This is a genomic window from Brenneria izadpanahii (genome assembly GCF_017569925.1).
Lineage (GTDB): Bacteria > Pseudomonadota > Gammaproteobacteria > Enterobacterales > Enterobacteriaceae > Brenneria > Brenneria izadpanahii.
On record NZ_CP050854.1, the window covers coordinates 2,647,456 to 2,705,126 of the forward strand.

49 protein-coding genes, 1 tRNA gene and 4 pseudogenes (1 of these 54 running past the window's edge) are annotated in these 57,671 nt (G+C 53.7%); 27 read left to right on the forward strand and 27 right to left on the reverse strand.

Annotated features, from left to right (window positions below):
• The 6 genes from sapA to fabI form a co-directional block, all read left to right on the forward strand.
• Window positions 1–124 carry the 3' end of an ABC transporter substrate-binding protein SapA gene (sapA, locus tag HC231_RS11910; protein ID WP_208231155.1) on the forward strand. It extends 1,586 nt beyond the left edge of the window, so 124 of the gene's 1,710 nt are visible here — the last part of the coding sequence; its start codon lies beyond the left edge, outside the window; the stop codon is at window positions 122–124.
• Window positions 121–1,086 (forward strand): putrescine export ABC transporter permease SapB, encoded by a 966-nt coding sequence (sapB, locus tag HC231_RS11915; RefSeq protein WP_208231156.1) that lies wholly within the window; start codon window positions 121–123, stop codon window positions 1,084–1,086. Before sapA ends, sapB begins: the two co-directional genes overlap by 4 nt.
• Window positions 1,073–1,963 carry a putrescine export ABC transporter permease SapC gene (gene sapC, locus HC231_RS11920; protein ID WP_208231157.1) on the forward strand — a complete coding sequence of 297 codons (891 nt, stop codon included), beginning with the start codon at window positions 1,073–1,075 and terminating at the stop codon, window positions 1,961–1,963. The genes sapB and sapC overlap by 14 nt, the downstream gene beginning before the upstream one ends.
• 16 nt (window positions 1,964–1,979) lie before the next feature.
• On the forward strand, window positions 1,980–2,972 hold the full coding sequence (sapD, locus tag HC231_RS11925; protein WP_208231158.1) for a putrescine export ABC transporter ATP-binding protein SapD: 993 nt from the start codon (window positions 1,980–1,982) through the stop codon (window positions 2,970–2,972).
• A complete protein-coding gene (gene sapF / locus HC231_RS11930) occupies window positions 2,972–3,787 on the forward strand; it encodes a putrescine export ABC transporter ATP-binding protein SapF (protein ID WP_208231159.1) in 816 nt (271 codons plus the stop codon). The genes sapD and sapF overlap by 1 nt, the downstream gene beginning before the upstream one ends.
• A 196-nt stretch (window positions 3,788–3,983) precedes the next feature.
• Window positions 3,984–4,775, forward strand: a complete 792-nt coding sequence (gene fabI / locus HC231_RS11935) for an enoyl-ACP reductase FabI (protein WP_208231160.1) — start codon at window positions 3,984–3,986, stop codon at window positions 4,773–4,775.
• A 226-nt stretch (window positions 4,776–5,001) separates the two neighbouring features.
• Here fabI and HC231_RS11940 read toward each other — a convergent pair whose 3' ends face one another.
• Window positions 5,002–7,365, reverse strand: a complete 2,364-nt coding sequence (locus tag HC231_RS11940; protein ID WP_208231161.1) for a glycoside hydrolase family 31 protein — start codon at window positions 7,363–7,365, stop codon at window positions 5,002–5,004.
• A gap of 37 nt (window positions 7,366–7,402) precedes the next feature.
• Window positions 7,403–8,710, reverse strand: coding sequence for an MFS transporter (locus HC231_RS11945; protein WP_208231162.1), 1,308 nt, complete (start codon window positions 8,708–8,710; stop codon window positions 7,403–7,405).
• A gap of 320 nt (window positions 8,711–9,030) precedes the next feature.
• On the opposite strand from HC231_RS11945, the gene HC231_RS11950 reads away from it, so the two are divergent.
• Window positions 9,031–10,101: a LacI family DNA-binding transcriptional regulator gene (locus HC231_RS11950; RefSeq protein ID WP_208231163.1), complete on the forward strand. Its 1,071-nt coding sequence runs from the start codon at window positions 9,031–9,033 to the stop codon at window positions 10,099–10,101.
• A gap of 4 nt (window positions 10,102–10,105) precedes the next feature.
• On the opposite strand, the gene HC231_RS11955 is transcribed toward HC231_RS11950, so the two are convergent.
• Window positions 10,106–11,020: a LysR family transcriptional regulator gene (locus HC231_RS11955; protein WP_208231164.1), complete on the reverse strand. Its 915-nt coding sequence runs from the start codon at window positions 11,018–11,020 to the stop codon at window positions 10,106–10,108.
• Between the two features lie 216 nt (window positions 11,021–11,236).
• On the opposite strand from HC231_RS11955, the gene HC231_RS11960 reads away from it, so the two are divergent.
• A complete protein-coding gene (locus HC231_RS11960; protein WP_208231165.1) occupies window positions 11,237–11,986 on the forward strand; it encodes a GntR family transcriptional regulator in 750 nt (249 codons plus the stop codon).
• 24 nt (window positions 11,987–12,010) lie between these two features.
• Here HC231_RS11960 and HC231_RS11965 read toward each other — a convergent pair whose 3' ends face one another.
• Window positions 12,011–13,336: a 6-phospho-alpha-glucosidase gene (locus tag HC231_RS11965; protein ID WP_208231166.1), complete on the reverse strand. Its 1,326-nt coding sequence runs from the start codon at window positions 13,334–13,336 to the stop codon at window positions 12,011–12,013.
• A gap of 33 nt (window positions 13,337–13,369) precedes the next feature.
• Complete coding sequence (locus HC231_RS11970) at window positions 13,370–14,965, reverse strand: PTS transporter subunit EIIC (protein WP_208231167.1); 1,596 nt, start codon at window positions 14,963–14,965, stop codon at window positions 13,370–13,372.
• A gap of 260 nt (window positions 14,966–15,225) precedes the next feature.
• On the opposite strand from HC231_RS11970, the pseudogene HC231_RS11975 reads away from it, so the two are divergent.
• From HC231_RS11975 to HC231_RS11995, 5 genes and pseudogenes are all read left to right on the forward strand, one after another.
• A pseudogene (locus HC231_RS11975) lies at window positions 15,226–17,535 on the forward strand (FdhF/YdeP family oxidoreductase).
• Window positions 17,536–17,641: 106 nt separating this feature from the next.
• Window positions 17,642–18,331 carry a helix-turn-helix transcriptional regulator gene (locus HC231_RS11980; protein ID WP_208231168.1) on the forward strand — a complete coding sequence of 230 codons (690 nt, stop codon included), beginning with the start codon at window positions 17,642–17,644 and terminating at the stop codon, window positions 18,329–18,331.
• 124 nt (window positions 18,332–18,455) lie between these two features.
• On the forward strand, window positions 18,456–18,830 hold the full coding sequence (locus HC231_RS11985; protein WP_208226879.1) for a VOC family protein: 375 nt from the start codon (window positions 18,456–18,458) through the stop codon (window positions 18,828–18,830).
• A gap of 286 nt (window positions 18,831–19,116) precedes the next feature.
• A complete protein-coding gene (locus tag HC231_RS11990; protein ID WP_208226880.1) occupies window positions 19,117–21,051 on the forward strand; it encodes an exoribonuclease II in 1,935 nt (644 codons plus the stop codon).
• A 261-nt stretch (window positions 21,052–21,312) separates the two neighbouring features.
• Window positions 21,313–23,381: pseudogene (locus HC231_RS11995) on the forward strand (carbon starvation CstA family protein).
• Window positions 23,382–23,432: 51 nt separating this feature from the next.
• On the opposite strand, the gene araD reads toward HC231_RS11995, so the two are convergent.
• On the reverse strand, window positions 23,433–24,128 hold the full coding sequence (araD, locus tag HC231_RS12000; RefSeq protein WP_208226881.1) for an L-ribulose-5-phosphate 4-epimerase: 696 nt from the start codon (window positions 24,126–24,128) through the stop codon (window positions 23,433–23,435).
• Between the two features lie 333 nt (window positions 24,129–24,461).
• On the opposite strand from araD, the gene osmB reads away from it, so the two are divergent.
• On the forward strand, window positions 24,462–24,674 hold the full coding sequence (gene osmB, locus HC231_RS12005) for an osmotically-inducible lipoprotein OsmB (protein WP_208226882.1): 213 nt from the start codon (window positions 24,462–24,464) through the stop codon (window positions 24,672–24,674).
• A 187-nt stretch (window positions 24,675–24,861) separates the two neighbouring features.
• On the opposite strand, the gene HC231_RS12010 is transcribed toward osmB, so the two are convergent.
• Window positions 24,862–25,392 (reverse strand): OsmC family protein, encoded by a 531-nt coding sequence (locus HC231_RS12010; protein ID WP_208226883.1) that lies wholly within the window; start codon window positions 25,390–25,392, stop codon window positions 24,862–24,864.
• 60 nt (window positions 25,393–25,452) lie between these two features.
• On the reverse strand, window positions 25,453–26,268 hold the full coding sequence (locus HC231_RS12015; protein WP_208226884.1) for an ABC transporter ATP-binding protein: 816 nt from the start codon (window positions 26,266–26,268) through the stop codon (window positions 25,453–25,455).
• A 366-nt stretch (window positions 26,269–26,634) separates the two neighbouring features.
• Here HC231_RS12015 and HC231_RS12020 point away from each other — a divergent pair, with 366 nt between their 5' ends.
• Window positions 26,635–27,696 carry an ABC transporter substrate-binding protein gene (locus HC231_RS12020; protein WP_208226885.1) on the forward strand — a complete coding sequence of 354 codons (1,062 nt, stop codon included), beginning with the start codon at window positions 26,635–26,637 and terminating at the stop codon, window positions 27,694–27,696.
• A 48-nt stretch (window positions 27,697–27,744) separates the two neighbouring features.
• Window positions 27,745–28,791, forward strand: a complete 1,047-nt coding sequence (locus HC231_RS12025; protein WP_208226886.1) for an ABC transporter permease — start codon at window positions 27,745–27,747, stop codon at window positions 28,789–28,791.
• A gap of 24 nt (window positions 28,792–28,815) precedes the next feature.
• On the opposite strand, the gene yciH is transcribed toward HC231_RS12025, so the two are convergent.
• The 4 genes from yciH to HC231_RS12045 form a co-directional block, all read right to left on the reverse strand.
• Window positions 28,816–29,145: a stress response translation initiation inhibitor YciH gene (yciH, locus tag HC231_RS12030; protein WP_208226887.1), complete on the reverse strand. Its 330-nt coding sequence runs from the start codon at window positions 29,143–29,145 to the stop codon at window positions 28,816–28,818.
• 3 nt (window positions 29,146–29,148) lie between these two features.
• Complete coding sequence (gene pyrF / locus HC231_RS12035) at window positions 29,149–29,856, reverse strand: orotidine-5'-phosphate decarboxylase (protein ID WP_208226888.1); 708 nt, start codon at window positions 29,854–29,856, stop codon at window positions 29,149–29,151.
• 235 nt (window positions 29,857–30,091) lie between these two features.
• On the reverse strand, window positions 30,092–31,261 hold the full coding sequence (gene lapB / locus HC231_RS12040) for a lipopolysaccharide assembly protein LapB (RefSeq protein WP_208226889.1): 1,170 nt from the start codon (window positions 31,259–31,261) through the stop codon (window positions 30,092–30,094).
• Between the two features lie 13 nt (window positions 31,262–31,274).
• Window positions 31,275–31,580 (reverse strand): LapA family protein, encoded by a 306-nt coding sequence (locus HC231_RS12045; protein WP_208226890.1) that lies wholly within the window; start codon window positions 31,578–31,580, stop codon window positions 31,275–31,277.
• 264 nt (window positions 31,581–31,844) lie between these two features.
• On the opposite strand from HC231_RS12045, the pseudogene HC231_RS23975 reads away from it, so the two are divergent.
• A pseudogene (locus HC231_RS23975) lies at window positions 31,845–31,991 on the forward strand (sugar-binding transcriptional regulator); the annotation flags it as partial.
• Between the two features lie 114 nt (window positions 31,992–32,105).
• On the opposite strand, the gene pgpB reads toward HC231_RS23975, so the two are convergent.
• Window positions 32,106–32,873 carry a phosphatidylglycerophosphatase B gene (gene pgpB / locus HC231_RS12050; protein WP_208226891.1) on the reverse strand — a complete coding sequence of 256 codons (768 nt, stop codon included), beginning with the start codon at window positions 32,871–32,873 and terminating at the stop codon, window positions 32,106–32,108.
• A gap of 418 nt (window positions 32,874–33,291) precedes the next feature.
• On the opposite strand from pgpB, the gene ribA reads away from it, so the two are divergent.
• A complete protein-coding gene (gene ribA, locus HC231_RS12055) occupies window positions 33,292–33,885 on the forward strand; it encodes a GTP cyclohydrolase II (protein ID WP_208226892.1) in 594 nt (197 codons plus the stop codon).
• Window positions 33,886–33,930: 45 nt separating this feature from the next.
• Here ribA and HC231_RS12060 read toward each other — a convergent pair whose 3' ends face one another.
• From HC231_RS12060 to acnA, 3 genes are all read right to left on the reverse strand, one after another.
• Window positions 33,931–35,571 (reverse strand): ABC transporter substrate-binding protein, encoded by a 1,641-nt coding sequence (locus HC231_RS12060; RefSeq protein WP_208226893.1) that lies wholly within the window; start codon window positions 35,569–35,571, stop codon window positions 33,931–33,933.
• Window positions 35,572–35,677: 106 nt separating this feature from the next.
• Window positions 35,678–37,201, reverse strand: a complete 1,524-nt coding sequence (locus HC231_RS12065; RefSeq protein WP_208226894.1) for an FAD-dependent oxidoreductase — start codon at window positions 37,199–37,201, stop codon at window positions 35,678–35,680.
• Between the two features lie 355 nt (window positions 37,202–37,556).
• A complete protein-coding gene (gene acnA, locus HC231_RS12070) occupies window positions 37,557–40,232 on the reverse strand; it encodes an aconitate hydratase AcnA (RefSeq protein WP_208226895.1) in 2,676 nt (891 codons plus the stop codon).
• A 392-nt stretch (window positions 40,233–40,624) separates the two neighbouring features.
• On the opposite strand from acnA, the gene gstA reads away from it, so the two are divergent.
• Window positions 40,625–41,233 carry a glutathione transferase GstA gene (gene gstA, locus HC231_RS12075; protein WP_208226896.1) on the forward strand — a complete coding sequence of 203 codons (609 nt, stop codon included), beginning with the start codon at window positions 40,625–40,627 and terminating at the stop codon, window positions 41,231–41,233.
• Window positions 41,234–41,463: 230 nt separating this feature from the next.
• Here the strand turns inward: gstA and pdxY are convergent, their stop codons facing one another.
• From pdxY to anmK, 5 genes are all read right to left on the reverse strand, one after another.
• The gene (gene pdxY, locus HC231_RS12080; RefSeq protein ID WP_208226897.1) at window positions 41,464–42,321 is read right to left on the reverse strand and encodes a pyridoxal kinase PdxY; all 858 of its coding nucleotides are present in this window, start codon (window positions 42,319–42,321) and stop codon (window positions 41,464–41,466) included.
• 117 nt (window positions 42,322–42,438) lie between these two features.
• Entirely contained in the window at window positions 42,439–43,716 is a 1,278-nt protein-coding gene (gene tyrS / locus HC231_RS12085; protein ID WP_208226898.1) for a tyrosine--tRNA ligase, read from the reverse strand.
• A gap of 269 nt (window positions 43,717–43,985) precedes the next feature.
• Complete coding sequence (gene pdxH / locus HC231_RS12090; protein ID WP_246494836.1) at window positions 43,986–44,642, reverse strand: pyridoxamine 5'-phosphate oxidase; 657 nt, start codon at window positions 44,640–44,642, stop codon at window positions 43,986–43,988.
• Window positions 44,643–44,864: 222 nt separating this feature from the next.
• Window positions 44,865–45,176 (reverse strand): MliC family protein, encoded by a 312-nt coding sequence (locus HC231_RS12095; protein ID WP_208226900.1) that lies wholly within the window; start codon window positions 45,174–45,176, stop codon window positions 44,865–44,867.
• A 116-nt stretch (window positions 45,177–45,292) separates the two neighbouring features.
• On the reverse strand, window positions 45,293–46,405 hold the full coding sequence (anmK, locus tag HC231_RS12100; RefSeq protein ID WP_208226901.1) for an anhydro-N-acetylmuramic acid kinase: 1,113 nt from the start codon (window positions 46,403–46,405) through the stop codon (window positions 45,293–45,295).
• 320 nt (window positions 46,406–46,725) lie between these two features.
• On the opposite strand from anmK, the gene HC231_RS12105 reads away from it, so the two are divergent.
• Window positions 46,726–47,193: an outer membrane lipoprotein gene (locus tag HC231_RS12105; protein ID WP_208226902.1), complete on the forward strand. Its 468-nt coding sequence runs from the start codon at window positions 46,726–46,728 to the stop codon at window positions 47,191–47,193.
• 394 nt (window positions 47,194–47,587) lie between these two features.
• Here the strand turns inward: HC231_RS12105 and slyA are convergent, their stop codons facing one another.
• A complete protein-coding gene (gene slyA, locus HC231_RS12110; RefSeq protein WP_208226903.1) occupies window positions 47,588–48,037 on the reverse strand; it encodes a transcriptional regulator SlyA in 450 nt (149 codons plus the stop codon).
• Between the two features lie 169 nt (window positions 48,038–48,206).
• Window positions 48,207–48,446 (reverse strand): DUF1289 domain-containing protein, encoded by a 240-nt coding sequence (locus HC231_RS12115; protein WP_208226904.1) that lies wholly within the window; start codon window positions 48,444–48,446, stop codon window positions 48,207–48,209.
• 343 nt (window positions 48,447–48,789) lie between these two features.
• Between HC231_RS12115 and gloA the strand changes: the two genes are divergently transcribed.
• Window positions 48,790–49,197 (forward strand): lactoylglutathione lyase, encoded by a 408-nt coding sequence (gene gloA, locus HC231_RS12120; RefSeq protein ID WP_208226905.1) that lies wholly within the window; start codon window positions 48,790–48,792, stop codon window positions 49,195–49,197.
• Here the strand turns inward: gloA and HC231_RS12125 are convergent.
• Entirely contained in the window at window positions 49,194–49,346 is a 153-nt protein-coding gene (locus HC231_RS12125) for a hypothetical protein (protein ID WP_208226906.1), read from the reverse strand. The two genes, gloA and HC231_RS12125, sit on opposite strands and share 4 nt — an antisense overlap.
• Before the next feature lie 63 nt (window positions 49,347–49,409).
• On the opposite strand from HC231_RS12125, the gene rnt reads away from it, so the two are divergent.
• A complete protein-coding gene (rnt, locus tag HC231_RS12130; RefSeq protein ID WP_208226907.1) occupies window positions 49,410–50,081 on the forward strand; it encodes a ribonuclease T in 672 nt (223 codons plus the stop codon).
• Between the two features lie 83 nt (window positions 50,082–50,164).
• Here the strand turns inward: rnt and grxD are convergent, their stop codons facing one another.
• On the reverse strand, window positions 50,165–50,515 hold the full coding sequence (grxD, locus tag HC231_RS12135; RefSeq protein ID WP_208226908.1) for a Grx4 family monothiol glutaredoxin: 351 nt from the start codon (window positions 50,513–50,515) through the stop codon (window positions 50,165–50,167).
• Between the two features lie 343 nt (window positions 50,516–50,858).
• On the opposite strand from grxD, the gene HC231_RS12140 reads away from it, so the two are divergent.
• Window positions 50,859–51,698: a C40 family peptidase gene (locus HC231_RS12140; RefSeq protein WP_208226909.1), complete on the forward strand. Its 840-nt coding sequence runs from the start codon at window positions 50,859–50,861 to the stop codon at window positions 51,696–51,698.
• A gap of 78 nt (window positions 51,699–51,776) precedes the next feature.
• Here HC231_RS12140 and cydH read toward each other — a convergent pair whose 3' ends face one another.
• Window positions 51,777–51,866, reverse strand: coding sequence for a cytochrome bd-I oxidase subunit CydH (gene cydH, locus HC231_RS12145; RefSeq protein ID WP_208226910.1), 90 nt, complete (start codon window positions 51,864–51,866; stop codon window positions 51,777–51,779).
• Window positions 51,867–52,241: 375 nt separating this feature from the next.
• On the opposite strand from cydH, the gene purR reads away from it, so the two are divergent.
• Window positions 52,242–53,273 (forward strand): HTH-type transcriptional repressor PurR, encoded by a 1,032-nt coding sequence (gene purR / locus HC231_RS12150; protein WP_208226911.1) that lies wholly within the window; start codon window positions 52,242–52,244, stop codon window positions 53,271–53,273.
• Between the two features lie 346 nt (window positions 53,274–53,619).
• Window positions 53,620–54,779, forward strand: a pseudogene (gene cfa, locus HC231_RS12155) (cyclopropane fatty acyl phospholipid synthase).
• A gap of 55 nt (window positions 54,780–54,834) precedes the next feature.
• Here cfa and HC231_RS12160 read toward each other — a convergent pair.
• Window positions 54,835–55,470 carry a riboflavin synthase subunit alpha gene (locus tag HC231_RS12160; protein ID WP_208226912.1) on the reverse strand — a complete coding sequence of 212 codons (636 nt, stop codon included), beginning with the start codon at window positions 55,468–55,470 and terminating at the stop codon, window positions 54,835–54,837.
• Between the two features lie 413 nt (window positions 55,471–55,883).
• On the opposite strand from HC231_RS12160, the gene HC231_RS12165 reads away from it, so the two are divergent.
• Window positions 55,884–57,257 (forward strand): MATE family efflux transporter, encoded by a 1,374-nt coding sequence (locus HC231_RS12165; protein ID WP_208226913.1) that lies wholly within the window; start codon window positions 55,884–55,886, stop codon window positions 57,255–57,257.
• A gap of 187 nt (window positions 57,258–57,444) precedes the next feature.
• Window positions 57,445–57,521 (forward strand) — tRNA-Val (locus tag HC231_RS12170).
• The last annotated feature ends 150 nt before the right edge of the window (window positions 57,522–57,671 follow it).

Consider the following 57,671-nt stretch of genomic DNA (forward strand, 5'->3'; position numbering starts at 1 on the left):
GCTTAGCCCGTTCGGCAATGCCTCATTTGCCGGCGTTTTTCGGGAAAGTGACGGTGACCGCGCCGAGGGAGCCGCGCCACAAGAACCTTCTTCGCAAAACGCCGCTGAAGGAGAAACACCGTGATTATCTTTACCCTGCGCCGCCTGCTATTGCTGCTGGTTACGCTGTTCCTGCTGACGCTGCTGGGTTTCAGCCTGAGTTATTACACCCCGCATGCGCCGCTCAACGGCGCGGCGCTGTTTGATGCGTACCGTTTTTATCTCACCAGCCTGTTGCAGGGCGATTTCGGCCGCTCCAGCATCAACGGCCAGGCCATTATCGTACAGTTAAAAGAGGTGTTCCCGGCGACCATCGAACTTTGTCTGCTGGCTTTCGCGCTCTCTTTGCTGGTAGGGATCCCGTTGGGCATTACCGCCGGGGTAATGCGAAACAAAGGGCCGGATATCATTATCAGTACGCTGGCGCTGGTCGGTTTTTCCCTGCCGGTATTCTGGCTGGCGCTGCTGCTCACGCTGTTTTTCTCATTGCATCTTGGCTGGCTGCCGGTATCAGGACGTTTCGATCTGCTCTATCAGGTCAAAAGCGTCACCGGCTTCGCGTTGATCGATGCCTGGCTGTCCGACTCTCCGTATCGCAACGAGATGATGATCAGCGCGATTCGGCATATGGTTCTGCCTATTACCGTGCTTGCCGTCGGGCCGACGACGGAGGTTATAAGACTAATGCGCATCAGCACCACCGACGCGATGAGTAAAAACTACATCAAGGCGGCGGCGACACGCGGCTTATCGCTGCTGACCATTATTCGCCGCCATCTCCTGCACAATGCATTGCCGCCGATTATGCCCAAGCTGGGGCTACAGTTTTCGACCATGTTGACGTTGACCATGATTACCGAAGTGGTATTCAACTGGCCGGGGCTGGGTCGCTGGCTGGTCAATGCCATTCGCCAGCAGGATTACGCCGCGATCTCCGCGGGCGTTATCGTCGTCGGCGCGATGGTCATTACGGTCAACGTATTGTCAGATATTGGAGGTGCAATGACTAACCCGCTGAAACATAAGGAGTCGTATGCCCTTCGATAACGTTTACAGCGAAAAACGCGTTCCCAGCCGTCTGGGGGATACCTGGCGGGTATTCCATCAGGATACGCTGGCCATGATCGGTTTTTACGGCTTTCTTATTTTGCTGGGGCTGTGCCTGTTCGGGAAACTGCTGGCTCCCTATGATGTCGGCCAGCAGTTTCTGGGTTATCAGATGCTGCCGCCATCCTGGTCGCACTATGGCGAAGTCTCTTTCTTTCTCGGTACGGACGATCTAGGGCGCGACCTGTTAAGCCGTTTGCTAAGCGGCGCGGCGCCCACCGTCGGCTCGGCATTGATCGTCACGCATGCGGCGGCGCTGTTTGGCGTCATTTTAGGCATTTTGGCCGGCGTAACCCACGGGCTGCGCTCCGCCATGCTCAACCATATTCTCGATACGCTGCTGTCGATTCCGTCGCTGCTGCTGGCCATCGTGGTGATCGCCTTTATTGGTCCCCGGCTGGAGCACGCCATGCTGGCCGTATGGCTGGCGCTGGTTCCCCGCATGGTGCGCACGATATACAGCACCGTTCACGATGAGATGGACAAAGAGTACGTTATCGCCACCCGGCTTGACGGCGCATCGACGTTTTACATTATCTGGCGCGTAGTATTGCCGAATATTGCGGGAGTTTTGGTTTCTGAATTTACTCGCGCCCTATCCATCGCCATTCTGGACATCGCCGCATTGGGATTCCTTGATCTTGGCGCGCAGCTGCCGACCACCGAATGGGGCGCTATGCTGGGCAATTCGTTGGAACTGGTCTATGCCGCCCCGTGGACGGTGATGTTGCCCGGCGCGGCCATCGCCGTCAGCGTGCTGATTGTTAATCTGCTTGGGGACGGCATTCGCCGCGCCCTGGTGGCAGAAACGGAATAATGGCGGAGACGAAATTATGGCATTACTCGATATTCGTAATCTGACCATTGAGTTACTCACCTCGGAGGGCGCGGTAAAAGCCGTCGATCGGGTCAGTATGACGCTCAATGAAGGAGAAATCCGCGGGCTGGTGGGCGAATCCGGTTCCGGCAAAAGTCTGATAGCCAAGGCTATCTGCGGTATCACCAAGGATAACTGGCGGGTTACCGCCGATCGTTTCCGCTTCGATGACATAGATCTGCTGCAGCTGTCGCCGCGTGAACGGCGCAAACTGGTAGGCCACAACGTCTCGATGATTTTTCAGGAGCCGCAGTCCTGTCTGGATCCTTCTGAAAACATTGGACGCCAGCTAATACAGGTCATTCCCGGCTGGACTTATAAAGGCCGTTGGTGGCAGCGGTTCAACTGGCGGAAACGCCGGGCCATCGAGCTGCTGCACCGCGTCGGCATTAAAGATCACAAAAATATCATGGGCAGCTACCCTTATGAGCTTACCGACGGGGAGTGCCAAAAGGTGATGATCGCCATCGCGCTGGCGAATCAGCCGCGCCTGCTGATCGCCGACGAACCGACCAATGCCATGGAATCCACCACGCAGGCGCAGATTTTCCGCCTCCTGTCGCGGCTGAATCAGAACAACAACACCACTATCCTGCTGATTAGCCATGACCTGCAAACCATGAGCAAATGGGCTAACCGGATTAACGTGCTCTATTGCGGCCAAACGGTGGAAAGCGCCACCAGTGAAGATCTGATTAGCGCGCCGCATCATCCTTATACCCAGGCGCTGATTCGGGCGATGCCGGATTTTGGCCGTTCGCTGCCGCATAAAAGCCGCCTGAATACCCTGCCGGGCGCGATCCCCTCGCTGGAGCATTTGCCTGTCGGCTGCCGGTTGGGGCCACGCTGCCCCTACTCGCAGAAAAAATGCATGCAAGCACCCCTGCTGCTGTCGGTCAAGAACCATTGGTACGCCTGCCACTTCCCGCTCAATATGGAGGAATCCTGATGGTTGAAACGTTACTTGAAGCGCGTAACCTGACCAAAACATTCCGCTATCGCACCGGTCTGTTTCGCCGTCAGCACGTTGAGGCGGTGAAGTCCGTCAGTTTTACCTTACGCGAACGTCAGACCTTAGCCATCGTCGGTGAAAATGGCTCCGGAAAATCCACGCTGGCGAAAATGCTGGCGGGCACCATCGCCCCCACCTCCGGCGAGTTGCTGATCGACGATCATCCGCTGCATTACGGCGATTATAACTACCGCAGCCAGCGTATCCGCATGATTTTCCAGGATGCGGGCAATGCGCTGAATCCTCGCCAGCGCATTGGCCAGTTGCTGGATGTAACATTGCGCCTGAATACCGATCTCAGCGCCGAAGCGCGAGAAAAAGCCATCAACCTGACGCTGCAACAGGTCGGGCTACGGCCGGATCATGCCTACTATTATCCCCACGCGCTGGCCCCAGGGCAGAAACAGCGCGTCGGATTGGCGCGCGCGCTGATTCTGCAGCCGAAAGTCATCATCGCGGATGAAGTGTTGGCGTCGCTGGATATGTCTATGCGATCACAGATTATTAATCTGATGCTGGAGCTCCAGGAAAAACATGGCATCTCTTACATTTATGTCACTCAGCATCTGGGCATGATGAAACACGTCAGCGATCAGATTCTGGTTATGCAGGCGGGCGAAGTGGTCGAGCGCGGCAGTACCGCCGACGTGCTGGCCTCCCCGCTGCATGAACTGACCAAGCGGTTGATCGCCAGCCATTTCGGCGAAGCGCTGAGCGCCGATGCCTGGCGGCAGGATGGCGCGCAGTTTTAAACGGAAATGCCGCCGGAGAGTGGCATTGGCGGCTTGAAAAAGGGAAGAAAGGCTAAAAAAGCGGCGATACTGCTTCGGAGTACCCTAATTTGCTCCATACATGGTAGAATCGCCCGGTTTATTCACCTCGGTCATCATTAACTAATTACATTTATTATTGATGACTGCAGCAACAATGTTCACAAGGATTACTGCTATGGGTTTTCTTACCGGTAAGCGCATTCTGGTAACTGGCGTCGCCAGTAACCGCTCCATTGCATTCGGTATCGCGCAGGCAATGCACCGCGAAGGGGCTGAACTGGCGTTCACGTATCAAAATGATAAATTGAAATCTCGCGTTGAAGGCTTTGCCGGCGAACTGGGTTCCAGCATTGTTCTGCCGTGTGATGTCGCTGAAGATGCCAGTATTGAAGCGCTGTTCGCCGAACTGGGCAAAGTCTGGCCGAAATTCGACGGTTTCGTGCACTCCATCGCTTACGCGCCGGGCGATCAGCTTGACGGCGATTATGTTGATGCGGTAACCCGCGAAGGTTTCGGCATCGCTCACGATATCAGTTCTTACAGCTTCGTGGCGATGGCGAAAGCCTGCCGCAACATGCTGAATCCGAATTCCGCGCTGGTTACCTTGTCCTATCTGGGCGCGGAACGCGCCATCCCTAACTACAACGTAATGGGCCTGGCGAAAGCGTCTCTGGAAGCGAACGTGCGTTATATGGCGAACGCCATGGGCGCTCAGGGCGTGCGCGTTAACGCCATCTCCGCGGGTCCGATCCGCACGCTGGCCGCGTCTGGCATCAAAAACTTCAAGAAAATGCTGTCCCACTGCGAAGCGGTTACGCCGATTCGCCGCGTCGTCACCATTGAGGATGTCGGCAACTCGGCGGCGTTTTTGTGTTCCGACCTGGCTGCCGGTATCTCCGGTGAAGTTCTGCACGTCGACGGCGGCTTTAATATCGCCGCGATGAACGAGCTGGAACTGGATAGTTAATCGGCAAAAACGGGTAATGATTAAAAACCGTGTTTAATGGCAAATCCATGGTGATGAGGTCGAGATACCTGGAGCGAGCACGGGGATGAGGCGTCCCGGCGGGAACCTCCCCCCGTGTAACGCCGCTTGCGGCGGCCCAAAGAGCGAGCTACGCTAGCGGGGACGAGTAATAACAGGCTTTGTCAACAGACTGAAACCCCCACGATGCCTCGTGGGGGTTTTTTAATTACAACTCAAAAATGTTGGTGCGCACGTTGTTGATATACAGTTCTCTGCGTTCTCCGGCGGGCAGCCGGACGGCGGCCTGCGACCAGGCCGGCTTGAACTGGCCTTCGCTGGTGAAGGTGATATCAATACGCTGACTATCGCTGACGATTTTCCAGCGCAGCCACAGCCCCTGCCCTTGCCGCCACGCCCAGGTTTCGCCATCATCCTCAAACAGCAGCCCGCTGTCTTCCCCGCGGCCTATCGGCGGGAACAGCAGAAACTCGCGCTGATTATCCTCTTCATGGCGGACAAACGCCGTGCGCGCGGAAAGCGGAAGCATTGCGCCGGCGCGGATTATCAGGGGAAGACGTTCCAGCGGCGCATCCAAAGTGATGGTTTGTCCGCCGCTGTACCACTGCCCTTGATAAAAGTCGTACCATCCCTGCTCGTTGGCCGGCAGGTAAACCTCGCGCCGCCGCTGTCCCGGTTCCACCACGCTGGCCACCAACACATCCTGCCCCAGCATAAAATCGTCGGTTTCGGCGAAAGTGGCTTCATCGTGTTCGTGATCGAGGAACGTCGGCCGCAGCATCGGTTCATCCTCGGCGCTGGCCCGCCAGAATAAGGTATAAAGATACGGCAGCAGGCGGTAACGAAGCGCGATGGCGCTGCGGATCGCCGGGGTGACTTCAGGATACATCCAGGGTTCGTTGACGGTATGATCGTCATTCCATGAGTGAATGGTAAAGCGCGGGTGCATCACGCCGTTCTGAACCCAGCGGACAAACAGTTCGGCATCCGGTTTATCCCCGGAGAAACCGCCGACATCGTGCCCGACGTTATAGATACCGGAAAGACTCATGCCGACGCCCATGCGGGTGTTGTAACGCAGCGTCTGCCAGTTGGTGCGATTATCGCCGCTCCAGGTCTGAACATAGCGCTGCATGCCCGCGCAGCCGGAACGGGAAATCAGATAAGGACGCAGCTGCGGCGCAAAACGCTGCTGCGCTTCCAGCGAGGCGCGCATCATCAGTAATGGCATCAACGGCCGGATATTCTTAATCGCGATCTGGTCGCCAAAACCGTGGCAGCGCGCTTCGCCGTCCCAAACCTCATACTCGTTATTGTCGTTCCAGGTCGAATCAATGCCTTTTTCCAGCAGTTGGCGGGTGACGTTCTCTTGCCACCAGTCCACCGTCGCCGGGTTGGTGAAGTCGAGATGCGAACCTTCATCATCCCAGAAGCTGGAACGCTCAGGCGCATCAGACTCCGAATCGCGAATAAATAAGCCCTGCTGCGCGACTTCCGCGTATTTAGGATGATCCTGCAACAGACAGGGTTTGATATTGGCCGCCAGCTTGAGGCCCGCATCATGAAAAGCCTGCGACATCACTTCCGGCTGCGGCACCTTGTCGTAATTCCAGTTAAAGACATAGCGCTTGTTATTAATAGAGGTATAACCGGACGACAACTGAAACGAGTCGCACGGAATATCATGCCGGCGGCACAGTTCGATAAACTTCATCAGTTGATTCTGCGCATCCGGCGCATCGGTGTAGTGCATGGTGGAACCGCTGTATCCCAGGCTCCACTTCGGCCCGAATAACGTTTTCCCGGTCAGGCGGACAAAGGCTTTGGTGACATCCAGCACGCGCGATCCAAGGAAAAGATAGTAATCCAGATCCCCGGCTTCAGCCTGATAACGCCGATATGCCTGATGGTAATTATCGATTTCATTCCCCAGATCCAGCCAGGTGCTGCTCAGGTTGTCATAAAACAGACCGAAGCTGACATCCTTACGCCGGGTGATGGTAAAAGGAATATGCTTATACAGCGGATCGGTGGTTGCCGCGTTATAGCCCATCGCATCCAGATTGCGGAATTCAAAGCGTCTGCCGTTACGGTTGAGATCGCCGGCTTTTTCCCCCAGCCCATAGTAACGATCTTCAGCAAAACGACGCTGGTAGTGAGCAACGCCATCGCCGTGCATATTGAGCATATAGGCGCTGGTGGTGCGATCCATCGCCAGTTGCTGCCATTCCCCCTGCGCATTGAGATATTCCCACTCCAGCCACAGCGGCTGATGGATGATCACCCGCATTCGTTCGGTGCCGACGCGTAAACCGCCGTCATATTCTTCCAGCGAGAATCCCGGCAGGCTAAACCCCTCGCTGCTTTCCCTGCTGCGCCCCTCCCACGGAACATCCTGCTGGGGAGCGATGCTCCAGGTGCGTTTCAGCTTCAGTTCGCCATTCTGCTTAATCAACACCCGGCCCAGGTCCGATTCCAGAATGTATAAGCGGAAAATGTGTTTTCCATCGACCAGCAGTTCGATATGGTCTTGAGTCTGATGGCGAAATACCCAATTTTTTAGCGTTTTCATACAGCGCCCTTTTCAGGATGATTAGCAAAGATAAAAATTAAATCTGACGAGTTTTCTGCCGGCGTTCAGCGATAAAGGCGATCAGGAATACCGCGCCGATCAGGTCGAAAAAGCCCATCGCGATAAACAGCGGGTTAAAGCCGATTTTGTCTGCGGTCACGCCGATCAACAGCGAGAACAGGAAACTGGCGATCCAGGCAAAGGAGCCGCGCATACCGTTAACCGTCGCCATCTGCCCCTTGTCAAATGACTCGACAACCAGCGCGCTAAGCATGCAGGAGATAACCTGGTGGCCGAATCCGCCGATGGAAATCAGCAGGATCGCCAGCCAGGGATCCCTGGCAATGGCGACCAGCGCCAACGACAGCATCAGGAATGCCCCGGTCACCGAACTGGCGATAATGGAATTAACGCGCGAATAACCAAACCAGCGTACATACAGGCGGGTCAGGTAGCCGCTGGCGACGCTGCCGAGATCGGCCGCCAGGAACGGCAGCCAGGCGAACATGGCGATCTGCTTAAGATCCATGCCGCGCTCGCTGGCCAGATAAAGCGGAACCCAGAAACTCAGCACCGCCCAGGCCGGTTCAGCCATGAACGCCGGAATAGCGATACCGTAGAAACGTTTATTTTTTGATACGGTTTTCAGCGCGGTGAAAAACGGTAATTTAACCGGAGCGGGTTCGTTATCCTGGCGGATAAAGTCCAGCTCTTCACGGCTCAGATTCGGGTGTTTTATCGGGTCATGGTAAAACACCCACCACAGCACCACCCACAGCATTGCCAACCCGCCGGTGAACATAAACGCGCCCTGCCAGCCGAAATTGACATGCGCGATCACGATAATCGGCGGCGCCAGCATAGCGCCGATGGAGAATCCGACGCCCGCCCAGCCCGAGGCGATCGGACGTTCCTTTTTAGGGAACCACTCGCCAATCGTTTTGGCGTTGGCGGGCGTCGCCGCCGCCTCGGAAGCCCCCATAAAGAAACGAAGGATGGCAAGATGCAGCCAGCTTCCGGCTCCGGCATGCAGCATACACATAACGGCCCAGATAATGGCGCAAACCATAAAACCGATCTTTAAACCGATAACGTCGATCAGCCAGCCACAAAGCGGTTGGAAAATGGTGTAAGCCAGTTGGAAGGCGCCGACAATCCATGAGTACTGTTCGGTCGTGATATTCAGACTGTCTTTTAGTTCCGGAGCTAATATGCCGAGTGAGTTACGGGTGATGTAGTTAACGGTCACGCCGAGCAAGAATAGCGTCAGCACCCACCAGCGAAGGTTCTTGAATTTGCGTTTCCCCGTTGTACTCGCAGGTGTTTGATTAATATCGATACTCATAATGAGCTCCTTGCAAGGAGGTAAAGTTATATTGGCCTGACATGTCAATGCACTTTTGTGTTTTTTTATGCATCAGATCACATCAATTCTTTTATGTTGTTGTATTAATTGCATTTAAATTACAAACCAATTATCTATACATCACAAATTGGTTTACCAAATTCAAAGTAGAGCAATTGAAAACAACGCGACACTCACTTTTTTGCAAGGATTTTCATGATATGCTCAAAATTGTATCAAACTGGCTGATACGGCCTATCGTGACACGGTTTGTTCCTTATGAAAATTTTGTCATTTGCTAAGTTGAACGAGATCACAAAATGAAAAGAAACCTGAAAATACGAGAAATTGCCGCGCAAACGGGGCTATCTATCAGTACGGTTTCGCGCGTATTGTCTGGTAAGGCCAATACCAGTGAGTCGGCTAAAAAACGCATTCTTAACTGCGCCCGGCAATACGGCGTACTGGACAATTTGGTCACCGGACGGCTGTTATTAAACAGCCTGATGGTGTTTGCTCCTCAGCGCGCTTTTGACGTGCGGTCTGATATCTTTTATCACAAAGTGATCCAAAGCATCATTGACGCGCTTGCTCCGCATGAGGTGCGGCTGCGCTACTGCGGCCTGGACGAAAATAACAGCGACGTGCCCCTGTTCCTGGATAAAATGGGCGATCCGGATACCGAAGCGGCGATACTCATCGGCATTGACGACCCCTATATTCATTCGCTGGCGGCGGATATGGGGAAACCCTGCGTTCTGATTAACTGCATCGATCGCAAAATGAAGCTGCCCAGCATCGCGCCCGATCACCGGCTGATTGGGGAACACTCGGCTGATTATCTGTTTGAACTGGGGCATCGAGATATCCTCAGCCTGCTATGCTTGCGGCGCTATACCATGGAATGGCGTCTGGCCGGGATCCGCGAGGCTTATCAGAACCATAATTTGCCGTTCATCGATCAATACAATCTACTGGCTATACGGAACTTCGGCACGGCGGAATCCGAACAGGCGGTAGCCGAGTTTCTGGCGAATTGTCCATGCGAAAGAAGGCCGACAGCAATTCTGGCGGGAGGGGATTTTATCGCCGTCGGCGCCGTCAATGCGCTGCAACAGGCGGGATTGCGCGTACCGCAGGATATCTCGGTGATGAGTATGGACGGGTTTAATCTGGCGTCGATTCATGACATCCCGCTGACTTCCGTGCATGTGCCGCGCGAAGAGTTGGGCGAAGAAGCGGTCCGGCAGCTGCAATATCTGTTGATGCGTCCTGATGCCCCCACCGGCAGCCTGCTGTTGAACGGAAGATTGGTCGTACGCGACTCGGTCAGGCGCATTCGTCCCAGCAAGACGCACTCGCCGGTGCAGGACGAGGATCTCTACGATTAACGGCTCAGCACCCGGCCGCGTTGTTATCCCGTAGCCACTGCCGCGCGGCGTCGAAGAAATTCTGCGCCAACGGCGTAACCTTCCCGGCCGGCGCCACAACGATAGCCGCGCATCGTTGCATCGGCGGCAGCGCGATAGCCCGCAGACGCAGATCCGGCGTCATTTCCGCCATCAGGCTGCCCCGCGGCACAATCGCGCATCCCAGCCCGGTAAAAACGCTCTGTATCTGTTGCAGGATCGAACTGCTTTCCACTTTCACCCAGGGCGTTATGCCCGCTTCACGAAAATGGGCGTCCAGGTAGCGGCGGAAATAGCGGCTGGATTCGGCCAGACACAGCGGCAGCGCGGTCAGTTCGCCCAACGTCAGCGGCGTCTCCCCCGCCAGTTGAGGAAAATGCCGGGGATGAAACAGCAGCTCAACGCCTTGTTCCGTCAGATGAGCGATTTGGAACCGCCACTCCTGTAAAATCGCAAGCTCAAAAAATCCGATGCCGACATCGACGGAATGCGCATGCAACGCTTCCAATAACTGATCGGCGCTAAACAGCGATATCTGAAAATCCAGCTCAGGATAGCGATGGCCGACGGCCGTCAGCATTTGCGGCAAGGCGATGCTGCTCTGCGGCACCGCTCCAATCCGCAATATTCCTCTGTTGCCGCGCTTCAACGCGGCCACTTCCATTTTCAATCCCTGATACACCGAGACGATCTCCCTCGCCCAGGCCAGCACCCGTTCCCCTTCCGCCGTAAAGCCCTCAAAATTGTTCCCGCGATTAATCAGCGCCAGATCCAACTCGCGCTCCAGATTTTTTAACCGCATCGAAAGCGTCGGCTGACTAACGAAACTGGCCTCGGCCGCGCGCCCGAAGTGGCGCTCTTTTTCCAGATTACAAAGGTAAATAAGCTGTTTTATATCCATATCATTCCTTCCAACCTGGCGTTGCGGCATTTACCGACCGCGCCGGCCGCGCTAAAAATAAGTCGCCACGACAGTAACCTAACCCCTACAGGCGTGAACCCTTAGTATATCACCGCACAACTCAACGACGCCGGGCCGTTCGACGAGCGCTTGTCTATATAACTACCTGTCTATACTATCTGATTGAATGGATATGCCGAACGGGAGAAAGACGAGATGATTGATAAACATTCCTTTATCCCTTTTTATCTACAGATCGAGCAGATATTGGGGCGTCAAATCCGCGAAAATGAACTGAAGCCCGGCGATCCCCTGCCGACTGAAGCGGAAATGTGTCAGCAGTACCAGGTTTCGCGCATGACGGCGCGCAAAGCGGTGGATTACCTGGTCAGACAGGGATTGGTTGAGCGTTTTCGCGGCCGGGGAACCTTTGTCGCGCAGCCGGATACGCGAGTTAAAATTCAACTGCCGCTGGACCAGCATCTCACCTCCAGCGAAGTCGCCAACAGCATCCAGCGCAGGATCGTCAATCAATTGCTGCATTTTTCCCTGCAGCCGGCAACCCTTGATATCGCCCACGCACTCCAGATCGCCGAAAATACGCCGGTTTACTATATGGTGCGCCTGCGTTTAATCGACGGTACGCCGTTCGTCTATGAGCAATCCTGGATGAATCAAGCGCTGTTCCCCGATCTAAGCGAGCAGGTGCTCAATCAGTCAAAATACGCCTATCTTAAATCGAAAGGGTATGACGCCGTAGGCAGCCACAAACAGATATTTGCCGAATTGCCCCCTTCCGAAGTCCGGGAAGCGCTGGGGCTGGCGCGCGACGAGCCCGTTCTGCGCGCCAACGTTATCGCCTTCTTCGCCGACGAATCGCCTTTCGAACTATCCAATGTCTATTACAACCAGCGGCACTATACCTTTACGCTTGATGCGCCGCTGCGGCCATTATTGTCGTGGTGACCGCCCCGCCGCCGGACGGCGGAACTACTTCAACTCCGGCCAGTAGCCTTTATTGGCGTCAATCAGCGCATCCAGCACCTTGCGGGCTTTTTTGGCGTCCACCACCAGCCGGTTGAGCGTCAGCGCCTGCAACGCCTTATTGTAGGAGCCTTCGAACCACGCTTCGATCGTCAGACGTTCATAGGCAAACTGTTGTTCAATCATCCCTTTATAGAAGGTCGGGATATTGCCGACGCCATAAGGCCGGGGACCGTTTATGCCCAGCGTCGCCGCCACTTCCACCATCGCCGTATCATCCAGGTTATTCACCAGCCCGTTATTTTCCACGATCACCACGAAAATCCGGTGCTGGTTGTAAGCGATAGATTCCGCCACCTCGACGATCATATCGCCGTGCGCGTCGTTATGCACCACGCTGGCGTCTTTCGTCGTACCGGCTTTTACCGCCGCGCGGCAGGTTTCAAACACCCGCTTTTCCCGTCCGGCCATCACTTCGTTGGCGCGGGTATAGTTCGGGTCCAGCTTGCTGAGCTTATAATCGGGATAGAGGTAATATTGCAGATAGGTGTTCGGCAGGTAGTCTGGAAAATCGCGCAGCATATCGGCGACCACCGCATAGGTGTCCAACCACGACCGGTCGCGCTGCTCCGCGTCCGCCGGCTTAAATCCCTGATTACTGATAATCTGTTTCAACTGCGGCAGCAGATCCACGCCATCCCGATCATACAGATGCGTAAACCAGCCAAAGTGGTTCAGGCCGAAATAGACCGGTTCGAATTCATTGACATCCCGCCCCAGCAGCCGGGCGTAAGAACGCAGCAGATTAACCGGCTGATCGCAGATGTTCAGGATGCGCCGATCGTGGGGAAATTTCACCCGCAGCGCATCGGCCACGATCGCGGCGGGATTGGTGTAGTTGAGGATCCACGCATCCGGCGAACGGGCGCGGACATTCTGCACCAATTCAATCATATCGCCGATAGAGCGCATACCATAGGCAAAACCGCCCGGCCCGCAGGTTTCCTGTCCGATTACGCCGAGGGAAAGCGGGATTTTTTCATCTTTCTCCCGCATTTCATATCCGCCGGTGCGCATCTGACAAAAGACAAAATCCACATCACGAAAGGCCTCGTCAATGTCGGTGGTATAGGAAAACTCCAGCGCCGGATACTCTTCGCTAAACAGCAATTTGGCGAAATCCCCAATCACCGCCTGACGCTCGGCATTAACGTCAAACATGACCAGCCGTCTGAGCGGAAAGGTTTGCTGCCGTTTGCACAAGGCTTTCAGCAGTCCCGGCGTCCAGGTCGAACCGCCGCCAACAATCACAATACTGTATGTCTTCGTCATAGCCATTTCCCGTTTTGTCCGATGTAAGTTACGTTACCCTGTCACTCCAAGCGCGGTTTTGACATCATTGGCGATTTTTTCCACTTTCGGGCCATAAATCACCTGAATGTTATGCTCATTAACGCGCTTAATACCGTTTGCGCCGGTCGTCATCAGGGTCTTATCGACGACCAGACTCATGTCTTTCACCAGCACGCGCAGACGGGTAAAGCAGCAGTCCACCTCCTCAATATTGGTTTCGCCCCCCAATCCGGTGATGATGTTTTTTGTGCGTTCGTCAGCGCCGATCGGCGCCGTTTCAGACGCCGGCTCCTCAGACTCCCGTCCTGGCGTCTCAACGTTCATCCGTTTGATAATCAATTTGAATGAGAAGTAATAGGCGATGAAGTAAAACAGCCCCAGTAAAACCGCATACCACCACTTGGTTTTCAAACCGCCCAGCACGCCGAACACCACCAGATCGATAGCGCCGCCCTGAATATTGCCGATCATCAGATGCAGCATGGACATCAGCATGAACGACACCCCGCTCAATACGGCGTGAACCAGATATAAAACCGGTGAGACGAAGATAAAGCAGAATTCCAGCGGCTCGGTGATACCGGTGGTAAAAGAGGCCAACCCCCCCGCCAGCATCAACGCTTTCACCCGTTTTTTATGCTGCGGGCGAGCGCATTGATACATCGCCAGCGCCGCGCCCGGCAGTCCAAACATCATGATGGGAATTTTGCCTTGAGCCAGAAATTGCGTGGCTTCACGGATAACCTCATCGCTAACCGCCCCCGGATGAGTCAGCGACGCATTGAAGATATTCAGCGCGCCGACCACCGTTTGACCATCAATGGTCGCCACGCCGCCAATGGGGGTAAAGCGCACGGTTTCATTTAAAATATGGTGCAGCCCGGTGGGGATCAGAATGCGTTCGGAAAAGCCGTACAGGAACGCGCCATACTGTCCGCTGTGACCGATTAATTCGCCGACCCAGGCGATGCCTTTACCAATGGTCGGCCAAATCAGCGCCAGTCCGACGCCCACCAGCGGCAAACACACCACCGTAATGATAGGAACAAAGCGCCGACCGCCAAAAAAGCTGATGGCCGTGGGGAGTTCGATGGTGTAAAAGCGGTTGTGCAACATCGCCGTGAGCACCCCGGCTATCACGCCGCCCAGTACGCTCATGTTGTAGGTGAAGATCCCCAGCGTTTGGGTAAATTCGGCGGCGTACATCAACGCGGCGGTATGCTCCATGCCCGCCGACGTCAGCGCATCGACCGTGGTGGTCGCGGGCGTCAGATTCTGCGCCGTCAGCGTCGCCATCACCCCAACGTGCATGGAAATAAAACCAATCACCGCGGCGAAAGCGGCCGTCGGTTTCTCTGCGCTTGCCAGCCCTATCGCACTGGCGACCGCAAAAAACAGCGGCAGGTTGGCAAACAGCGCCCCCGCCACCTGGCGAATAAAACCGATAATCAACTGCGGGATCTGCATATCGGTGAATGCATCACCGGTGACCGCAGGGTTTTGCATTGCCGCCGCCAGCCCCAGGAAAACCCCAGCGGCGGCGATTACCGAAATCGGCATCATGAGTGCCTTACCAAAGGCGTGAACCTTATTGCCAAGATCTTTCATTATTTGCCCTTCCTGTTTTTCCATACTGATTAAGTAATAGCCGGGAAATGACAAACTTTGTCTATACAACTAGACAAAAGATCAATAATTCGCGCCTGATCACATTTTAATCACACCTCAGTCACAATAAATGCCCTCTATCCCGTCATAGTCCTATTTGATTAGACGATAACGCGAGCGCCACCTAGACTCGCCAAAGGAAAGCAAATTTTTAAATAAATGTTCACATATAAAAAACATTCTCACCTGCGGATCTAACCATGAAATTCAAACCATCCATCAAGCCGTACCGCAACGCAGCGGGCGGATGGGGCTCATTGGAAGCCACAACCCGATTTGTGCTGGATAGCAAGCAAGCGCTAAAAAATATCCGAAACTTGTTACGGGTCAATAAATCCAAAGGATTTGACTGCCCCGGATGCGCCTGGGGCGATGACAACCACAGCACGTTCAGCTTCTGTGAGAACGGCGCTAAAGCGGTAAGTTGGGAAGCGACCCGCAAAGCGGTGGATCTGGAATTCTTCGCGGCGCACAGCGTCGCCAGACTGCGCCAACAAAGCGACTATTTTCTGGAATATCAGGGGCGGCTGACCCACCCGATGCGTTATGACCGCGCAAGCGACCGGTATGTTCCCATCAGTTGGGACGATGCCTTTGCGTTGATCGCCCGGCATATCAAGAAGATGGATCACCCTAATCAACTGGAGCTCTACACCTCGGGACGCGCAAGCAATGAGGCCTCTTACCTGTATCAGCTTTTTGGCCGCATGCTGGGCACCAACAACTTCCCCGACTGCTCCAACATGTGCCACGAAGCCAGCGGCACCGGGCTGAAACAGAGCATTGGCGTGGGTAAAGGAACCGTCCGTCTGGATGATTTCGAACATGCCGACGCCATTTTTGTTTTTGGGCAAAATCCCGGCACCAATCACCCAAGAATGCTGCACAGCCTGCGGCATGCCGCCGATCGCGGGGCGCATATCGTCTCGTTCAATACGCTGCGCGAACGCGGTCTGGAACGTTTCGCCAACCCGCAAAATCCGCTGGAATTACTGACCCCGCTGGCGGGCGCCATCAGCGAAACCTACCTGCAACCCAACCTGGGGGCGACATGGCCGCCGTGCGCGGCATGGTGAAGGCGCTGCTGGAAACGCACCGCCAGCGGTTTAACGCGGGTGAAAGCGGGCTGTTCGATATGGATTTTCTCTCCTCATACACCCAACAGGCCGAAGCGTATCTGGCCGTTGTCGATGATACCAGTTGGCGGAAAATCGAACGGCAGTCCGGCCTGACGGAAGCGCAATTGCGCGCCGTGGCCGCGATTTACCAGCAATCGCCGCGGGTGATTTGTACCTGGGCGATGGGCGTTACCCAACATAAGCACTCGGTGGCGACCGTTCGTGAAATCGTCAATCTGCAACTGCTGTTCGGCCAATTGGGCAAACCCGGCGCCGGCCTATGTCCGGTACGCGGCCATAGCAACGTTCAGGGCAACCGGACGATGGGGATCGACGAAAAGCCATCCAGCGAATTTCTGGCCCGGCTGGCGGAGCACTTTAACTTCATCCCGCCCCGTGAAGCGGGACATAATACGGTAGAGGCGCTGGAAGCCATGCTGCGCGATGAGGTGAAAGTATTGATCGCCCTGGGGGAAATCGGGCGCCGCGGCGCCCGATTCGCCCCGCACCGAAGAGGCGCTCGGCCGCTGCGACCTGACCGTACACATCAGCACCAAGCTGAATCGCAGCCATCTGATTACCGGCAAGGCCGATGCGCTGATCCTGCCTACGCTGGGCCGCACCGACCTTGACGTTCAGGCCAGCGGGCCGCAGTTTATTACCGTGGAAGACTCTTTCAGCATGGTGCACGCCTCCGAAGGCGTCGGCCAGCCATTGTCGCCATTTCAACGCTCCGAAACCGCCATCGTCGCCGGTATCGCCGATGCAGTGTTGGGTAATGAAAAACTGGATTGGCTGGCGCTGGCCGATGATTACTCCCGCATCCGCGATCATATTGCCGCCACCATCCCCGGTTTTGAAAACTTCAATGAGAAATGCAGCCTGCCGGGCGGGTTTTATCTCGGCAATGCGGCGGCCGATCTGCGTTTCGCTACCGCCAGCGGTAAAGCGCAGTTCAGTCATGCGCCGCTGCCGGACTCATTATTCCCGCAGTTGGGGGAACAGAACGTGCCCTTCACGCTGCAAACGCTGCGTTCGCACGATCAATACAACACCACGATTTACGGCCTTGACGATCGCTACCGCGGCGTTTACGGCCAGCGCGAGGTACTGTTTATTCATCCGGATGACATGGCGGCGCAAGGGTTGAAAGACGGCGATCTGGTGGATATCGAAACCCTGTGGAATGATGGCGTCACCCGCAAGGTCAGCGGTTTCCGGCTGGTCGGCTACAACATTCCCCGCGGGAATCTGGCGGCCTATTACCCGGAAACCAATCCGCTGGTGCCGCTCTCCAGCTACGGCGACGAAACCTTTACCCCGACATCAAAATCGGTGCCGGTGAAGATATCCCTCACGGAGCAAAGCGAGCCGCTGCTGCGTATCGCCTGATCCAATTCCGATCAGGAGCTGGCGTAAACCGCCGCTCCCTCTGCCAATCAGCGCTGGAATATGGTTGAATATGCGCTCCATGATCGGCAGAGAAAGATGACGCTGAATGTCCCGCGCTCAACGCTTACTTGATTTGATTCAGATTCTACGCAACCATCGCTTCCCCGTTGCCGGGGCGAATTTGGCGGCGGAGTTAGGCATCAGCTTGCGTACTCTCTATCGCGATATCGGCACGTTGCAGGCGCAAGGCGCGGACATTGAGGGCGAACCGGGGCTGGGTTATATTCTGCGCCCCGGTTTTATGCTGCCGCCGTTGATGTTTTCAGAAGAAGAAATCGAAGCGTTGGTGCTTGGATCGCGTTGGGTGGCCGATCGCGGCGATGAACGCCTCAGTAGCGCCGCCCGGTGCGCGCTCGCCAAAATTTCCGACGTCCTGCCTGACGGCCTGCGTAATACGCTTGACTCCTCTACGCTGCTGGTCGGGCCGGAATCCGCGTGTCACACCGATGATAAAACGTTATCACTTATTCGTCAGTGCATTCGCGCCGAACATAAACTCGAAATCCATTACCGCGATCTTAAAGACGCAGAAACCACGCGCATAGTCTGGCCCTTCGCGCTGGGGTACTTCGAGCATACCCGCGTTCTTGCGGCATGGTGTGAAACGCGCCAGGCGTTCCGCCATTTCCGCACCGAGCGTATTACTGAATTGACGCGCCTGAAGCAACGCTATCCGCGCCGTCGTCAGGCTCTGCTGAAAGAATGGCGGGAAGCGGAAGGCATCCCTTCGCAATAACCTCATGGCGGTAATATTCCAGGCGCGCTGCTGACAAAAACTGTCAGTGGCGCGTTTTATTATGCGTCGAGTCGGCAGATTTCCCCTGCCTCAACGTTTTTATCGACCGATACGGAGAAACCCCATGGCGCACCCTGATATGATTATTTTATATGTTGACAGTCCGGCGGGCAGCGCCGATTTTTACGCCGCGTTGCTTAATAAGCCCCCGCTTGAAGCCTCGCCTACTTTCGCCATGTTCGCCCTTGATACCGGCCTAATGCTAGGACTGTGGTCAAAACATACCGTTGCGCCCGCATCATCGGCAGCCGGAGGCGGAGGCGAGCTGGCGTTCTCCGTCGCCAGCGATAATGAGGTGGATACGCTGTACGCCTCATGGCGCCGGCGTGGGCTGGACATGATTCAACCCCCGACGAAACTGAATTTTGGCTACACTTTTGTCGCCGCCGATCCGGACGGCCACCGTCTGCGCGTCTTTGCGCCGGCCGAAAATGCGTAGCCATCCGATTACTTCTGCTCCGGTAGAGCAGATCGCTGGCGGCGGAATTCGCTTCACCGCCTAACGCTAAGCCAGATTTAGGGAAGCACGGCGATAAGCCGACTTACGCCGCGCTCCCCCATATTCCCGACGTCAACATCCCGCTTGCCTTTAGCCGGCGGCCCTTATCTCTATTGCGGTCGCATTCCTCCAATTATCCTTATATCAACGCTTGCCGCCGACACCCGATTCGCGTAAAACTGTCAGCCGCTAATTGAGCTACTTAATAACCGTATTTCTGGACGCTATGTTTCAAGATAATCCGCTGCTTGCACAGCTAAAACAGCAACTTCACTCTCAGACGCCACGGGTTGAAGGTGTCGTCAAGGGCACAGATAAAGGGTTTGGCTTTCTTGAAGCTGACGCGCAAAAAAGCTATTTCATCCCGCCGCCGCATATGAAAAAAGTGATGCACGGCGACCGTATCACTGCCGCGCTGCACACTGAAAAAGACCGAGAAATCGCCGAGCCGGAAACGCTGATTGAGCCTTTCCTGAGCCGCTTTGTCGGCCGCGTTCAGAAAAAAGACGATCGTTTATCCATAATTCCCGACCATCCGTTATTAAAAGACGCTATCTCCTGCCGTCCCGCCCGTAACATCAGCCATACATTTCAGAATGGCGATTGGGCGGTGGCTGAAATGCGCCGTCATCCGCTCAAAGGCGACCGCGGTTTTCACGCCGAACTGACGCAATACATTACTACCGGCGACGATCCGCTGGCGCCGTGGTGGGTGACGTTGTCACGGCATAACCTGGAGCGCGAGGCTCCCGAAGGCGACGCCGCCGAACGCAATGATGGTCCGCTGACGCGCGAAGACCTGACCGCGCTGAATTTCGTTACCATAGACAGCGCCAGCACCGAAGACATGGATGATGCGCTCTATGTACAGGACAACGGAGATGGTTCGCTGCAGTTGACCGTCGCTATCGCCGATCCCACCGCCTACGTCGAGGCCGGCAGCGAACTGGACAACATTGCCCGCCAGCGCGCCTTCACCAATTATCTGCCCGGTTTCAATATTCCGATGTTGCCGCGTCAGTTGTCGGACGATATCTGCTCGCTGCGCCCCGATGAACGCCGCCCGGTTCTTGCCTGCCGCGTGACTATCGCCGCCGACGGCACGCTGGGTGATGATATCCGCTTCTTCGCCGCCTGGATCGAATCCAAAGCCAAACTGGCCTATGACGACGTATCCGATTGGCTGGAGCAGCAAGGCGAATGGCAGCCGCCGAGCGAGGCCATTGCCGAACAAATCCGGTTGCTGCACCGCGTCTGTCTGGCCCGCAGCGAATGGCGCACCACCCATGCGCTGGTGTTCAAAGATCGTCCGGACTACCGCTTCCTGCTGGGAGAAAAAGGCGAAGTGCTGGATATCGTCGTTGAACCCAGACGCATCGCCAACCGGATCGTCGAAGAGGCGATGATCGCCGCCAACGTCTGCGCCGCCATTGTGCTGCGCGATAAGCTGGGCTTTGGCATCTACAACGTCCATCACGGCTTTGATCCGGCATCCGTCGAGCAGGCGGTTGCGGTATTGGATTCGTTCGGTATACAGGCCGACCCTCAGGCGCTACTGACGCTTGACGGCTTTTGTTCCCTGCGCCGTAATTTGGACGCCCAACCTACCCAGTTCCTGGATAGCCGGATACGCCGCTTCCAGTCATTCGCCGAAGTCAGCACCACGCCGGGACCGCATTTCGGCCTGGGTCTGGAAGCCTACGCCACCTGGACCTCGCCGATCCGTAAATACGGCGATATGATCAACCACCGGTTGCTGAAAGCGGTGATCGCCGGACAGCCGGCGGAGAAGCCGCAGGATGAAGTTACCGTGCAGTTGGCGGAGCGCCGCCGTCTTAACCGGATGGCGGAACGGGATGTCGGCGACTGGCTATACGCCCGTTTCCTTAAGGATAAAGCGGGAACCGATACGCGCTTCCCGGCGGAAATTATGGATGTTACCCGCGGCGGCCTGCGCGTGCGCTTGCAGGATAACGGCGCGGTGGCGTTTATACCTTCGTCCTTTATCCACGCGGTGCGCGACGAATTGGTGTGCAGCCAAGATACCGGCAGCGTATCGATAAAAGGCCAGGAAGTTTATCGTCAGGGCGATGCCCTTGACGTCGTTATTACCGAGGTTCGCCTCGAAACCCGCAGCATCATCGCCAAACCTGCCGCATAGTCCCCTTCCGCCGCCGCCTCTTCGTTAGGCGGCGGCGGATTGCCCGCCCGTTTCGGCCCCCCCGCTAACGCCAAACTTTCGCTCCGCCGCCACTTATCCTACTCTTTCCAAAGCCGGTTAGTGTTTAAATTTTCTTACATAAATTCATAGTCGCTCACAGTTTCACGTTCGCGCCCTTCTCTTCGGCATCAAACCCACTATTGTTAACTTGCATTAACAGTCGCGCTACACATCTTCCTGAATAACGAAGGAGCCGTTGTTATGAATAACGTCAAGAGCATCGTGATCTGGCTGTTGGTCGGCCTGGCAGGCGCCATCGCATTTGCCATGCTGGCCTTAAGCCGTGGTGAACACGTGAATGCCGTATGGTTGGTTGTCGCATCCGTAGCCTGTTACAGCATCGCTTACCGTTTCTATAGCCTGTTTATTGCAAAGAAAGTGTTCGAACTCGACGATCGCCGCTTAACGCCGGCGGAACGTCACAATGATGGATTGGACTATGTGCCGACCAATAAATGGGTGCTGTTCGGCCACCATTTTGCGGCGATTGCGGGAGCCGGCCCGCTGGTTGGCCCCATTCTCGCGGCACAGATGGGCTTTTTGCCCGGAACGATCTGGATCCTGGTGGGGTGATGCTTGCCGGCGCGGTGCAGGACTTTCTGGTGCTGTTTATCTCCACTCGCCGCGACGGCCGTTCGTTGGGAGAGATGGCGAAGCAGGAGCTGGGAGCCTTCGCCGGGGTGATTACCATGCTTGGCGCGCTGGGCGTGATGATCATTATCCTCTCGGCGCTGGCGCTGGTGGTGGTAAAAGCGCTGGCGGACAGCCCGTGGGGATTATTCACCATCGCCGCGACCATTCCGATTGCGCTGTTTATGGGCGTTTATATGCGCTTCCTGCGCCCTGGGAAAATCGCGGAAGTATCTATTATTGGCTTTGTGCTGATGATGCTGGCGATCGTCTATGGCGGCAATATCGCCGCGCATCCATATTGGGGGCCGTTCTTCACCTTAAAAGGAACCTCGCTAACCTGGGCGCTGGTCATTTACGGTTTTATCGCCTCGGTACTGCCGGTCTGGCTGCTGCTGGCGCCGCGTGATTACCTCTCCACCTTCCTGAAAATCGGCGTTATTGTCGGGCTGGCGATTGGCATTGTCTTCGCCATGCCGGAAATGAAAATGCCCGCGGTTTCCCGCTTTATCGACGGCAGCGGCCCGGTATTCTCCGGCAGCCTGTTCCCTTTCCTGTTTATAACCATCGCCTGCGGCGCGATTTCAGGCTTCCATGCGCTGGTCTCCAGCGGAACCACGCCAAAGCTGATTGAACGCGAGAGCCACATCCGCTTCATCGGCTACGGCGCCATGCTGATGGAATCCTTTGTCGCCATCATGGCGTTAATCTGCGCATCGGTGATTGAACCCGGCGTATATTTTGCGATGAATTCGCCGGCGGCGCTGATCGGCACCACGGTGGAAAACGCCTCCCAGGTGATTAATAGCTGGGGGTTCGTCATTACGCCGGAAGCGCTTTCCGCTATCGCCAGCGACGTAGGCGAAGCCTCGGTGCTGTCCCGCGCGGGCGGCGCTCCCACCTTCGCCGTGGGGATGGCTTATATCATTACCGAAATTTTTAATAGCCGCGCCATGATGGCGTTCTGGTATCACTTCGCCATTCTCTTTGAGGCTCTGTTTATTCTCACCGCCGTGGACGCAGGCACCCGCGCCTGCCGTTTTATGGTGCAGGATCTGGTGGGCGTAGTGATCCCCAGGCTGGCGAACAGCCATTCGTGGCTGGGTAATCTGGCGGGAACCACCGTCGCGGTCGCAGGTTGGGGATTTTTCGTTTATCAGGGCGTTATCGATCCGCTGGGCGGGATCAACACCCTGTGGCCGCTGTTCGGCATCGGCAACCAGATGCTGGCGTCCATGGCGTTAATTCTCGGCACCGTGGTGCTATTTAAAATGAAAAAACAGCGCTATGCGTGGGTTACCATCGTGCCGACAGTTTGGCTGTTTATCACTTCCATGACCGCCGGCTGGCAGAAGATTTTCCATGAACAGGCGAGCATCGGCTTTCTGGCGCAGGCCAAACGTTTCTCCGCCGGCATTGAGCAAGGCACGCTGATCGCCCCCGCCAAGACCATTCAGGATATGGAAACCATCGTGTTCAGCAATCAGATCAACGCGGCGCTGTGCGGCTTTTTCATGCTGGTCGCAGTCACGATGCTGGTAGCCGCGCTGTTCGTCATCCGCCGCGCGCTGAACAGCGAAAAACCGACCGCTCAGGAAACGGCGGTGGTTTTGCGTGAAGAAAGCCATGCGGTCAAGTAAGCCGGCGAGCGGTTGCCTAACGTGACAAGAATCCCTCCGCATGGAGGGATTTTACTGTCCGTAATAGGCGTTCTTGCCATGCTTACGCAAATAGTGTTTATCCAGCAGGGTTTGCTGCATGACGTTTAGATCGGGCGTTATCTGGCGGGAGAAAATCCCCATATAGGCGATTTCCTCCAGCACCACGGCATTGTGCACGGCATTATCCGCATCTTTGCCCCAGGCAAAGGGACCGTGTGAATTCACCAATACCGCCGGAATAGCGGATGGAGAGATCTGGCGAGTAGTAAAGGTTTCAACAATAACTTTGCCGGTTTCCCATTCGTAGCGGCCGGCAATCTCCTCATCGGTCATCAACCGGGTGCATGGGATCGCGCCATAAAAATAGTCGGCATGTGTGGTTCCCCAGGCCGGAATATCCTTACCCGACTGGGCCCAGATGGTGGCATGGCGGGAATGGGTGTGAACGATGCCGCCGATATCGGGAAATTCCAGATACAGCACGCGGTGAGTATCGGTGTCCGATGAAGGTTTTTTAGTCCCGTCAACCACCTTGCCGCTCTCCAACTCAACGACGACCATGTCATCGGCCGTCATAACGGAGTACTCCACGCCGGAAGGCTTAATCACCATCAGGCCCCGGCTTCTGTCGACCGCGCTGACGTTGCCCCAGGTAAACGTCACTAACTGATGCCGCGGCAGTGCCAGATTGGCTTCTAATACTGCTATTTTCAGATCATCTAACATGACCGGCCCCCATTGCCCTGGAATGGGACCATTTTCCCGGCCGCGGGCCGTCATCGCTATGGGCTAAATCGCTAAAGATCCGGCAGTGTTCTGCTGTCGGCCGCTATTTATTTTTATTCTTTGTCTAAAAAACAACCATTTTTACCAAATATTGCTATCGTTATCGTAACGTTAGGGAATTAAGATTTTTTACCTATTCCGCATTTTGCCGATGATTATACTGGCAGCCAGACAATGAAAGGCATGGCTTGTTTATTTAATACCGTGAAAAAGTCGTGATGCGCTATTTTCTTCACCTGAAGAACGTGGAACCAGTGTAACAAGGGGAACAATATGAAAGTAAACAAACAGTTTGCTAGCGCGGTTTTAGCCATTGCGCTGACCGTCGCGTTAACTGGGTGTTCAAATATGTCCAAACGCGACCGCAATACCGTGATTGGCGCCGGCGCCGGCGCAGTGGGCGGCGCGGTGCTCACGAACGGAGGAACATTGGGAACGCTGGGCGGCGCTGCCATTGGCGGTCTTATCGGCCGTCAGGTGGACTAAAAATCATCCTCAGTATTTTTATGAAATGGAGCTTCGGCTCCATTTCAGGTTGTTGACGTTCAGCCTTGATAATCGCAATTCCATCATTACTGCCTAGGCAGCAATCTTCCCGACATCGACGCATTACCTGAAAGTAGATCCCCCACCCGCGCGGGGATGGCGTCGGTATAATCATTTCCACTTTCCGTCAGGCATCCACCTGACGATAGCGAATCGCCCCTTCTATCGGCTGCGGATTTTTAATCAAATTAAGAACCGGGCACCAGGCTTCGACCGCCTGATGCAGGGCGGTGATTTCCGCTTCATCGGCGGTTGAATCTATTTCAACCGTATAGCGCAGATTAAAAGGATAAAAGGGCGTATTTTCATATCCTTCCTTTCCTCCACGCACATCGACATCCGCCTGCACCTCCACTTCCAGCCGGGTAAGCGGAATTTTCCGTTCAGCCGCATGAATCAGAAATATATGCGTCAAACAACTGGATAACGAACCAATAAAAATTTCCGGCGAAGCCGGCCCAAGATTATATCCGGCGAAATCCGGCGGACTATCGCTAATAATATGATGATCGCGAATACGAATATGACGAATACCGCTGCGCCCTTCCGCCGTTGAACGCGCGGTAATGGTCTCTTTTTTTAACGTCGCCGGATCGCGCGCATTGCGAATCAATAGCGCCTCTCTTTTTTGCGCCAAATATTCATTCAGATCGCTCATCGTTACTCCTTTTTAAATATTTACCGAAATAAACCGCAGGCTAATTCCTTCAAAAATATATTATTCCGAGGATTCATTACTACCTTCCATTCCCAGTAATGCCAAAATCTGCGTGCGTAACGCCACCAGTTGAGGATCATTACGGCGGCGCGGATAAGGTAGCGTTACCTCAATCGTTTGCAGAATACGCGCCGGACGCGGACTTAATACCACCACCTTGTTTGCCAGCAACAGCGCCTCTTCCACATCATGCGTGACCATCAGCGCGCTGTAGCCCCTTTCCTGCCACAGGCTAAGCAATTCCCCCTGCATACGAATACGCGTCAGCGAATCCAGTTTGCCGAGCGGTTCATCCAGAATCAGCAGACGCGGATTGTTCACCAGCGCCCTGGCCAGCGAGGCGCGTTGCGCCATGCCGCCCGATAGCTGGCGCGGCCAGGCTCCGGCGAACTGATCCAGACCGACATGCCGCAAGAAGCGATCGACGCGCTGTTTACCCGCTTCATCCAATTGCCCGCGCGCCTGAAGCCCCAGCGCCACGTTCTGCCAGACGGTGCGCCAGGGATACAGCGTTGGATCCTGAAACACCACCACTCTGGAGGGATCGGGTTGGGAAATCGGTTCGCCATCCGCCAGCAATTGCCCCTGCGACGGTTGATCCAGACCGGCAATCAGCCGCAGCAAGGTAGATTTTCCACAGCCGGACGGCCCCAGCAGCGTAATAAACTCGCCCGGCGCAAGCGAAATGGAAACATCGTTCAGCACGGGCAGTAAACTTCCTTTCAGCGTAAACGCGTGGCTGACGTGATTAACCTCTAAATGTAATCCGAGCGCTGTTTCCCGCTTAACGTTAGCGGCGCTAACGGTAATAGCCATATCGCATTACCCTCCCGCGAATAATAATTTCCATTTAAATAAAAGCGTTGGCGATTGTTTGAAAATGCATACATGACTTATCGCCAGATAATCTTGCTCTGAACCCAGTCTAAAATAACTTATCCGGTTTCAGGTAGTATAAATACGAATAAGTATTGCCAGATAATATCTGACGACGGCGCATCCAATATCGTTATTAATATTTCAGCATATTAAATGACATAAAATTATTTTTTATTTCCCGCCAAATAACATTTTATATAAGGATAAATACGCCGTAGCCAAACATGGCTGTAAATACGACAAATAACGACGCAATTTCAAATAATAAGCGCCTACATTACCTCAACGATAAGGGACTGGTTTATGTCTAATCGCGCATTAATGCTTTCAAGACGGCGCTTCCTGGCGTCTCTGGGGATTACCGGCGCCGCAGCCGGGCTGCTGCCATTTCCTACGCTGGGGGCGCCGCCCGCCGCCGGCCCGGCCGCGACCGGGCCGCTCACCACGGTGAAGCTGGCCTGGGGACAGACGGCGGTCTGCCAGGCGCCCATCTCCGTGGCGCTCAAGCAGGGATTATTTGAAAAATATGGCTTGAAGATAGAGCCGATCAATTTCAGCGGCCCCACCGACGCGCTGCTCCAGGCTATCGCCACCGGCCACGCCGATGGCGGCATCGGCATGGCGTTGCGCTGGCTGAAACCGCTGGAACAGGGATTTGACGTTAATCTGACCGTCGGCACCCACGGCGGCTGCATGCGGTTGCTGGCGTCTCGCAACGGCAATATCCGAAGCATTGCCGATCTGGCCGGGAAATCGGTGGCGGTCACCGATCAGGCCAGTCCGGTACGCAACTTTTTCGCCATCCAACTGGCGAAACAAGGCATCGATCCCGATCGTCAGGTCAACTGGATACAGTATCCTGCCGATCTGTTCGGCGAAGCGCTGCGCAAAGGGGAAGTTCAGGCGATAGCCGGCGAAGATCCGCAATCCTGGTTGATCAAGCGTAATGACCAGTTAGTGGAGATTTCCAATAATCTGACGGGCGAATACGCCAACGCCACCTGCTGCGTGCTCGGTCTGCGCGGCGAGCTGGTACGCGAGAAACCGGATATCGCCAGGGCCGTTACTCAGGCGATTGTGGATGCGCAGCAGTGGACGGCCGACCATCCGGCAGAGGCGGCGGCTATCTTCGCCCCTTATCTACCCAGCAATATCCCGGCCCAGGATGTCGCCACGATTTTGGGCGAACACACTCACAACCACCACTCCACCGGCGAACAACTGCGTAAAGAGGTGGCGTTTTATGTCAATGAGTTGAAAGAAATCAATGTCATTCGTCCTGATACCGATGCCGTCAGTTTTGCCTCGCACTATGTGCCGGATGTACTGAATGCCGAGGGAAACACGACGCATCAACATTCATAATCCGGCTGTTTAGGGTGACGTTACGACTTTCGATTGGCGGGAGGGGCTATGTCGGAGAAATCGCTATTATCCAGGCAACGCTACGCCTCTGCGGAGACGTCCAAGGAGGCGCGCGGCGCTTCCCCGCTCTGGTACGGCGGGCTGATCGCCGCGCTGCTGTGGGGCGCTCTTGCGCTGCTGATGCTGCTGTGGCCGGATAAACCCAGCGGATTTATTAAACCGCTCTATGTTGCTGAAACCAACATTATTGTCGCGGCATTCGCAGCAATCATCCTGGCGCTGGCCGTATTGGAGCAGCTTCCCGGCTTTCGGCTGTTTTTCCAACCGGTGACCGGCGCCATTCGCAACAGCGGACGCTGGCTCATCGCGCTGGCGTTGCTGAGCGCTGTGTGGGAAATCTTGACGGCGAAACTGGCCTGGCTGCCGGTTCCTTTTTTCGCGCCGCCCCATGCGCTGGTTGAGGCCTATATCACCGACTGGTCCCGGCTGGGCGAAAGCGTGCTGCACTCCCTCAGGCTGTTGGGACTGGGATTTTTGTTCGGCAGCGTGGCGGGCTTTATTACCGGCGCGGCCATCGGCTGGTCGCAGGCTCTGGGCTATTGGGTTCATCCGGTGCTGCGTTTCCTCGGCCCGGTTCCGCCTATCGCGCTGCTGCCGATGTCGCTCTATATTTTCCCGACCAGCTTTTCCGCGGCGATTTTTTTAATCGCGCTGGCCAGTTGGTTTCCGCTTACGGTATTGACCTGGTCCGGCGTCGCCAGCGTGGATAAAAATTACTATGACGTGGCGCGCACCCTGGGCGCGAATCCTCGCTTTCTTATCCTGCGCGTGGCGATCCCGGCGTCACTGCCGCATGTGTTCACCGGCCTGTTTATGGGACTCGGCGCCTCTTTTTCCGTACTGGTGACGGCGGAAATGATCGGCGTGAAAGCGGGCCTGGGCTGGTATCTGCAATGGGCGCAGGGCTGGGCGGCCTATGCCAATATGTATGCCGCGCTGATCGTGATGGCGATTCTGTTTTCATCTTTGATAACGCTGCTTTTCGCCATTCGCGATCGCCTGCTGGCATGGCAGAAAGACGCGGTTAAATGGTAGCCGCGCCGTTTGCCGCAGGCAGCCTCAACCGCCCGCCAGCTTCACCGTCATGCCTTTCGCTTCCAGCAATTGTTTCAGCACGTCGCGTTTGTCGCCCTGAATCTCGATGAGGCCGTCTTTTACCGAGCCGCCGCAGCCGCACTTTTTCTTTAACTCCGCCGCCAGCTTATCCAGCGCGGCATCATCAAGATCGACGCCGCTGATGACGCAAACGCCTTTGCCCTTCCGCCCGCTGGTCTGCCGCTGGATTCGGACGATGCCATCGCCGCGCGGACGCACAACTTTCTCTTCTTCTGGTTTGATTCGACCGGTTTCCGTTGAATAGACCAAACGGCTATCATCATTACGACTCATCGATCACTCCTTCGCAGCCAGAGACGCCCGGATATCACGCAGCGTTTGCGCCGGATCGGCGGATTGCGTAATCGGACGGCCGATCACCATATAATCCACGCTGGCCTGCTGCGCCTGAAGCGGCGTCATGATGCGGCGCTGATCGCCTACATCGCTGCCGGCGGGACGAATCCCCGGCGTAACCAACTTGAAGCCGGTATCGCATACTTGTTTAAGACGCTCGGCTTCATGCGCGGAACAAACCACGCCGTCCAGCCCGCAGTTATAGGTTAGCAACGCCAATCTTTCCGCCTGTTCCGCCGGGCTGACGGTAATGCCCAGATCGCGCAGATCTTCCGCTTCCATGCTGGTCAGCACCGTAACGGCGATCAACAGCGGCGCGTCGTCGCCAAACGGCAGCAGCGCGTCTTTCGCCGCCATCATCATGCGCGAGCCGCCGCTGGCATGCACATTTACCATCCAGACGCCCAGATCGGCGGCGGCGGCGACAGCATGGGCGACGGTATTCGGGATGTCGTGAAATTTCAAATCAAGGAATACGTCAAACCCGCGCTGCTGGAGCGTTTTTACAAACTGCGGACCGAACAGGGTGAACATCTCTTTACCCACTTTTAACCGGCAATCCTGCGGGGAAATGCGGTCAACAAACGCCAGTGCGGACTGTCGATCGGCATAGTCCAGCGCCACGATAATTGGGGATGATGTCGCCATGCCATTCTCTTTTGGATTTTCGTGTTTCACTTGTCACCCCTCTTGATTTAACAAACCAGCATTAGGCCTAAAATTCCCGCCGCATTCTACATGCCCCGCCGTTGAAATCCCAGCCGCCTGTCAGGCGAATGCCATCGGCGGCCGTTTCTGGAACGGTAAGCGTGTTTATTCATTAGTATGTTGTAACTAAAGCGAGTGCTAACGATAAGATGTTCGCTTCACACGGGATAGCTTGCTATTGACCGTCTAACCCACGGATAGGTTTGATGCTGGCCCAACTGCGGCAGGAAGGACAGTGCCAGTATAGGGATTGGGACGTGAAGCCGCACTTATGGCAGCGATAGCGCGGTTTAGTTCGGATTTGCTCGCCGACCATATCACGCAGCACCAGCAGACTCTCTTTGGCCCGGCCGTCTTCCGCTTCGTTCAGGTGATAATCCATTAGCCGGTGGAATACGCGCATCGTCGGGTGCCGCTGGAGTTGGCGATTAATATACACCTCGGTCGCTTCCGTTCCATGTTGCTGCTCAATGATATCCGCCAGCATCAGTTCTGCCGTCGCGCCCGAATTTTCTTCCACGCACCGCGTCAGAAATTCCGCCCATGCCTGCGGCTGCTGCAAATGCTGATAGCACTCTTGCAACATCGGCAGCGTTTCACTGACCAACTCCTTGTCCTGATCGAGCACCTGTTGCAGAGCATCGACAGCGCGGGCGTATTGCTGTTGCGCCATATAAATGCGCCCCAACATGATTGATACGCGAGCGCACTGTTTGTCCGCGGCGGCGCCCTTCTTCAACAACGCCAGCGCTTTATCCAGGTCGTCGCTGCTCATGGCCTGCAACGCCTGCTCGCAGTAAAAATGCGCGATGTCGGCCCTGAGTTGCTCCTCTCCCATCTTCACCAACGTTTCCGCGACATCAATAGCGTTCGGCCAGTCGCTGGTGGCTTGATGAATTTGTAACAGCTGCTGTAGCGCGCCGCGCCGAAAATCTTCTTCATCCACCAACTGTTTGAGAATTTCTTCTGCCCGGTCATACAGCCCCGCCGCCGTATAGTCCCGGCCAAGCTGCTGCACGGCCAGCAAACGCTGCTCAAACGTAAGCGATGTACTTTCGGTCAATGCCTGATGAATGCGGATAGCGCGCTCGACTTCGCCGCGAGAACGGAAAAGATTGCCGAGGGTGAGATGGGCTTCAAATGTGTTGCTGTCATCCTTGAGCATGTCGAGAAACAATTCAACCGCTTTATCCTGCTGATTGGATAGCAGAAAGTTCACCCCTGTGACATATTCGCGCGACAGGCGGTTGGATTCCTGCTCTTTGTCCTGCTGCGCACTTCTGCGCCCCATGTACCAACCATAAGCGGCGGCCACAGGCAGCAACAGGAACAGCAGTTCTAGCATAAAAAATGATTCCTTAGTGGGTGGCGGTCTGAACTGGCGTCACGCTTTCCTCATTTGAGGCTGAAATTTGTTGTTCCAGGCGCTTGATTTTACGTTGAGCGCGGCCTAATGCAATGCGCTGCCGCAGATAAAACAAACCACAAATTACCCAGCCCAGGATAAAGCCTATCGCAAATAGCGTGGCCAGCAGCGTCGATATGCGATAATCCCCTTGCGCCAGCAGATAATTAAACGTAATCGTCTGATCGTTGTGCGCACCCAGTGTGACAGAAATGATGAATATCGCCAGCACGAGTAAAAAAATCAGCAAGTATTTCACGTTCTATTTCCTGTGATATCCCATTAACCAAATGAATTATGCCAAATTTTGGCGATAAACCCCATATAATTACGACTTTCCACGCAGACAGAGAAAGTTCGGCGACCTATCGCCCTCTTCACCTATACCCTAAACAGCGCCCCCGAGAGGAAGGCTTAAGCCGCCGCCCGCGCTTGTTAGTTATCCAGGCTGAATAAAAATGACTAAGGCGTATCAGCAGGAGAGGAGCCGTAGAAGCAGGATGAACAGCAATTATCGGTCAAGATCGCTACGCTTTATTATAGCGAAGGGATGAAACAAGCAGAAATTGCTGAATCACTCCGTTTATCACCGTCATTTGTATCACGGACCACCACGCCCTGCGGTAAAGCCCAGGGCGCAATCCAACGCCGAGCGGCCATACGCCCTGCCGGTCATTGAGTTTCAGGATATAGAACAACTCGATAAATAAGATAACGGATGACATAACGCCATCCGCCGTACAATAAAAGGAAAGGAAATCAACGAAGCAAAACGCTAAAAAAGTTAGTCATTGACCGCGTCTTTCGCCACCGCTTCCTGGGCTTCTTCCCGCGGCGACAAAAACGGGCCGCACCATCGTTGAGCCAACCAGCAGGCAACCACCACCAGCAACCAGCTGATCAACGTTGCCGCAACCAGATCCCGCGGCCAGTGCATTCCCAACGCCAGACGGCTGCCCATCACCGATATCGCCCACAGCATGAGTATCGCCACGGTTTTGTAATGCCGGCGCGCCCACAGCAATCCCACCCCCAACAGCGCCCAGGTAGCGGCGAACATGGTATGCCCTGACGGGAAAGCGAATCCTGTCTCAGTTTGCCAGTGATGGCGCAGCCAGTGAGGGATCCCCTCTTCGTCCTGCAATTGATTTTTTACCAGATCGGCGCGCGCCTTGCGCGGCAGAGAATAGAAATAGCTGTCGTCAATCTGATGACTCTTTTCCAGCCAGATGACAAACGGCCGGGATTCCCGAACCCACTCTTTAATCCCCGACTTCACGCCCTGACCAATCATTACCGTGATAACCATAATGACCAGCACGCCGATCGCCGGTTTTACCCGAAAACGCAAGCACCAGAGAAACCAGGCGCTCAGTATAACGCTGGTTAACGTCCCCCACGGCGACGTCACCGTTTCGGTTGACCAGTACAACATGCGCAGCCATAAACCATGATTTCCCGGCTGCCACTGCCACCCGCTGGCCCAGATGATCAATGGCATTATCAGTAAAATTATCGCACCAATAGTGGTTCGTCTGGCGATGTCGTACATCTTTTCTTCCTATAATTCAGTGTGATGCTTGCAACAGTAATGTCACAATTCTATCAAAAAAAACGGCGTGAACGGTCAGTATGGCGTAAAATAGCTCTCGGTTCAGTCAATGAGTGGCCGATCGCATCAATATTTCCGCGCCGCTCAGACGCGATCGGTGTGTGCGATACCCTAACTTTGTTATGCCGTTCATCTTCCAGATTACAGCGATGCCGGCTTTCTTAAGTTACCCGGCGCCTCTTTGGAAAGCGGACGGATTCGTCACTCCCATCACTCGGTTTATAGCGCTTCTGGCGGTTGGTTCTTTTGCCGCCCGGCTGCACCTAAAAATCTATTGGCATGGCAATGTTTTTTGCTGGTCAATGCCCGCTTCCGGCAGTAGGATGCGCGTCAGCATTTTTGTTTTTTGGAGAATAACATGCAGCTAAAACGGGTGGCAGAAGCCAAATTACCCACCCTCTGGGGCGATTTCCTGATGGTGGGATTTGAAGAATTAGCCACAGGACATGATCATCTCGCATTGGTTTATGGTGATATTTCCGGCCCGACTCCTGTTCTGGCACGCGTGCACTCTGAATGTCTGACGGGAGACGCCTTATTTAGCCTGCGTTGTGACTGTGGGTTCCAGCTTGAGGCCGCGCTACGGCATATCGCCGAAGAAGGGCGAGGCGTACTGCTGTATCACCGTCAGGAAGGCCGGAATATCGGCTTGCTGAATAAAATTCGCGCGTATGCGCTGCAGGATTTGGGCGCGGACACCGTCGAAGCAAACCATCAGTTAGGTTTTGCCGCTGATGAGCGAGACTTCACGCTGTGCGCGGACATGTTCAAACTGCTGGGCGTTAATGCGGTCCGGCTGCTGACCAATAATCCGCAAAAAGTAAAAATCCTTAATGAAGCGGGCATCAATATCGTTGAACGGGTGCCGCTGATCGTCGGCCGCAACCCGAAAAATGAACACTATCTGGAAACGAAGGAAGCCAAGCTGGGTCATCTGCTGAATATGAAATAACATTACCCCGTCCGGTCAAGCGGATAGCCTGACCGGACGACTTATTTAGTGGGCGATGACATACATATCCTGCGTATAGTATTGCCCCCGGTTATTCGCATGAAAACCGCCGATGTAAGGTTTCACCATCTGCGGCTGTACGTAATGATAGACTGGCGAGAGCGGCATCTGCTGCTGAAGAATCGCTTCCGCCTGCTGGTATATCTTCTCTTTTTCCGCCTTGTCGCTGACGGTTAACGCTTTTTGCAGCAAAGCGTCATATTCCGCATTGCTGAATTTCGAATTGTTGTTACTGTCCTGCGAGCGCAGGATATTCAGAAAGGTGCTTGGCTCATTGTAGTCGGCAATCCAGGCATAGCGGACGACTTCATAATCGCCAAGCCGCATGGTATCCAGCATGGTTTTCCACTCCTGATTCACCAATTTCGCTTCAACGCCCAGATTTTTCTTCCACATGGAACTGGCGGCGATCGCAATGCGCTGGTGTGACTCGGAAGTGTTATAAAGCAAGCTGAATTTCAAAGGATGCTTTTCATCAAATCCCGCTTCCTTCAGCAGCTTTTTCGCTTCGTTATTCCGCTGCCCTTGCGTCCATCCGGCCCATTCAGGCATAAGGTTTTTAAACCCGCCGGTGCCGTCCGGCGGCAGGTTATAAGCAGGAATCTGTCCCATACCCAGCACATTATTGGCGATAATGGTTTTATCAAGGCTCAGGTCCAGCGCCCGGCGCACGCGCGGATCGTTGAACGGCGCTTTCTGGGTGTTGAACTGATAAAGATAGGTGCAGAGCAGCGGCGAGATTTTCACTTCATTGGGGTAATCCTGCTGCAATTGCTTGAACTGTACCGGAGAAAGGATATTCGTCACGTCGATTTCGCCCGCTTTATAACGGCTGAGCTCCGCCGACTGCGAGGAAATAGGTAAGTAAGTGACCTTTTCAATCACCGTATGGGCGTTGTCCCAATATTGCGGATTACGTTTCCCCACCAGCCGTTCGTTGACAACCCATTCGCTCATTACATACGGACCGCTGCTGACGAAATTTTTTACCTGCGTCCAGGCGTTGCCATATTTTTCAATGACGGCTTTCGGCAGCGGAACCAGGACATGGTAATCGGCCATTTCCAGAAAATAAGGCACCGGGTGCTCCAGCGTAATCTGAATCGTTTGACTATCCAGCGCTTTTATTCCCAATTCCTGCGGCGATTTCTTCCCAGCCATAATATCCGCCGCGTTCTCTACGTACATACTGGCGATATAACTGCCGTAAGGCGACAGCGTTTTGGGATCGCTGAGGCGCCGCCAGCTATAGACGACATCATCGGCCGTCAGCGGCGAGCCATCGGACCATTTCAGCCCCGGACGCAAATGGAATGTCCATACCCGGTTGCCGTCATTGTCCCACCTCTCGGCCAATCTGGGCTGAACGGAGCCATCATCGCGCACGCGAATCAGGTTATCAAAAAAGTCATTAATAAGATGGGCTTCCACATCGCTTTCGACTTTATGCGGATCGAGCGAAGCAGGTTCGGAGCCGTTACCGCGAACCAGTTCCTGCTTCGGCGCCAGTTGAACGCCGGCGGGAACCTCCGCCGCATAAACGGCAATCGAACTCACGGCGGAACAAAGTGGGAGCAGCAGAGCACAGAGCGTTTTCTTGCCGCTGACGTTTAGCGCGAAGTTCATATAAATTCCTTATTACTGATATTAATTAACATCCTATGATGTAATAGCGCGCCGACCCCATATCTTGCAAGCAGTTAACACAATACCGCGAATATATAGAGGACAATTATTTTATGTAGTGAACCGCGTTTTCAGCGGCTATCCGTCCTGAATTCAGCGCAAAGGCAAAGCTGGCGCCCCCCATTTCGAGATCGTAGCTATCGCCATACATGCCGCCTGCGTCCAATCCCCCGGCGTAAAGGCCGGGAATAGCCCGCCCTTGACCGGTCACGACTTCCGTTTTCTCATTAATTCGTATGCCGCCGAATGTCCCCAGCGCCCTGGGGCGAAGTTTCGTGACATAGAACGGCCCTTTTTCCACCGGCCGTATGAATTCGCCATCCTTAAAGAATTCGTCGTCCTTATGTATGGAGGCGGCTTGATTATTGCGGTCGATAGTGGCTTTCAGCACGTTGGGATCCGCGCCGATGCGCTTCGCAATCTCATCAATAGTGTCGCACTTGAAAACGTTGCCGTTATTTTTCGCCAGTTCCTTATTGAACTCATCCTCAAGTTTTTCAAGCCTGGCGCCATAGGTTACCCATTCGCCGATGGGCATCTGGATCCCTTGATTGAGAAACATCTGTTTTGTCTGCTCGTCATAGATTGAGTAGGCCACACCGCCGATTCTCTCCAGCGCATTACCGGCGAAGGGCCACTCGGCGATGTTATATTCATCGGTGTATCTTCTACCGGTGGGATCGACATAAAGGTAGGGCTGAACGGCGGCCGCGATAAGATGCGAACTAGTGGAGAAATCAGGCAGGCCGGGACGATAAGAGATCATTATCTCAATCCCCTCCTCGGCAGCTCCGGCTTCCCAGGCCATCTGGATACCTTCGCCATCTTTACCTGACTGGCCGACCATGATCACATCTGGAAATCTGGAGTATTTTTTCAGCATTTCCCGGTTATTGCCGTAACCGCCGGTGCCGATCACCACGGCTTTGGCGTTGACGATCACCTTCTCCCCGTCTTGGTTTACGCCTTCAACGCCCACCACGCGGTCGTCGTTTTTGATCAGTTTTTTACCTGGCGTTCGGAGAAGAACCGTACCGCCCAAATCGCGGAATTTCCTGGCGAGCGCCATCATCACCGCATTGCCGTGATTGTAGCGTTTACCGTCGATCTCAAGTTCTCCCACTACGTGCCAGGTTAGCGGACCACCAAAACCGCCTACGCCAATAAACTCATAATTCACGCCGAACTGTTTCAACCATTCAAGCGTTTCGGCGGACTTATGCACAATGGCGCTAACCAGCGGCGCGTTGGCCCGCCAGTGGCTATAGTTCATGATCGCCTGGAAGGCGAACTTTCTGGATACGTCGATACCCTGCCTTTTTTGCATGGCGCTTTCCGCAGCGAAAATGCCTTCGGCAAAATTTGCCGAACCGCCGAGGATAGCTTGTTTTTCAAGAATGATGACATCGGCTCCGAGCATTTTTGCCTGTACCCCTGCGGCAAGCCCCGTCGCGCCGCCCCCTACGACGACAATATCGGTGTTATACACGTTATCCGCGTAGCTAAATGGAGCAAACGCCATGGCTATCAGAACCGCGAGCGGGATCCTAAAGGTAAATAAACGATTCATGCGTCTACCTCTCTTTATCTCTATTTTTATTATTCGGCGTGCGCTATCGCTTGAAGACTATCCTGCTGGCGGCTCAACACCAGAGAACCGAAGACGAGTAAACCGATCGTCGGGAAGCGGCGGCGTCGTATTTACCTTATCCTGACGTAAATCGTGGAACTGTGAACGCGGTCATCCGCTGTGCGAAATTTAATCAATGCGGCAATTGGAATTTGATCCGCCGCTTAATCAGCTTTCCCAATCGGGATAATTTGATGGTTGATATCGGGCGAGAGTATTGCGCAGAGGGTTTATTGAATGATTAAGAAGCCATCGCCGCGATACCGCAAATCAGGTATCGCGGCGGTTGTCTGTCTTAAAGCATATTGCGAATCACATAATGCAGAATGCCGTCATTCTGGTAGTAGGTCAGTTCATTACGGGTATCGATACGGCAGCGGGTGTTAATCACCCGGCGCCGCCCGGCGCTATCGGTAATGGTTACCGCCACCGTAGCGCCCGGCGTTAACTGATTTAGCCCCGCGATCGATATTTGCTCGTCTCCAGTCAACATCAATGTCTTACGCGTTACGCCTTCCGGGAACTCCAGCGGCAGTATTCCCATACCAATCAGATTAGAGCGGTGAATACGCTCAAATGATTCGGCGATGACCACGCGCACGCCCAGCAGGCGCGGCCCCTTCGCCGCCCAATCGCGGCTGGAGCCCGATCCGTACTCTTTTCCCGCCACTAATGCCAGCGGCACCTTTTCATCCTGATAGCGCATCGCCGCATCATAGATCGTCATCTCATTTTGTGACGGGATATGCCGGGTATATCCCCCTTCTTTGCCGGGCACCATCTCATTGCGGATACGAATGTTGGCAAAGGTGCCGCGCATCATCACTTCATGATTCCCCCGGCGCGAGCCATACGAGTTAAATTCCTTCGTCTCCACGCCGCGCTCCAGCAGATAACGGCCGGCCGGACTATCACGCTTGATATTACCTGCGGGCGAGATATGGTCGGTGGTGACGGAATCGCCGAGCATCGCCAAGATACGTGCGTTATGAATATCCTGCACCGGCTCAGGGGCTTTTTTCATATCGAGGAAAAAGGGAGTCTGGCGAATATAGGTTGATTCCGGGGGCCACTGATAGGTCGGATTACTATCGACCTCAATATCTTTCCATTCCTGCGTCCCGTCAAATACGGCGGCATACTGTTTATGAAACATATCCGCGCTGACGTTTAATACGGCCTCGGCCACTTCTTTCGCTGAAGGCCAGATATCCCGCATATAGACCGGCCGTCCCTGCCGATCTTCCCCCAGCGGTTCGCTGGTAAGATCGATATTCATATTTCCCGCCAGCGCATACGCCACGACCAACGGCGGGGAAGCCAGCCAGTTGGTTTTCACCAGCGGATGAATACGCCCTTCAAAGTTACGGTTCCCTGACAACACCGCGCCGACCGTCAAATCGCCGGCTTTAATCGCCGTCTCGATAGGTTCAGGCAACGGCCCAGAATTGCCGATACAGGTGGTGCAGCCATATCCCACCAGGTTAAAACCCAGCTCATCAAGATAGGGCGTTAACCCTGCTTTGGCGTAATAATCCGTTACCACCCTCGATCCCGGCGCCAGCGATGTTTTCACCCACGGCTTTTTCTTCAGTCCGCGCTTTACCGCATTTTTCGCCAGCAACCCGGCCGCCATCAGTACGCTTGGGTTCGAGGTGTTGGTACATGAGGTGATTGCCGCAATGACCACCGCGCCCTGTTGCAACCGGTGTGTCGCGCCGTCCAACAAAAATTCCTCATACTCCGCCCGGTCTTTCACCGCATTGATATCCAGCTCCCTGCTTGCTTGAAACGCCTGCGGCACGCGCGCCAGCGGCACTCTGTCCTGCGGACGTTTAGGACCGGCCAGACTGGTTTCGACGCTGTCCAGATCCAAAGAGAGCTGGCTGGTGAAGACGGGCTCGTCGCCGGTATTGCGCCACAGCCCCTGCTGTTTGCTATAGGCCTCCACCAGCGCAACCTGCTCATCGCTGCGGTTAGTCAAGCGCATATATTCCAGCGTGATTTGGTCGATCGGGAAAAAGCCGCAGGTAGCGCCATACTCCGGCGCCATATTGGCGATGGTGGCGCGATCGGCCAACGGCAGATGATCCAGGCCGTCGCCGTAAAACTCAACGAATTTCCCCACCACGCCATGCTTACGCAGCATCTGGGTCACGGTGAGCACCAGATCGGTCGCGGTGATCCCTTCGCGCATCTTCCCGGTTAATTTTACTCCGACAACGTCCGGAATAAGCATGGAAATCGGCTGACCCAGCATAGCGGCTTCGGCCTCTATTCCCCCGACGCCCCATCCCAATACGCCAAGCCCATTAATCATGGTGGTGTGCGAGTCCGTCCCGACCAGCGTATCGGGATAAGCCAGCAGTCTATCCTGCCGTTTTTCAGACCACACCGCTTTCGCCAGATATTCAAGGTTAACCTGATGGCAGATACCGGTTCCCGGCGGCACGACCCGAAAATGGCTGAATGCGTTTTGCCCCCAGCGCAGAAACTGGTATCGCTCATAGTTGCGGGCCATTTCCAATTGGGTGTTGTCCAGCAGCGACTGTCCGTCGCCGAAGTGGTCTACCGTGACCGAGTGGTCGATCACCAGATCGACCGGCGACAGCGGATTCACTTTATTTACGTTACCGCCCAGGCGCTCTACCGCTGCGCGCATTGCCGCAAGATCGACGACGGCAGGCACGCCGGTAAAATCCTGCATCAGCACGCGCGCCGGGCGGTAGGCGATTTCACGATCGACATGCCCGTTTTTCAGCCAGGAAACCACTGCCTGCAGATCGTCTTCCTGTACGGTATCGCCGTCCAGATGCCGCAACAGGTTTTCCAACAAGACTTTTAACGACTTGGGTAAGTTATCAATCGCACCAAGTTGTCGGGCGGCCAGGGACAGACTGTAATAGTGATAGCTTTGCTGTCGTACCTTTAGCGTATCCAGACAGGTATCGCGAAGAGAATGAGGTGACATGCTTCCTCCCAAAGTAATTTGATTAATCATTATTTTTTGTCGACCCGCCATTCAATACCCAGTCTGAACATGAGGTCTTATTTAAAGATAACACAAACAAAAAATAACGTTTTCGCAACAACTGAACTATATGCAGCGATAGCCGCCAGCTATTGATTAAGGCGTTGGAGAGGAATTAAGGACGACAATAAATTAAGTAAAGTTAATGCCGGTTGCGGCCGATAACTGTAATGCTACTCATTAGCTTGCTAGCGCTTTTGCGCCTCACAACCGTTTTGCTGAAAACCTCACAACCTGATATCGCAGTTTGTAGTAAGAATACAGAATCCGTTTATTTAATAAACGATAGCCCATCTTTTGGTGGATAAAATAATAATATCAAGGGGTTCTAGATGAAACTGTTTTACCAGCCTGAAAGCAGTTCCCTTTTTACTCATATTGTCTTACTGGAGTCCAAGCTAGACTTCAAACTCGAAAAGGTGGACCTAAAGTCCAAGAAGACCGAACGCGGGGCGGATTACCTATCGATCAATCCCAAAGGGCAGATACCGGCTCTACAGCTTGACGATGGGAGCGTGCTTACTGAAGGCGTCGCCATTGCGCTGTATGTGGCGGATAAGGTTCCGCACTGTAACCTTATCGCGCCGATAGGCAGCATGGCCCGCTATCACACCATTGAATGGCTGAACTACATCTCCGCCGAACTGCATAAAAGCTTTTCCCCGATATTCCGCCGCAGCACGCCAGAAACCTATAAGGAACTGATCATGGAGTACTTACAGGTAAAATTCCGCTATATAAATCTTGTGCTGAGCGAACAGAAATATCTGGTGGCCAACCGTTTCAGTATCGCCGATGCCTACCTGTACACCGTTATGCGCTGGGCGCAGTCATTGAAGCTGGATATGTTCCGTCATCCGGCGCTGTCCGCTTATCTTGAGCATATTGCAGAAAGGCCTTCGGTGGTCATGGCGCTCAAGATTGAAAGGTTGAAAGGCTGAGAAAGAAAAGAGCGCGGTTATAACTCCGCGCTCAAACTGCCGGCAAAGCACGAAACGTCGCCATTAATGCCTCCCCTTGTAACCGTCTCTTAGCCGCATTTTACGGATAGCGGGACGGTTTCCCGCGCCGCAATGCCGCCATTTTCACGCTACCTCGTAGCACGCGCCCGGTACAGAGGGATAAAAACGGCGGGATTGCCTCCTCACGCGGGAAGGCGAAGACTTGCCGATTACAGCCGTACCGCCTGGAAATGATGGCGCGGATTGGCGATGCCTTCCTGGGCGGCAACCAACTGCAATTCGTACTCGTCCATTTCCTTCGTCATCAGCATTACTTCATAAACGGCGGCCGTGGTATGTTCCAGCGCCTTATCCAGCGCCACGCCTTTCAGCAAGTTCACCAGTAATAATCCGCTGGTCAAATCGCCGACGCCGACGGGCTGACGTTCAAACTCAATCAGGGGACGGGTAATATGCCAGGCATCCGTCGGCGTAACCAACAGCATTTCAAAGCTGTCATCACGATAAGCCGCGCGGCTGAGGTGTTTGACCAGCACGATTTTCGGCCCCTGCGCGCACAATGCCCGCGCCGTTTCCACGGCTTCCGCCACGTTATGCACCGCATGACCGCTAAGCTGCTCCAGTTCAGGCAGGTTAGGCGCGATCACATCCGCCGCCTGCAGCGACTGACGGCAGTGAAATTCCGACACGCCCGGCGCCACGATGCAGCCTTTTTCGGGCGACCCCATAACCGGATCGCAGAAATATAGCGCATCAGGATTCACCGCCTTAACCTGCCGGACGATGCCTAAAATGTGTTCACCCTGCTCCGCCGAACCGATATAACCGCTCAGCACCGCATTACAGTCTTTCAATCTTCCGATATCCGCGATGCCCTGCACGATTTCGGTCAAATGACCGGCCGGCATCACGCATCCCGTCCAGTGGCCATACTGGGTATGGTTGGAAAATTGAACCGTATTGAGCGGCCAAACGTTTGCTCCCATCCGCCGCATTGGAAACTCCGCCGCACTATTTCCCGCGTGTCCGAAAACAACGTGTGACTGAATAGAAAGTATATTTTTCATTAGATATGACTCAAATCTTTGCCAGCGCATTTGCGCTTCAATAACGGAGTAACGGTATAAAGGGAACGAGGATCGTTCATCAACATCAGGGAGCATGCGCTCCCTGATTACCGATGATTATGCCTTCCAGCAAATCAGACAGTAGTGTTTTTTACCCCGGCGCAGCAGGGTGTAACGGCCGAACAGACGATCGGATTCACTAAAGATATATTCAGGGTTGGCTTGTTTTTCACCGTTAACCGCCACCGCATTGGAAGAAATCATGGTGCGCGCCTGACCGCGTGACGGCACCAGATCAGCGCTTACCAGCGCCTGCTGCAAATCCGCATTTTGCTCCAGTTCGACGATCGGCATGCCATCCTGAGCCAGTTGGGCGAAGTCGTCTTGCGTCATATCCTGCAGCGAACCGGAAAACAGACTCTGCGTAATACGGCGGGCGGCGGCCAGGCCATCGTCGCCGTGAACCATACGGGTCACTTCCTCCGCCAGCACATACTGGGCGCGCGGCGCTTTTCCGCTGTTCTTATCCTCTTCCTCCAGCGCATCGATCTCTTCCAGACTCATGAAGGTGAAGAATTTCAGGAAGCGATAGACATCGGCATCCGCGGTATTGATCCAGAACTGATAAAACTTATATGGGCTGGTTTTGCTGGCGTCCAGCCAAATTGCGCCGCCTTCGGTCTTACCGAATTTAGTACCGTCGGCTTTGGTGATCAGCGGCACTGTCATGCCGTAAACCTGCTTCTGGTTCATTCTGCGGGTTAAATCAATGCCTGAGGTAATGTTGCCCCACTGATCGGAACCGCCGATTTGCAATTCAACGTCATGCAGTTTATTCAGGCAGGTAAAGTCATAACCTTGTAACAGGTTGTAAGAAAACTCGGTAAAGGAGATACCGACGTCGTCGCGGTTCAGGCGCTGCTTAACCGCTTCTTTATTAATCATCTGATTAACGGAGAAATGTTTGCCGATATCGCGCAGGAATGTCAGGACATTCATATCGCCGAACCAATCATAGTTGTTGGCGGCAATCGCGCTGTTTTCGCCACAGTCGAAATCCAGGAATGGCGAAACCTGATGGCGAATCTTTTCCACCCATTCTTTAACTGTTTCGGTGGTGTTCAGTTTACGTTCCGTTGCTTTGAAACTCGGGTCGCCAATCAGACCAGTAGCTCCCCCTACCAGCGCCACTGGTTTATGCCCGGCAAGTTGGAAACGCTTCAGGCAAAGCAGCGGAACCAGATGCCCCAAATGCAAGCTGTCGGCGGTGGGATCGAAACCGCAATACAGCGCAATTGGCCCTTGCGCCAGTCGCTCTGCTAACGCTTCCTCATCCGTCACCTGGGCAATCAAGCCCCGCTCTTGCAATTGTTTAATCAGGTTACTACTCGCCATCGATAACTCCATTTGTATGCAAAATATCGTGTTATATGCAAAACAAGCTCGCTTGCAGTTGCATCTTATTGGTTTATATCCGTCATTTTTCGGTCGCAGCGTGATGGTCCGCGACACGGATAACATTGAGTCCGCTTGTCCCGTTGAAAACAAGGATGAAGCATTAGGTTGATCGCACTTCCCCGGCCACAAAACGCAGATGGCGCGAAATGACATAGGATAAAGCGCTCACCGCGGGAGCGCCAGAGTTTAACGAGGATATTTCAGGATTAAGGCGCCAAACGATCGACTTGCCAGCTATCGCCCTGACGCTGATAGAAGAACCGATCGTGCAAACGGTGCTCGCCGCCTTGCCAGAACTCCACGGAATCAATCGTGACGCGGAAACCGCCCCAGAAGCTCGGCAACGGTACATCGCCGTTTTGGAATTTCTGTTTTAGCTCCAGAAATTTGCTTTCCAGAATGCCGCGCGTCGAGATGCGGCTGGACTGTTTGGAAACCCATGCGCCAATCTGGCTGTCTTTGGGGCGGCTGTGGAAATACTTCAGAACATCCAGCGCAGGCAATTTTTCGGCATGTCCCAACACAATGACTTGCCGATCCAGCGTATGCCAGGGAAACAGCAAACTGACTTTGGGATTGTTTGCCAGATGATGCGCCTTACGACTGCCCATATTGGTGTAAAACACCATACCCTTTTCATCGTAATGTTTTAGCAAAACAATACGCTGGTAGGGTTGTCCCTGCTCATCGACGGTGGCGACCGACATGGCCGTGGGATCGGCCAGCTTCGCGTCGCAGGCTTGTTTTAGCCAACGCTCGAACAGATCCAGCGGGTTATCGGTGAGGTCGCTGCGCCGCAGCCCGCCGCGCGTGTATTCGCGGCGCAGATCGGCGATGTCGATATCCTGAATAGGAGGCGTCATACTGGAGGGAGAGCTTTCCTGTGTCATAGTGTCATGATGTCCTGCTGTAGCAATAACAAGTCGGGAGAGGATGGAATTTCATTATTCTGCGCCCCTCACCGGAAAATCTCAATCAGCAGCGGCATGAACGACTTATTGTCAGACCAGCGTCAATTCGTTAAAAAGAAGAGAAAAACGGCCGACTGAAACCGGCCATATTCATGGCGACGCGCTAACGCGCCATTACTGCAAAACGCAGTCATCCACAATGACGCGCTCCCCGCGCTGGATAAAAGCATGGTTGCCTTTACTCCAGAAGGTGTAGGTTCCATCGCTGTATTTTTCCCCGGAGGCGGAGACGACCTGCGGCAAAGCATGGCGATCGCCGTCAAGCAGGAAACTGGCCTGCGGCGACGACGCATTACCCTGCCGCAGAGTTACCGTCAGCGGCATCGTACCACACTGGTATGATAGGGTTTTGACCGATTGCTGATGACCAAAATAGCTGCATCCACTTAATAAAATCAGTACCGCCCCTGCCAGCAGTGGTTTCATTATTCACTCCTCTTTGTTGTTCTGATATCAGCGAAAGCGCTACGAACAAATAACGGCGCATTTCACTGAAATCAGTTTACCAACGGGCCGATGCATGAAACCTAAGCAAAATCCGATTAGTTCACGGTGACGGGATAAATAGCGCCCAGCACGGTTTCCTGGCTCGCCCCCGTGACCGAAGGCAAATTACCCGGTAAACCGGATAACGTGCGCGATGCCAGCCAGGCAAACGCCAGCGCCTCCATGTCATCGCCGCTGACGCCGAACTCATCCGTGGTGTTGACTTCAATTCCCGGCAGCAACGCGGCAAGCCGCGCCATGATGAGGGGATTTCGCGCGCCGCCGCCGCAAACCAGTAAGCGTTCGCAGCCACCGCTTAGCAGCGCCTGTTCAGCAATACTGCGCGCCGTCAGTTCAACCAACGTCGCCTGAACGTCCTGAGGCGGTATCGGCGGCAAACCGGCCAGCACCTTTTCCAGCCAGCCTAGATTAAAGTATTCGCGTCCGGTGCTTTTCGGCGCGCTCAAGGCAAAGTAGGGATCGGCCATCATACGACGTAGCAACAGCGGGTTAACCTGCCCCGACATCGCCCATTCGGCATCTTTATCATAGGGTTGCGCGCGATGGCGCCACATCCAGGCGTCTAATAGCATGTTGCCCGGTCCGGTATCGTAGCCGCGCACCGCCGCCCCCGGCACCAACAGCGACAAATTGGCGATCCCGCCGATGTTGAGTACGATGCGCCGCTCAACCGGATGCAGCAATAGCGCGTGGTGAAATGCCGGAACCAGAGGCGCGCCCTGCCCGCCATAGGCCAAATCGCGCCGGCGGAAATCGCCCACGGTTGTAATGCCGGTCATCGCCGCAACGCGGTTATTATCGCCGATCTGCATCGTACAAGGCGCTTCGCCATTAGGCTCATGCCAGACGGTCTGCCCGTGACATCCGATAGCCGTGATATCATGCGCCTTCAACCCGGCGTTTTTGAGCAACGCCAGAACCGCGTCCGCGAACAATATTCCCAGTTGCGTATCCAGGCGTCCGAGCGCTGAAAGCGTGACGCTCTGTCCCTGACACATTCCCAGAATGGCCTTTTTAATTTCCTGCGGTATCGGGTGACTATAGCTTGCCTGCTGCGCAACGGTGTTTTCATCAATAGCGGCCACCACCACATCAATACCATCGAGGCTGGTGCCTGACATTACGCCAATGTATCTGCCTGATCTCATTTCATAACCTTTTCCGCCGGGGGATCAAGAATGCTAACAATTGAAAGATGACTAAGACAAAAGTAGCATTTTAAAACACTGAATTATTATATTTTTTGTGTTTTGTTATCCCGGTTGAGTTTTTGTTAAATTGTAGCCGCCAATGATATTTAAACGGATTCCCCCTCCCGTTTACAATTTATGTAAGAACACTATTATATTCTGCAAAAAAGAGTAAAAAGAGTGGAATGGAACATTAAGCCAGACCATAATTTATAGGTATATATTTGTCGGCCAAGGGTGAACCAACCCGACTTATCGCCATTACAGGAGTGTTTATTATGATGAAGCGTTTGATTGTGGTTACGCTAGCGGGTGTCACACTGGCTGGCTGCGCCAATACCAGTACGCTTTCAGGAGATGTTTACAGTGCCTCCGAAGCCAAGCAGGTACAGACCGTCACCTACGGGACTATTGTATCGACGCGTCCGGTACAAATTCAGGCAGGCGAGGATTCAAACGTTATCGGCGCACTCGGCGGCGCGGTCCTCGGCGGCTTTCTGGGTAATACCATCGGCGGAGGCAGCGGTCGTGGTTTGGCGACAGCCGCAGGCGCCGTTGCTGGCGGGGTAGCCGGTCAAACAGCTACGGGTGCGATGAACCGCACGCAGGGCGTAGAACTGGAAATTCGTAGAGATGATGGCAGCACCATCATGGTTGTTCAAAAACAAGGCGACACGAAATTTAGTGCGGGCCAACGCGTAGCTATGGCAAGCAATGGCCGCAGCATCACCGTTTCTCCTCGCTAATATCCGATAATAATCACCACCTGCGCGGTGGTGATTACTCCATAGACTCAATACTCGTCACACTTCAAGTTGCATGAGCGCAGGCTTTCCTCATTGCGCGCCCCTTCCCTGGGCCGCAGCCAGCAACGTTCAAATCGGCTCCCGGCGGATCACCCCCAGCAACTTAACTTCAGCAAGTTCCTGGGGATTAATGAGAAACATCCTGACTCCCGCCGCAGGCCAGCCGTCGGCTGATAAAATTCGTTGCCGCTGAATTTGTCGCTGCGGCGCCGCTCTCCTGCAACGCGAATTATTTAGCGGAAATAATAGAATCTCAATCCCTATTGCCATCAATAATCAATTGCACGAATGACATAGCCGGGATTTATTCTTTTCCTCAAAGCCAGGTTAACAGTTAAGATTGGCTCTCGGCTTGGCTCTCATGCAATGCCAATATATTTTGCTCCAAACGCGAGATCAGCAAGGCTAATTCATCAACCTGTTCCGGTGTAATGCCAAACAGAATTTCGTTACGAGTGCGGCTAATCACATCGTTGACCGCTTTTATTATTGGCTCCGCGGCCTCGGTAAGCATGATTCGCTTAGCGCGTCTGTCATGAGGACATACATGCCTGGTAATCAATCCCTTTTCTTCCAGTTGATCCAATGTCCGAACTAATGATGGCTGCTCAATCCCTATAGCCTTAGCCAGTTGGATCTGCGACTGCCCTGGCGGTAGATGATATATATTATGCAACGTAACCCAATGTGTCTGTGTTAATTCTAAAGGCTTTAACCGATGATCAATCAAAGCGCGCCATACGCGCACTAATCGGGCTAAATCAGATCCTAATGGCAATTCCATAAACGCTCCTTATAATTAGCATGCTAAGTTATATCCCTGGATTGCAATCAATTCTGATTTATAAAAATAGAATAGTGATTCTTATTATTTAATAAGAAAGATTCTACCAAATCCAATTCTTTTAAAAATGATCTTATACTTATTTTATTCAGTAAACGACCCGTTGCCGCTAAAATAAAGTCGGCTGCGACGGTCCTACCGGCTGTGCTGTTTTCTCTATACGCTGTTGGCGTTTCATCCTTTGCCGACACAAACGTAGTACCTCTTGCTTCTGCGCATCGCTCATCTGTCCCCAGGCAAAACGCTCGTTCCGACTGCGGAAACAACTGCGGCAAAAGCCGCGTTCATCAGCCTGACAAACGCCGCGACATGGATTAGGGACAGCAAAGAGTTCGAGTTGCTCAGGCACTGCGCCTCCGTCTACAATCCGTTTATTGAAGCCTTGTTCTCCCTCGCTGGCAAGCACTTGCTAAGGATAACAATAAAATAATTAGGTAATCATTGTAATTTCAGATAATTCTTCTGCGCCACTATTTAGTTTTTCTACACGAATTGTCTGTTTTTTATCCTAAGCTATGCAAAAATAGTTAACGTCTAAGCACCGGCGTCAACGCAACGTTGCGAATAATCTGACCAATACTTACGCTGGTAATAACTTGGACTCAGTATATCTGCAACGTTATAATTCCATACTGTTAGCTTTTCCGCCATGTTTGCAGTTAACCACAGTAGCCAATGAGGAAATTAAAATTATGCGTCTACTTCACACCATGCTGCGTGTTGGTGATTTACAACGCTCCATCGACTTTTATACCAATGTGTTAGGCATGCGCCTGTTGCGTACCAGTGAAAACGCCGAATACAAATACACCCTGGCATTCGTCGGTTATACCGAAGAAAGCGAAGGCGCGGTCATTGAATTAACCTATAATTGGGGCGTTGATAGTTACGACCTGGGTAACGCCTATGGACATATCGCGCTGGCCGTTGAGGATGTCGCCGCAACCTGCGACAGCATCCGCAAAGCGGGAGGGAAAGTCACACGCGAGGCAGGCCCGGTCAAAGGCGGCACCACTATCATCGCATTTGTCGAAGATCCGGATGGCTATAAAATCGAACTGATTGAAAAATCACAGTCTGGTCAAGGACTCGGAAATTAATACCGCCGAGCGCCCAGCCTGACGCCGGTCAGCGCGGATATCAAGAAAAGTACGGCGTAAGCGCCGCAGCAGCGCTTACGCGGTTTACGCCCGATATCGTTTTCCGCACCCGGCGAGTCAGTCGTCACACTCCCGTCTTTTCTCCGCATACTGCATCTCCCGCCAAAATTTGCCATAATGCGCGCTGCATTTTGCTAAAGATTAAGAGACTAATGGCTGATAAAAATGACCTGAACGCCCTGAGCGGTCGTTTCCGTGGGTTTTACCCAGTGGTGATAGATGTTGAAACTGCCGGATTTAATGCTAAAACCGATGCATTACTGGAAGTTGCGGCGATAACATTAAAAATGGACGCCGATGGTTGGTTACAGCCGGATGAAACTTTACATTTTCACGTTGAGCCGTTCGAAGGCGCAATATTGGAACCCGCCGCCCTGGCGTTTAACGGTATCGATCCCAGCAATCCGTTGCGAGGCGCGGTCAGCGAATACGAAGCGCTGCATGAGATCTTTAAAGTAGTGCGCAAGGGATTAAAAGAACAGGGCTGCAACCGCGCCATTATCGTGGCGCATAACGCCACCTTCGATCATAGCTTTATGATGGCGGCGGCCGAACGTTGCAGTTTAAAACGCAACCCGTTCCACCCCTTCGCTACTTTCGATACCGCTGCGTTAAGCGGGCTGGTGTTGGGTCAGACCGTTCTGGCTAAAGCCTGTATTACCGCGGGTATCGATTTTGACTCCAGCCAGGCGCATTCGGCGCTTTATGATACCAGGCAGACCGCGCTGCTGTTTTGCGAACTGGTTAACCGTTGGAAACGGATGGGCGGATGGCCTATCGCGCTTGATGAAAATCAATCAGAAAAAACATCCGCCGCAGGTTAGAGCGCGTGAAAAGAGAGAGGGCGGCCTATGCCACCCTCTTTTCATTTCGCTCAAACGGTTATCCGCATCGCATTCCGCCGGGCTTATTGCTGCCCTTCCTGCTGGGATTTATATTTTTCCGCCGTTTCTTTAATCAACTGCTGCAATTCGCCGCGTTGATACATTTCAATAACGATGTCGCAGCCGCCGACCAACTCGCCGTCGACCCACAACTGGGGGAATGTCGGCCAGTTGGCATACTTGGGCAACTCGGCGCGAATGTCCGGGTTCTGCAGGATATCGACATAGGCAAAACGTTCGCCACAAGCAGACAACGCCTGTACCGCCTGCGCGGAAAAACCGCAGCTGGGCAATTTAGGGGAACCTTTCATATACAGCAGGATCGGGTTTTCAGCGATCTGGCGCTGAATTTTTTCAATTGTCGTTGTCGTCATTCTCTTGCTTCCTCAAACCTATAGGATGGCTAACGTCACGTTCATTAACCATGAGTATCATCAGATGCGCCGCTACAGCGCTATCTACTCAACCACATTGTAACGAGGGCGACGCCCACAAAAAAACGCCATTTTTTGTGTGGCTATCTCTTTACCCTACCATAGATTACATGTGATGAAACTCACAACAAAAATTGCTGGTAAAACCATCGAAAAAATCGCCATTAACTTTTTTTCACTATTCTGTGTGAATAAAGCGCCTAATCCCACTTTTTTATAATGCCGTTTTCGGGAATACTGTGCGCACTTAGTGATTTAATGACGATAATCGATCGCGGCTATCATGCGTTTATTTACTACCATTTTTATAGTGTTTTTCAGTAACCTATTCCTGAATCTGGCACAGGCGGCGCCTCATACGCCGAATTTGCCGCCGCGAAAAGCCAGTGTGAACAGCGTACCCGACGGGGATCATAAAAAAACCAAGCCGACGAAGAAAACGCCTCAAAAATCGCCGGCGCCGGTAAAAAACAAAGAACCCGCCGCCAGCAAAACCGACTCCGCAGCTAAAGTTAAAACCCCTCGCCTCGTGAAACGTAAACCGGAACCGGCGCTATCGAGAACCAAAAGCAGTACCCCGGCATTAGTTAAACGCAATCTCAAAAAAACGCATGCGGGAAACGAATCCAGGCTGGCTTCCGCGCGGACCAAAAAAAGCGCGTTGAAAGGCGAGGCAGAAAAAGGCTTAACGCTGAGCGAAGCCCATAAAAAACGCTATCAGCATGCTAAATTGACGGCGATGAATAAACTGATGGGCCAAGTGGGCAAACCCTATCATTGGGGAGGCTCATCGCCCTTTACCGGATTCGACTGCAGCGGTTTGGTTTATTACGCCTATAAGGATATTGTAAAAATCCCCATCCCCCGCACCGCGAATGAAATGTATCACTTGCGCGACGCCGCGCCGATTAAAAAAAGCGAGTTGGAAAGCGGCGATTTAGTTTTCTTCCGCATCAACAACCGTGGCGCGGCCGACCACGTGGGCGTTTATCTGGGAGATGGAAAGTTTATTCAATCGCCGCGTACAGGCTCTGATATCCGCATCAGCAAATTGAGTGAAGATTACTGGCAGGATCATTATGTCGGCGCGCGGCGCGTCGTCACCCCGCAGACTATTCGCTGAAAGCCATATAGAAGTTCGGGCGCGATTGAACGCGCCCGAACGGATAATGACGTTAACGGCCATACGGCTCGCCATCAATTAATTCATCACAGCCACAAAGCTAAATATAATAATCATTACCAACGCGCCGACGGTGGCGAACAGCGACAACTTCAGGTCAGTATCCATAGGCGTTTCCTTTGTGCATACAAGTTATCAGAAGACAGCATCGACCATCTTTGTAATCCCAAGCCAACGTTGGGCTAAAACAACATACTGTATAACTGTAGCAATTCTTGCACAGTCCGACGGAAAAAACTCATACCTGCATATCACTAATAGTATAAATTACCGCTTCCACTTTCGTGCTAAATCGGACAAAATCCGCTGTTTGATGGCACGCCGCGTATTGGTCGAAAAAGTCAGCCTTGCCCCTTCAGGTACAACATTCGGCATTCTCCTTCTGAAATTCTGTCTTTTTATATAGAAAGAGAACTTTAAACGTAGGCAAACGATTAACAATATACTTACGACTGCAATGAGTCGGTTAGGAGTCATTTTTACATGGCAACGATCAAAGATGTGGCAAAACGTGCTGGCGTTTCGACCACAACCGTATCGCACGTGATTAACAAAACACGTTTCGTCGCCGAAGAAACCAAGGCCGCCGTAAGGGCCGCCATTAAAGAGCTACACTATTCACCCAGTGCCGTCGCCCGTAGCCTTAAAGTCAATCACACCAAATCCATCGGGCTATTGGCGACATCCAGTGAAGCGCCCTACTTTGCTGAAATCATCGAGGCCGTTGAAAACAGCTGCTATGCCAAAGGCTACACGTTGATTTTGTGTAATTCGCATAACGATATTGATAAACAGCGCGCCTACCTTTCCATGCTGGCGCAAAAGCGCGTCGACGGGCTGCTGGTGATGTGCGCGGAATATCCCCCCCAATTGCTCGCCATGCTGGAAGACTATCGCAGCATTCCGATGGTGGTGATGGATTGGGGCCAGGCGCACAGCGATTTTACCGATACCATCATTGATAACGCCTTTGAAGGCGGTTATATGGCGGGTCGTTATCTTATCGAGCGCGGTCACCGGGATATCGGCGCCATTCATGGCATCCTGGAGCGAAACACCGGCAGCGGCCGCCATCGTGGTTTTTTAAAAGCGCTGGGCGATGCCGATATTCAGATTCATGACGAATGGATCGTTCAGGGCGATTTTGAGCCTGAGTCCGGCTATAAAGCGATGCACCAAATTCTGGCGCAGAAACATCGCCCCACGGCGGTTTTTTGCGGAGGGGATATTATGGCTATGGGCGCGATTTGCGCGGCGGATGAACTGGGACTTCGCGTTCCTCAAGACATATCGGTAATTGGTTATGACAATGTCCGCCATTCCCGCTTCTTCACCCCTGCGCTGACCACGATTCACCAGCCCAAAGAACGGCTGGGGCAATCGGCTCTTGCGATGCTGCTGGACCGTATCACCAGTAAGCGTGAAGATGCGCAGGTCATCGAGGTGCATCCGGCGCTAATCGAGCGCCGCTCCGTTGCCGACGGTCCATTTCGCGATTACCGGCGTTATTCCTGAGTTACGCCCGCACTTTTATATCCCGCCCGGAACAACGCGTCCCGCCGCTGCTTCAGCCAATTTATACTTGTACCCTGGCTGAAGCAGTCATAAACTAATTAGCGGCTTTAGCGACAACAACCATATTTATAACTATCCTTTAGTGTTAAACGCATACGGAATATGCGTATTTATATTAAGGATGAGTGCCCCTACGTGTTTACGTACCGGCTTTTTTCTCTTCATTTTCCTCTTTGTCATTCAGAGGGTAGACGATGGGTTATACCCACCGATGCCGTTAATGGGTAAAAAATTGTCTATGCTTTCCTTGCAGTTTTCACCGTAAGCAGCAAGGTAGGGAGAAATTATGAGTTCATCATGTGTAGAGGATGTAGAAGACCAGGCGCGACATGACAGCTCCTGGTTTCAAATTGTCCGTGAAATGCTGGACATGGCCGACGTCAAAATCAACGGTTCGCGCCCTTTTGATATAAAGGTTAAAAATCCTGATTTTTTTAAACGTGTATTGCGTGAAGGCTCATTGGGATTAGGTGAAAGCTACATGGATGGTTGGTGGGAATGCGAAAAGCTGGATATGTTTTTTCATCGCATACTGCGCGCCGGTCTGGATAAAAAAGTTCCCCACCACTTGAAAGACATTCTGCGCGTTGTCGCCGCAAGGCTGATTAATCTGCAATCCAAAAAACGCGCATGGATTGTCGGTAAAGAGCACTATGATCTCGGCAACGACCTATTTTCGCTGATGCTGGATCCTTACATGCAATACTCTTGCGGCTACTGGAAACAGGCAACCACGCTGGAGCAGGCGCAAGAAGACAAACTTCAGATGATCTGCGAGAAGCTGCAACTGAAACCCGGAATGAAGCTGCTGGATATCGGCTGCGGCTGGGGCGGACTGGCTGAATATGCCGCTCGTCGTTATGGCGTATCCGTCAGCGGCGTCACCATTTCCAAAGAGCAGCAAAAGTTAGCGCAACAGCGTTGCAAAGATCTGGATGTCACCATTTTATTGCAGGACTACCGCGATCTGGATTTACAATTTGATCGGGTCGTGTCCGTCGGGATGTTTGAACATGTGGGCCCAAAAATTACGATGCCTATTTCCGGATCGTAAATAAGAACCTTAAGCCGGACGGATTATTTCTGCTGCATACTATCGGCGCGCAGAAAACCGACTCCGAGGTCGATCCCTGGATCAATAAATACATTTTCCCTAACGGTTGCGTCCCTTCCGTCCAGCATATCGCGCAAGCCAGCGAACCCTATATGGTGATGGAAGACTGGCATAATTTCGGCGCCGATTACGATCGCACCTTGATGGCATGGTACGAACGTTTTCAGCAGCATTGGCCTGAACTTTCCGACCGCTACTCCGCGCGTTTTCGCCGTATGTTCAGCTACTACCTTAACGCCTGCGCGGGCGCGTTCCGAGCCCGGAATATTCAGCTATGGCAAGTCCTATTCAGTAAAGAGGGTATCGAGGGGGGATTGCGCGTTCCGCGCTAATCTTTTTTAGATATCAAACCGCCCGGAAATTATTCCCGGGCGTTTTTTTAACCGGCTATTCTTCGCTGTCCGAACCTTTAACCTGCTGGCTGGCCAACACCCGCTCTACCGTATCCACCACGGCCTGAGTCTGTGGATCGATTTCGATATTCACCCGCTGTCCCAGCTTCTTCAGCCCCAGCGTGGTACGATTTAACGTCTCGGGAATCAAATGCACGCAGAAGCGGCTGCGAGTAACTTCGCCGATGGTCAGGCTGATGCCGTCAATTCCGATAAAACCTTTATGCAATACATACTTCATCAGCGATTCATCCGACAGGCGGAACCAGATCTGATGATTATTTTCTGAAACCAGAATCTTTACCACTTCCGCCGTGCAAATAATATGACCGGACATAACATGCCCGCCAATCTCATCGCCGAACTTCGCCGCTCGTTCAAGGTTCACGCGATCGCCTTCGGCGATATCCCCCAGATTGGTCAGCCGGAGCGTTTCTTTCATCAGGTCAAAACTGACGCGATCGCCCTCTACTGAGGTTACCGTCAGGCAGCAGCCATTGTTGGCCACGGATGCGCCTGGCACTAATCCCGGTAATAACTCTGGCGGCAATTGAAGAACATGGGTGCGGAAATTTACTTTTTCATCAATAGACACCACCGGCGCAGTGCCTTGAACAATACCGGTAAACATGCGTCTCGCCTCTCAAAGAATGACTTAAATGAAAATGAGTAACGACTCATTGCTATACCATGCAGTGTGCCCCATATTCAGATGAAAACCAAACCTGATTGCGGAAATGCGCCTCGGCAAACCTGATTAATAAAACTTGCGGCGAGAATTTAAACGCGGAAACGAATGACGAGACTTATTTCTGTAACTGCTTTGTTTATTTCGAACATAATCTAAAACCGGTTTATAGTTAGCGCCTTCCAATTTGCATCATCAAAACAGGATATTTTATCGTCAATATCCAACAACGACTCAACTGCGTCGGCTTTACTTCCCCACTGGCTGATTTACTGCTAATAAGTCGCTACAATAACTCTCGTTTATCCTGTTTAACTCCCTGACCATCCTGTTTGGCCAATTCAAGGTAGGTGTGTGTGCAGAAGTATCTGTCAGAAGCGCGAAATTTATTAGCTCTCGCTATCCCCGTCATTATTGCGCAAGTGTCTCAAACGTCCATGGGGGTGGTGGATACCATCATGGCCGGCGCATATAGCGCTACGGATATGGCGGCCGTCGCTATCGGCACATCAATCTGGCTGCCCGCCATTCTTTTTGGTCATGGTTTGCTGCTGGCGCTTGTCCCGGTTGTCGCCCAGCTAAATGGCGCAGGACGCCGCGATCGTATCGCGCATCAGGTACAGCAGTCTTTCTTTCTGGCTCTGCTGGTTTCCCTGGTGACGATGCTGGCGCTGCATCAGGGCGGGCATGTTATTCGTCTGATGAATAACGACTCGCCTGCCCTGGTCGAAAAGGCCATCGGCTATTTGCACGCGCTTCTTTGGGGCGTGCCGGGATATTTGTTCTATCAGGTTTTACGCGGCCAGTGCGAAGGATTGTCAAAAACCAAGCCGGGGATGATCATCGGTTTCATCGGCTTATTAATTAACATTCCGATCAACTACGTCTTTATCCACGGCAAATTCGGCCTGCCTGAGTTGGGCGGGGTTGGCTGCGGCGTTGCGACCGCCTCGGTTTACTGGGCTATGTTCTTATTGCTGGCGGCCTATAGCAACCGCGCCGCCTGGCGGCGGGACATCAAACCGCAGCAGGCCGGATTCAAACCGGACTGGCCGGCGTTGAAGCGTTTGTTCGGCCTTGGCCTGCCTATCGCGCTGGCGCTGCTTTTTGAAGTGACGCTGTTTGCCGTGGTGGCGTTGCTGGTGCTGCCGCTTGGCGTGGTTGATGTCGCCGGCCATCAGATTGCGCTTAACTTCAGTTCGCTGATGTTCGTGCTGCCGCTTTCCGTGGGTATTGCGGCCACCATTCGGGTCGGCCACCGCCTGGGAGAAGGCTCGGTGGACAATGCTCGCGTCGCCGCCTATACGGGATTACTGTGCGGCGTGGCAATAGCGTTCTGCACCGCTATTTTCACCATTCTGCTGCGCGAACCCATCGCCCTGCTCTACAACAAGGATCCGGCCGTCGTAGCGATGGCGTCACAGTTAATGTTGCTGGCCGCCGTGTACCAAATCTCCGATGCCATACAAACAATCGGCAGCGGCGTGCTGCGTGGTTATAAAGATACCCGTTCAATCTTCTATATTACCTTCGTCGCTTACTGGATTCTGGGACTTCCCAGCGGTTATCTGCTGGCGTTAACCGATTATATTGTCCCGCGCATGGGGCCGGCGGGTTTTTGGTGCGGATTTATCATTGGCTTAACGGCTTCCGCCGTCATGATGGTCGCGCGGATTCGCTGGGTTCAGCGCCAACCGGCCGCGCTGATTTTGTCTCGCTCGACGCATTGAATGCACACGATGAACGCCACGGACGGCGATAAATGGGCGAAAAAAACGGCGGGATGAATAGAAGCGCAGCAATCGCGCCGTATCAGAGCGCATATTTGCACTTTTCCCCTTGCCAGCAGCGATAGCGCCCGTTAATATTCGTCCCCGCTGTCAGGCAGCCCGCCTGGCTTCAAACGGCATTACTAATGCGTTCTTAGCTCAGTTGGTTAGAGCACCACCTTGACATGGTGGGGGTCGATGGTTCGAGTCCATTAGAACGCACCATTTCTTGTTCCATAGATCTCTATTGACGTCTACCGCCCTTTAAAATCAAGGATGAAATCATCCTTTCGCGTTCAACTGAGTTCGCACAATCCGCTCCGAGTTTCCCCAAAGAAGTCTGCTATTCCGCGCAGCAAGTTAGCGCTACTTTGC

Coding starts and splice junctions, on each gene's coding strand:
- HC231_RS12020 (WP_208226885.1), top strand. CDS start 26,635: ATGTCTAATCGCGCATTAATGCTTTCAAGACGGCGCTTCCTGGCGTCT.
- HC231_RS11970 (WP_208231167.1), bottom strand. CDS start 14,965: ATGAAAGATCTTGGCAATAAGGTTCACGCCTTTGGTAAGGCACTCATG.
- HC231_RS12065 (WP_208226894.1), bottom strand. CDS start 37,201: ATGAATCGTTTATTTACCTTTAGGATCCCGCTCGCGGTTCTGATAGCC.
- ribA (WP_208226892.1), top strand. CDS start 33,292: ATGCAGCTAAAACGGGTGGCAGAAGCCAAATTACCCACCCTCTGGGGC.
- HC231_RS12025 (WP_208226886.1), top strand. CDS start 27,745: ATGTCGGAGAAATCGCTATTATCCAGGCAACGCTACGCCTCTGCGGAG.
- HC231_RS11940 (WP_208231161.1), bottom strand. CDS start 7,365: ATGAAAACGCTAAAAAATTGGGTATTTCGCCATCAGACTCAAGACCAT.
- pyrF (WP_208226888.1), bottom strand. CDS start 29,856: ATGGCGACATCATCCCCAATTATCGTGGCGCTGGACTATGCCGATCGA.
- HC231_RS12140 (WP_208226909.1), top strand. CDS start 50,859: ATGCGTTTATTTACTACCATTTTTATAGTGTTTTTCAGTAACCTATTC.
- anmK (WP_208226901.1), bottom strand. CDS start 46,405: ATGAGATCAGGCAGATACATTGGCGTAATGTCAGGCACCAGCCTCGAT.
- araD (WP_208226881.1), bottom strand. CDS start 24,128: ATGTTAGATGATCTGAAAATAGCAGTATTAGAAGCCAATCTGGCACTG.
- HC231_RS11980 (WP_208231168.1), top strand. CDS start 17,642: ATGTCCCGCGCTCAACGCTTACTTGATTTGATTCAGATTCTACGCAAC.
- gstA (WP_208226896.1), top strand. CDS start 40,625: ATGAAACTGTTTTACCAGCCTGAAAGCAGTTCCCTTTTTACTCATATT.
- acnA (WP_208226895.1), bottom strand. CDS start 40,232: ATGTCACCTCATTCTCTTCGCGATACCTGTCTGGATACGCTAAAGGTA.
- HC231_RS11990 (WP_208226880.1), top strand. CDS start 19,117: ATGTTTCAAGATAATCCGCTGCTTGCACAGCTAAAACAGCAACTTCAC.
- fabI (WP_208231160.1), top strand. CDS start 3,984: ATGGGTTTTCTTACCGGTAAGCGCATTCTGGTAACTGGCGTCGCCAGT.
- HC231_RS12095 (WP_208226900.1), bottom strand. CDS start 45,176: ATGAAACCACTGCTGGCAGGGGCGGTACTGATTTTATTAAGTGGATGC.
- lapB (WP_208226889.1), bottom strand. CDS start 31,261: ATGCTAGAACTGCTGTTCCTGTTGCTGCCTGTGGCCGCCGCTTATGGT.
- HC231_RS11945 (WP_208231162.1), bottom strand. CDS start 8,710: ATGAGTATCGATATTAATCAAACACCTGCGAGTACAACGGGGAAACGC.
- HC231_RS11960 (WP_208231165.1), top strand. CDS start 11,237: ATGATTGATAAACATTCCTTTATCCCTTTTTATCTACAGATCGAGCAG.
- sapF (WP_208231159.1), top strand. CDS start 2,972: ATGGTTGAAACGTTACTTGAAGCGCGTAACCTGACCAAAACATTCCGC.
- HC231_RS12060 (WP_208226893.1), bottom strand. CDS start 35,571: ATGAACTTCGCGCTAAACGTCAGCGGCAAGAAAACGCTCTGTGCTCTG.
- HC231_RS11955 (WP_208231164.1), bottom strand. CDS start 11,020: ATGGATATAAAACAGCTTATTTACCTTTGTAATCTGGAAAAAGAGCGC.
- purR (WP_208226911.1), top strand. CDS start 52,242: ATGGCAACGATCAAAGATGTGGCAAAACGTGCTGGCGTTTCGACCACA.
- pgpB (WP_208226891.1), bottom strand. CDS start 32,873: ATGTACGACATCGCCAGACGAACCACTATTGGTGCGATAATTTTACTG.
- cydH (WP_208226910.1), bottom strand. CDS start 51,866: ATGGATACTGACCTGAAGTTGTCGCTGTTCGCCACCGTCGGCGCGTTG.
- pdxY (WP_208226897.1), bottom strand. CDS start 42,321: ATGAAAAATATACTTTCTATTCAGTCACACGTTGTTTTCGGACACGCG.
- pdxH (WP_246494836.1), bottom strand. CDS start 44,642: ATGACGCCTCCTATTCAGGATATCGACATCGCCGATCTGCGCCGCGAA.
- tyrS (WP_208226898.1), bottom strand. CDS start 43,716: ATGGCGAGTAGTAACCTGATTAAACAATTGCAAGAGCGGGGCTTGATT.
- yciH (WP_208226887.1), bottom strand. CDS start 29,145: ATGAGTCGTAATGATGATAGCCGTTTGGTCTATTCAACGGAAACCGGT.
- HC231_RS12125 (WP_208226906.1), bottom strand. CDS start 49,346: ATGCGGAGAAAAGACGGGAGTGTGACGACTGACTCGCCGGGTGCGGAA.
- rnt (WP_208226907.1), top strand. CDS start 49,410: ATGGCTGATAAAAATGACCTGAACGCCCTGAGCGGTCGTTTCCGTGGG.
- gloA (WP_208226905.1), top strand. CDS start 48,790: ATGCGTCTACTTCACACCATGCTGCGTGTTGGTGATTTACAACGCTCC.
- osmB (WP_208226882.1), top strand. CDS start 24,462: ATGAAAGTAAACAAACAGTTTGCTAGCGCGGTTTTAGCCATTGCGCTG.
- HC231_RS11965 (WP_208231166.1), bottom strand. CDS start 13,336: ATGACGAAGACATACAGTATTGTGATTGTTGGCGGCGGTTCGACCTGG.
- sapD (WP_208231158.1), top strand. CDS start 1,980: ATGGCATTACTCGATATTCGTAATCTGACCATTGAGTTACTCACCTCG.
- sapC (WP_208231157.1), top strand. CDS start 1,073: ATGCCCTTCGATAACGTTTACAGCGAAAAACGCGTTCCCAGCCGTCTG.
- slyA (WP_208226903.1), bottom strand. CDS start 48,037: ATGGAATTGCCATTAGGATCTGATTTAGCCCGATTAGTGCGCGTATGG.
- HC231_RS11950 (WP_208231163.1), top strand. CDS start 9,031: ATGAAAAGAAACCTGAAAATACGAGAAATTGCCGCGCAAACGGGGCTA.
- HC231_RS12015 (WP_208226884.1), bottom strand. CDS start 26,268: ATGGCTATTACCGTTAGCGCCGCTAACGTTAAGCGGGAAACAGCGCTC.
- HC231_RS11985 (WP_208226879.1), top strand. CDS start 18,456: ATGGCGCACCCTGATATGATTATTTTATATGTTGACAGTCCGGCGGGC.
- HC231_RS12010 (WP_208226883.1), bottom strand. CDS start 25,392: ATGAGCGATCTGAATGAATATTTGGCGCAAAAAAGAGAGGCGCTATTG.
- HC231_RS12160 (WP_208226912.1), bottom strand. CDS start 55,470: ATGTTTACCGGTATTGTTCAAGGCACTGCGCCGGTGGTGTCTATTGAT.
- HC231_RS12105 (WP_208226902.1), top strand. CDS start 46,726: ATGATGAAGCGTTTGATTGTGGTTACGCTAGCGGGTGTCACACTGGCT.
- grxD (WP_208226908.1), bottom strand. CDS start 50,515: ATGACGACAACGACAATTGAAAAAATTCAGCGCCAGATCGCTGAAAAC.